The 57,671-nt window shown below is 46.4% G+C and carries 50 protein-coding genes, 2 tRNA genes and 3 rRNA genes (2 of these 55 only partly in view); 22 read left to right on the forward strand and 33 right to left on the reverse strand.

The genetic code is table 11. The features are described 5' to 3' along the window. The 17 genes from gspM to ACMXYT_RS16430 all read right to left on the reverse strand — a co-directional run. Positions 1-395, reverse strand: the 5' portion of a protein-coding gene (gene gspM / locus ACMXYT_RS16350) for a type II secretion system protein GspM (RefSeq protein WP_415911686.1). Its footprint begins 286 nt before the window's first position; 395 of the gene's 681 nt are visible here — the first part of the coding sequence; it begins with the start codon at positions 393-395; the stop codon falls past the left edge of the window. Then, complete coding sequence (locus ACMXYT_RS16355) at positions 388-987, reverse strand: hypothetical protein (protein ID WP_415911687.1); 600 nt, start codon at positions 985-987, stop codon at positions 388-390. Before ACMXYT_RS16355 ends, gspM begins: the two co-directional genes overlap by 8 nt. Beyond that, complete coding sequence (pilM, locus tag ACMXYT_RS16360) at positions 984-1,913, reverse strand: pilus assembly protein PilM (protein WP_415911688.1); 930 nt, start codon at positions 1,911-1,913, stop codon at positions 984-986. The genes ACMXYT_RS16355 and pilM overlap by 4 nt, the downstream gene beginning before the upstream one ends. Before the next feature lie 311 nt (positions 1,914-2,224). Then, the gene (fabI, locus tag ACMXYT_RS16365; RefSeq protein ID WP_415911689.1) at positions 2,225-2,995 is read right to left on the reverse strand and encodes an enoyl-ACP reductase FabI; all 771 of its coding nucleotides are present in this window, start codon (positions 2,993-2,995) and stop codon (positions 2,225-2,227) included. Between the two features lie 341 nt (positions 2,996-3,336). Further along, positions 3,337-3,452: ribosomal RNA gene (gene rrf / locus ACMXYT_RS16370) — 5S ribosomal RNA — on the reverse strand. 142 nt (positions 3,453-3,594) lie between these two features. After that, positions 3,595-6,480: ribosomal RNA gene (locus ACMXYT_RS16375) — 23S ribosomal RNA — on the reverse strand. 216 nt (positions 6,481-6,696) lie between these two features. Further along, positions 6,697-6,772: transfer RNA gene (locus tag ACMXYT_RS16380), tRNA-Ala, on the reverse strand. A gap of 23 nt (positions 6,773-6,795) precedes the next feature. After that, a tRNA-Ile gene (locus ACMXYT_RS16385) sits at positions 6,796-6,872 on the reverse strand. Positions 6,873-6,940: 68 nt separating this feature from the next. Further along, a 16S ribosomal RNA gene (locus tag ACMXYT_RS16390) occupies positions 6,941-8,480 on the reverse strand. The 16S, 23S and 5S rRNA genes sit together here with 2 tRNA genes alongside, the layout of an rRNA operon. 616 nt (positions 8,481-9,096) lie before the next feature. Beyond that, positions 9,097-9,900, reverse strand: a complete 804-nt coding sequence (tatC, locus tag ACMXYT_RS16395) for a twin-arginine translocase subunit TatC (protein WP_415899530.1) — start codon at positions 9,898-9,900, stop codon at positions 9,097-9,099. Continuing rightward, a complete protein-coding gene (tatB, locus tag ACMXYT_RS16400) occupies positions 9,897-10,268 on the reverse strand; it encodes a Sec-independent protein translocase protein TatB (RefSeq protein ID WP_415899531.1) in 372 nt (123 codons plus the stop codon). The genes tatC and tatB overlap by 4 nt, the downstream gene beginning before the upstream one ends. 12 nt (positions 10,269-10,280) lie before the next feature. Continuing rightward, on the reverse strand, positions 10,281-10,535 hold the full coding sequence (gene tatA / locus ACMXYT_RS16405) for a Sec-independent protein translocase subunit TatA (RefSeq protein ID WP_415882862.1): 255 nt from the start codon (positions 10,533-10,535) through the stop codon (positions 10,281-10,283). Between the two features lie 102 nt (positions 10,536-10,637). Next, complete coding sequence (locus tag ACMXYT_RS16410) at positions 10,638-10,970, reverse strand: phosphoribosyl-ATP diphosphatase (RefSeq protein WP_415882863.1); 333 nt, start codon at positions 10,968-10,970, stop codon at positions 10,638-10,640. Positions 10,971-11,057: 87 nt separating this feature from the next. After that, positions 11,058-12,692 (reverse strand): ubiquinone biosynthesis regulatory protein kinase UbiB, encoded by a 1,635-nt coding sequence (gene ubiB, locus ACMXYT_RS16415; protein WP_415899532.1) that lies wholly within the window; start codon positions 12,690-12,692, stop codon positions 11,058-11,060. A 45-nt stretch (positions 12,693-12,737) separates the two neighbouring features. Continuing rightward, the gene (locus ACMXYT_RS16420) at positions 12,738-14,327 is read right to left on the reverse strand and encodes a GGDEF domain-containing protein (protein WP_415911690.1); all 1,590 of its coding nucleotides are present in this window, start codon (positions 14,325-14,327) and stop codon (positions 12,738-12,740) included. A gap of 136 nt (positions 14,328-14,463) precedes the next feature. Further along, positions 14,464-15,087: a thiol:disulfide interchange protein DsbA/DsbL gene (locus tag ACMXYT_RS16425; RefSeq protein ID WP_415899534.1), complete on the reverse strand. Its 624-nt coding sequence runs from the start codon at positions 15,085-15,087 to the stop codon at positions 14,464-14,466. A gap of 114 nt (positions 15,088-15,201) precedes the next feature. Beyond that, complete coding sequence (locus ACMXYT_RS16430) at positions 15,202-15,807, reverse strand: c-type cytochrome (protein ID WP_415882867.1); 606 nt, start codon at positions 15,805-15,807, stop codon at positions 15,202-15,204. A gap of 214 nt (positions 15,808-16,021) precedes the next feature. Here ACMXYT_RS16430 and yihA point away from each other — a divergent pair, with 214 nt between their 5' ends. Then, on the forward strand, positions 16,022-16,672 hold the full coding sequence (yihA, locus tag ACMXYT_RS16435; RefSeq protein ID WP_415911691.1) for a ribosome biogenesis GTP-binding protein YihA/YsxC: 651 nt from the start codon (positions 16,022-16,024) through the stop codon (positions 16,670-16,672). 185 nt (positions 16,673-16,857) lie between these two features. Here the strand turns inward: yihA and polA are convergent, their stop codons facing one another. Then, on the reverse strand, positions 16,858-19,623 hold the full coding sequence (gene polA, locus ACMXYT_RS16440; RefSeq protein ID WP_415911692.1) for a DNA polymerase I: 2,766 nt from the start codon (positions 19,621-19,623) through the stop codon (positions 16,858-16,860). 93 nt (positions 19,624-19,716) lie between these two features. Here polA and ACMXYT_RS16445 point away from each other — a divergent pair, with 93 nt between their 5' ends. From ACMXYT_RS16445 to ACMXYT_RS16460, 4 genes are all read left to right on the forward strand, one after another. Beyond that, complete coding sequence (locus ACMXYT_RS16445; protein WP_415899538.1) at positions 19,717-19,995, forward strand: DUF2782 domain-containing protein; 279 nt, start codon at positions 19,717-19,719, stop codon at positions 19,993-19,995. 46 nt (positions 19,996-20,041) lie between these two features. After that, complete coding sequence (locus tag ACMXYT_RS16450) at positions 20,042-21,001, forward strand: homoserine kinase (protein WP_415904710.1); 960 nt, start codon at positions 20,042-20,044, stop codon at positions 20,999-21,001. A 114-nt stretch (positions 21,002-21,115) separates the two neighbouring features. Continuing rightward, on the forward strand, positions 21,116-23,329 hold the full coding sequence (gene uvrD / locus ACMXYT_RS16455; RefSeq protein ID WP_415899540.1) for a DNA helicase II: 2,214 nt from the start codon (positions 21,116-21,118) through the stop codon (positions 23,327-23,329). 176 nt (positions 23,330-23,505) lie between these two features. Continuing rightward, entirely contained in the window at positions 23,506-24,189 is a 684-nt protein-coding gene (locus ACMXYT_RS16460; protein ID WP_415911693.1) for a substrate-binding periplasmic protein, read from the forward strand. Here ACMXYT_RS16460 and ACMXYT_RS16465 read toward each other — a convergent pair. Beyond that, entirely contained in the window at positions 24,158-25,030 is an 873-nt protein-coding gene (locus ACMXYT_RS16465) for an AraC family transcriptional regulator (protein ID WP_415899542.1), read from the reverse strand. The genes ACMXYT_RS16460 and ACMXYT_RS16465 overlap by 32 nt on opposite strands. A 214-nt stretch (positions 25,031-25,244) precedes the next feature. Here ACMXYT_RS16465 and ACMXYT_RS16470 point away from each other — a divergent pair, with 214 nt between their 5' ends. The 3 genes from ACMXYT_RS16470 to ACMXYT_RS16480 all read left to right on the forward strand — a co-directional run bounded on the left by ACMXYT_RS16470 (position 25,245) and on the right by ACMXYT_RS16480 (position 26,750). Beyond that, positions 25,245-25,814 carry a DJ-1/PfpI family protein gene (locus ACMXYT_RS16470; RefSeq protein ID WP_415889663.1) on the forward strand — a complete coding sequence of 190 codons (570 nt, stop codon included), beginning with the start codon at positions 25,245-25,247 and terminating at the stop codon, positions 25,812-25,814. Between the two features lie 87 nt (positions 25,815-25,901). Continuing rightward, positions 25,902-26,252 carry a ribbon-helix-helix domain-containing protein gene (locus ACMXYT_RS16475; RefSeq protein WP_415899543.1) on the forward strand — a complete coding sequence of 117 codons (351 nt, stop codon included), beginning with the start codon at positions 25,902-25,904 and terminating at the stop codon, positions 26,250-26,252. 6 nt (positions 26,253-26,258) lie between these two features. Next, complete coding sequence (locus tag ACMXYT_RS16480; RefSeq protein ID WP_415899544.1) at positions 26,259-26,750, forward strand: DUF6942 family protein; 492 nt, start codon at positions 26,259-26,261, stop codon at positions 26,748-26,750. Positions 26,751-26,824: 74 nt separating this feature from the next. Here ACMXYT_RS16480 and ACMXYT_RS16485 read toward each other — a convergent pair whose 3' ends face one another. Beyond that, a complete protein-coding gene (locus tag ACMXYT_RS16485) occupies positions 26,825-27,427 on the reverse strand; it encodes a fasciclin domain-containing protein (RefSeq protein ID WP_415911694.1) in 603 nt (200 codons plus the stop codon). A gap of 222 nt (positions 27,428-27,649) precedes the next feature. On the opposite strand from ACMXYT_RS16485, the gene ACMXYT_RS16490 reads away from it, so the two are divergent. After that, complete coding sequence (locus ACMXYT_RS16490) at positions 27,650-28,879, forward strand: nucleoside recognition domain-containing protein (protein WP_415899546.1); 1,230 nt, start codon at positions 27,650-27,652, stop codon at positions 28,877-28,879. Between the two features lie 20 nt (positions 28,880-28,899). Here ACMXYT_RS16490 and ACMXYT_RS16495 read toward each other — a convergent pair whose 3' ends face one another. The 3 genes from ACMXYT_RS16495 to ACMXYT_RS16505 are packed head-to-tail and all read right to left on the reverse strand — an operon-like array spanning position 28,900 to position 30,244. Then, positions 28,900-29,253, reverse strand: coding sequence for a GFA family protein (locus ACMXYT_RS16495; RefSeq protein ID WP_415882884.1), 354 nt, complete (start codon positions 29,251-29,253; stop codon positions 28,900-28,902). Positions 29,254-29,295: 42 nt separating this feature from the next. Further along, positions 29,296-29,793 carry a hypothetical protein gene (locus ACMXYT_RS16500; protein ID WP_415899547.1) on the reverse strand — a complete coding sequence of 166 codons (498 nt, stop codon included), beginning with the start codon at positions 29,791-29,793 and terminating at the stop codon, positions 29,296-29,298. Between the two features lie 49 nt (positions 29,794-29,842). Continuing rightward, the gene (locus ACMXYT_RS16505; protein ID WP_415892861.1) at positions 29,843-30,244 is read right to left on the reverse strand and encodes an acyl-CoA thioesterase; all 402 of its coding nucleotides are present in this window, start codon (positions 30,242-30,244) and stop codon (positions 29,843-29,845) included. 223 nt (positions 30,245-30,467) lie between these two features. On the opposite strand from ACMXYT_RS16505, the gene ACMXYT_RS16510 reads away from it, so the two are divergent. The 6 genes from ACMXYT_RS16510 (at position 30,468) to ACMXYT_RS16535 (ending at position 38,819) form a co-directional block, all read left to right on the forward strand. After that, positions 30,468-31,439: a PstS family phosphate ABC transporter substrate-binding protein gene (locus ACMXYT_RS16510; protein WP_415892862.1), complete on the forward strand. Its 972-nt coding sequence runs from the start codon at positions 30,468-30,470 to the stop codon at positions 31,437-31,439. Between the two features lie 144 nt (positions 31,440-31,583). Beyond that, positions 31,584-33,857 carry an ABC transporter permease subunit gene (locus ACMXYT_RS16515; protein WP_415899548.1) on the forward strand — a complete coding sequence of 758 codons (2,274 nt, stop codon included), beginning with the start codon at positions 31,584-31,586 and terminating at the stop codon, positions 33,855-33,857. A gap of 27 nt (positions 33,858-33,884) precedes the next feature. Further along, on the forward strand, positions 33,885-35,573 hold the full coding sequence (pstA, locus tag ACMXYT_RS16520; protein ID WP_415886295.1) for a phosphate ABC transporter permease PstA: 1,689 nt from the start codon (positions 33,885-33,887) through the stop codon (positions 35,571-35,573). Between the two features lie 23 nt (positions 35,574-35,596). Continuing rightward, on the forward strand, positions 35,597-36,430 hold the full coding sequence (pstB, locus tag ACMXYT_RS16525) for a phosphate ABC transporter ATP-binding protein PstB (RefSeq protein WP_415886296.1): 834 nt from the start codon (positions 35,597-35,599) through the stop codon (positions 36,428-36,430). A gap of 19 nt (positions 36,431-36,449) precedes the next feature. Beyond that, positions 36,450-37,181, forward strand: coding sequence for a phosphate signaling complex protein PhoU (phoU, locus tag ACMXYT_RS16530; protein ID WP_415899549.1), 732 nt, complete (start codon positions 36,450-36,452; stop codon positions 37,179-37,181). 132 nt (positions 37,182-37,313) lie between these two features. Beyond that, complete coding sequence (locus ACMXYT_RS16535; protein ID WP_415911695.1) at positions 37,314-38,819, forward strand: diguanylate cyclase; 1,506 nt, start codon at positions 37,314-37,316, stop codon at positions 38,817-38,819. Positions 38,820-38,836: 17 nt separating this feature from the next. Here ACMXYT_RS16535 and ACMXYT_RS16540 read toward each other — a convergent pair whose 3' ends face one another. Next, positions 38,837-39,433 carry a glutathione S-transferase family protein gene (locus ACMXYT_RS16540; RefSeq protein ID WP_415904721.1) on the reverse strand — a complete coding sequence of 199 codons (597 nt, stop codon included), beginning with the start codon at positions 39,431-39,433 and terminating at the stop codon, positions 38,837-38,839. Positions 39,434-39,450: 17 nt separating this feature from the next. Further along, positions 39,451-39,993 carry a pyridoxamine 5'-phosphate oxidase family protein gene (locus ACMXYT_RS16545; protein WP_415899552.1) on the reverse strand — a complete coding sequence of 181 codons (543 nt, stop codon included), beginning with the start codon at positions 39,991-39,993 and terminating at the stop codon, positions 39,451-39,453. 131 nt (positions 39,994-40,124) lie between these two features. Here ACMXYT_RS16545 and ACMXYT_RS16550 point away from each other — a divergent pair, with 131 nt between their 5' ends. After that, positions 40,125-41,006, forward strand: a complete 882-nt coding sequence (locus tag ACMXYT_RS16550; protein ID WP_415901138.1) for a LysR substrate-binding domain-containing protein — start codon at positions 40,125-40,127, stop codon at positions 41,004-41,006. Here the strand turns inward: ACMXYT_RS16550 and ACMXYT_RS16555 are convergent. Then, the gene (locus ACMXYT_RS16555) at positions 41,003-41,590 is read right to left on the reverse strand and encodes a DUF1415 domain-containing protein (protein ID WP_415911696.1); all 588 of its coding nucleotides are present in this window, start codon (positions 41,588-41,590) and stop codon (positions 41,003-41,005) included. The two genes, ACMXYT_RS16550 and ACMXYT_RS16555, sit on opposite strands and share 4 nt — an antisense overlap. Before the next feature lie 53 nt (positions 41,591-41,643). Here ACMXYT_RS16555 and ACMXYT_RS16560 point away from each other — a divergent pair, with 53 nt between their 5' ends. After that, positions 41,644-42,237, forward strand: coding sequence for a chorismate--pyruvate lyase family protein (locus ACMXYT_RS16560; protein WP_415911697.1), 594 nt, complete (start codon positions 41,644-41,646; stop codon positions 42,235-42,237). 19 nt (positions 42,238-42,256) lie between these two features. After that, positions 42,257-44,413 (forward strand): TonB-dependent receptor plug domain-containing protein, encoded by a 2,157-nt coding sequence (locus tag ACMXYT_RS16565; protein WP_415899555.1) that lies wholly within the window; start codon positions 42,257-42,259, stop codon positions 44,411-44,413. Positions 44,414-44,473: 60 nt separating this feature from the next. Here ACMXYT_RS16565 and ACMXYT_RS16570 read toward each other — a convergent pair whose 3' ends face one another. From ACMXYT_RS16570 to ACMXYT_RS16590, 5 genes are all read right to left on the reverse strand, one after another. Further along, positions 44,474-44,938, reverse strand: a complete 465-nt coding sequence (locus ACMXYT_RS16570) for a hypothetical protein (protein WP_415911698.1) — start codon at positions 44,936-44,938, stop codon at positions 44,474-44,476. A gap of 41 nt (positions 44,939-44,979) precedes the next feature. After that, positions 44,980-45,432: a hypothetical protein gene (locus tag ACMXYT_RS16575; protein WP_415911699.1), complete on the reverse strand. Its 453-nt coding sequence runs from the start codon at positions 45,430-45,432 to the stop codon at positions 44,980-44,982. 210 nt (positions 45,433-45,642) lie between these two features. After that, the gene (locus tag ACMXYT_RS16580) at positions 45,643-46,464 is read right to left on the reverse strand and encodes a sulfite exporter TauE/SafE family protein (protein ID WP_415899558.1); all 822 of its coding nucleotides are present in this window, start codon (positions 46,462-46,464) and stop codon (positions 45,643-45,645) included. A 111-nt stretch (positions 46,465-46,575) separates the two neighbouring features. Next, the gene (locus ACMXYT_RS16585; protein ID WP_415911700.1) at positions 46,576-47,604 is read right to left on the reverse strand and encodes a methionine synthase; all 1,029 of its coding nucleotides are present in this window, start codon (positions 47,602-47,604) and stop codon (positions 46,576-46,578) included. Positions 47,605-47,629: 25 nt separating this feature from the next. Next, positions 47,630-48,604 carry a DUF1852 domain-containing protein gene (locus ACMXYT_RS16590; RefSeq protein WP_415911701.1) on the reverse strand — a complete coding sequence of 325 codons (975 nt, stop codon included), beginning with the start codon at positions 48,602-48,604 and terminating at the stop codon, positions 47,630-47,632. 425 nt (positions 48,605-49,029) lie between these two features. Between ACMXYT_RS16590 and ACMXYT_RS16595 the strand changes: the two genes are divergently transcribed. After that, positions 49,030-49,827: an NAD(P)H-flavin reductase gene (locus tag ACMXYT_RS16595; protein ID WP_415911702.1), complete on the forward strand. Its 798-nt coding sequence runs from the start codon at positions 49,030-49,032 to the stop codon at positions 49,825-49,827. Positions 49,828-49,835: 8 nt separating this feature from the next. Here the strand turns inward: ACMXYT_RS16595 and ACMXYT_RS16600 are convergent, their stop codons facing one another. Both ACMXYT_RS16600 and ACMXYT_RS16605 read right to left on the reverse strand, forming a co-directional pair. Further along, positions 49,836-52,037, reverse strand: coding sequence for a putative bifunctional diguanylate cyclase/phosphodiesterase (locus tag ACMXYT_RS16600; protein WP_415911703.1), 2,202 nt, complete (start codon positions 52,035-52,037; stop codon positions 49,836-49,838). Between the two features lie 223 nt (positions 52,038-52,260). Beyond that, positions 52,261-54,891 (reverse strand): molybdopterin-dependent oxidoreductase, encoded by a 2,631-nt coding sequence (locus tag ACMXYT_RS16605; protein ID WP_415899563.1) that lies wholly within the window; start codon positions 54,889-54,891, stop codon positions 52,261-52,263. Positions 54,892-55,120: 229 nt separating this feature from the next. Between ACMXYT_RS16605 and ACMXYT_RS16610 the strand changes: the two genes are divergently transcribed. From ACMXYT_RS16610 to ACMXYT_RS16620, 3 genes are all read left to right on the forward strand, one after another. Then, complete coding sequence (locus ACMXYT_RS16610) at positions 55,121-55,726, forward strand: ANTAR domain-containing response regulator (RefSeq protein WP_415882905.1); 606 nt, start codon at positions 55,121-55,123, stop codon at positions 55,724-55,726. 17 nt (positions 55,727-55,743) lie between these two features. Then, positions 55,744-56,769, forward strand: a complete 1,026-nt coding sequence (locus ACMXYT_RS16615) for a CmpA/NrtA family ABC transporter substrate-binding protein (RefSeq protein WP_415899564.1) — start codon at positions 55,744-55,746, stop codon at positions 56,767-56,769. A gap of 465 nt (positions 56,770-57,234) precedes the next feature. Continuing rightward, on the forward strand, positions 57,235-57,671 hold the beginning of the coding sequence (locus ACMXYT_RS16620; protein WP_415899565.1) for a CmpA/NrtA family ABC transporter substrate-binding protein. It continues 943 nt past the right edge of the window; 437 of the gene's 1,380 nt are visible here — the first part of the coding sequence; the start codon lies at positions 57,235-57,237; its stop codon lies beyond the right edge, outside the window.

The raw sequence follows: 57,671 nt of genomic DNA on the forward strand, positions 1-57,671 counted from the left end.
CTCACAAGCGCAATACCTTGTTGATTGGCTAATACTGATCTCAACAAAGTCAGCATCTGATCAGGCGAAACAAGGTTGGTAGCAGCACGCTTAATATCCTGATTAGCCTCAGATAACTGAGTACGCAAACGTTTTAGCTCAGCTCTTGCCTCGACATTAGGATCTTTCGGTTCTTGACTCTTTAGCAGCTGTAAAACGCGATCTTGAGCATCGATGCTGGTTTGCATAGCTTCGATTTTACTTGGCACCTTTTGTAATACGATCATTGCAGGTTCGATTAAGAACACAAAGATCAATGCTAAAGGGGCTACTAAGCCAACTACAAGCAACATGATACGTTCACGTGCCGTTAGCTCATTCCATTTACTGTCCCACTCCTGCCAACGTTTATTCATAACTGCGCAACTCCGCTAAAGCCTCAAAGCGCACACCACTACCTTCAGCGTTTACAGTTAGCGTATTAACATTCATACCTTGGAATTCTTCAGTACTAGCAATCGATTCAATCATGGAAGCAACTGACGGGCCATCGACAGCACCACCACCCAAAGCAAAACTGCGTTTATCATTATCAAGTACGAACTGACTTAACCAACTTTCCGTTAATGAAGCATCAGCCAGAGCATAGAGATAAGACGAGAAATTAACACTCTGAGCTGGTTGCACTTTATGCAATAAACTTTGTAACGCTTTCCGTGCAGCAATCTCATCTTTTAAACGTTGCTGTTCAGCCAAAATTTCTGGCTGTACTTGAAGATTACTAAAGCGCGCTTGCTCTGTAGCGACTGCTTCGTCGATCTTAACTTTGTTCTGTTGCAGTTTAGCGAACGTGCTTTCCTGTTCAGATGCATACCACTTCAAACCGAGTCCACATAACAGAACAACCGCAATGGCTGCTATAGCAACTGTGACGCTACCTTGCAGGCTTAAGAGCTCAAATTTCTTTTTGGATTTGTGAGGGTTATAGAGGTTAATTCGTTGTTTCACTTAACCACCTCAGTTATAGCAAATTCAGTGCGTAACGCCGCAGCAATAGCAACAGTAGCCTGATTTTGGAGAGACTCAGTAAGGTCTATATCGGATGAAATAAGGTTATTGAGATCTAATGAGTGAATATCAAGCGCTAGGCTATATCGTAATTCGTTCATTAGCGGCGATTCATCCGCTTGCATGGGCATCACAAGTAAGCGCACACAAGGAGGTTTACCTACTTGGCTTTCGTAATAATCAAGAGAGCGCTGAAGCTCAAGTACAGCAGCTGAAGCGTTATCAGGGGCTGACGTATGGCTGTAGCTAAGATTACGAGTGAAATATAAAGCGCTATCAGAGAGAAGGTTAATCGAACTGCCTTCTTCACCGATATTGAATACAGCTAAACCAGATTCACTATCAGCAAGGTCTTCCGTTAAGTTAAGCAAAGCCAACTCAGGCACATCGACTGCAGTAATATCCAAACCTATTTCTCTGCACCAATCAACCCATAGATCTACCTTGGTCTGTTCGGCAGCTACTGCATAAACCATGCGACTGCGGCTTCGATAGGCGTCTTCTGGTAGGTCAATATAGTCAATTACTGCTTGTTCGACATCGAAGGTAATCAAATCTTTGAGTCGCCAACGTAAAGCTTCAGCAAGCTCTTCGTCTGGGACTTCAGGGCGCTCTACAAGATGAATCTGATAGCTAGATTCTGGCAAAACTAATGCAGTTTTCGTACCCAGAAGGTTATTCGCTTCTATCAAATCCCTAAAACGTTTGGGCTCAACTAAAGGGTTAGTCGATGCGCTGTACTCACAACAGACAAGTTCTGGCTGAGTATTACCATCTCGAACATGTGCAAAAGAAACGCCTCCCTTATTGATAACGAGGGAAGTTAAACCGTTTACCGCAGACTTTTTCTTAAGAAATGAAAGCAAGCGTTAACTCCTGCACTATTCGCTTAATTCTCTAACAACAAATCTACCGAGCTTAAACAATCGTTTCAATCGAAAAACCCAAGATTAATGATTAAGTAAACATTCAGTAACCGTGTCGGCCATGTAAGGAATAACTTAACAGAATCTATATGAATAAGCTGCCCTACAGCCTTGTTTTATCAGATATAAGAGAGAAAAGAGTTACTTTATAACACCCTGGTTTATTGATCATTGATTCATCAATAGAACTAAAGCCATAAAGAAGAAGCTCCGTCTAGCTGCACATGTAAGCACAGCTAGACGGAATAAGATCAACCTACAATACAAACACCGTGGTCAACGTAATGGATTTGGCCAGTTACACCCTCAGAGAGCGGTGACATAAAGTAGAGGCAAGAGTTACCCACTTCTTCGATTGTCGGTAATTTACCATCACAAGCCATCTCTTCATTGTGCTGTAGCATGGCATCAAAGTCTTTAATTCCTCCGGCAGCACGCGTCGCTATAGTTCCTGGTGAAATAGAGTTCACACGAATCCCCTGAGGTCCAAGGTCACGTGCTAAATAACGAGTTGCGGCCTCTAAAGCGGCTTTAGCACAACCCATAATGTTGTAATCACCTGTAGCCAAGGCACTACCGAGGTAAGAGAAGTTAATTAGCGAACCACCATTTTTCATAAGCCCTTTAGCACGCGCTGCCATATCAATAAATGAATAGCAGGAAATCTCCATAGCCTGTAAGAAACCGGTACGTGAACATTCAGAAATAGGGGCATGTAGATCCTCTAACGGACAGAACGCTAAAGAGTGAATCACACCGTCTAACTCACCCCATTTCGACTCAATCTCGGAGAACACAGCATCCATCTGTTCAGGTGCCGAAACATCTAGAGGCATAAAAATATCCGCCTCAAGCTCCTCTGCTAAAGGGCGCACAAAGCGCTCAGCTTTATCATTAAGATAAGTAATGGCCAACTCCGCACCCTGGGCTTTCAAAACCTTCGCGCAGCCATAAGCGATACTTTTATCATTAGCGATACCAACAACAAGTACTTTTTTCCCAGCCATTAACAAGTTAGACATTCCATAAACCCTTATAAATAATCGAAACTGATTCCTATTTTACGCATACGCACAATACAAATATATGACGGTACCGGTAAAGGGGTCGGTAAGAAATAAGATGTTGATCTGAGGCAATGAAGGACAGCGAAGGACAGCGAAGGACAGCGAAGGACAGCGAAGGACAGCGAAGGACAGCGAAGGACAGCGTATCAGTGTGCCTTCTTCTATAAAGCATGACCAGCCTTTAGATTACCCACCCATATTTGATATTTTCTCTGCTTGCCTAGCTGCTCTCTAAACACGGTTATAAACGAAAAAACCCCGATCACAGCGTGACCGGGGTTTTCTCTTAATTAAATGCTTGGCGATGACCTACTCTCACATGGGGAAGCCCCACACTACCATCGGCGATGTTGCGTTTCACGTCTGAGTTCGGGATGGATTCAGGTGGTTCCACAACTCTATGGTCGCCAAGCAAAACTGTTACAACTTAGATCTGATTCTTCTTTTATTTGATCTAGATAGTTCTTCGACTGTAGCTTAACTACGCGCTAATTCGTTACTCTCTATCGTCTTACGTATCTTACAAGTCACTTGCCAAACGCCTTGGGCGTTATATGGTCAAGCCTCACGGGCAATTAGTATTGGTTAGCTCAACGCCTCACAGCGCTTCCACACCCAACCTATCAACGTCGTAGTCTTCAACGGCCCTTTAGGGGAATCAAGTTCCCAGTGAGATCTCATCTTGAAGGAGGCTTCCCGCTTAGATGCTTTCAGCGGTTATCCCGTCCGAACGTAGCTACCCGGCAATGCAATTGGCATCACAACCGGTACACCAGAGGTTCGTTCACTCCGGTCCTCTCGTACTAGGAGCAACTCTTCTCAAATCTCAAACGCCCACGGCAGATAGGGACCGAACTGTCTCACGACGTTCTAAACCCAGCTCGCGTACCACTTTAAATGGCGAACAGCCATACCCTTGGGACCGGCTTCAGCCCCAGGATGTGATGAGCCGACATCGAGGTGCCAAACACCGCCGTCGATGTGAACTCTTGGGCGGTATCAGCCTGTTATCCCCGGAGTACCTTTTATCCGTTGAGCGATGGCCCTTCCATACAGAACCACCGGATCACTAGAACCTACTTTCGTACCTGCTCGACGTGTCTGTCTCGCAGTCAAGCACCCTTCTACTCTTGCGCTCATTGCATGATTTCCGACCATGCTGAGGGTACCTTCGTGCTCCTCCGTTACTCTTTGGGAGGAGACCGCCCCAGTCAAACTACCCACCACACAATGTCCCCGATCCCGCTTAGGGAACTGGGTTAGAACCTCAACATTACCAGGCTGGTATTTCAAAGGTGGCTCCACCTGAACTGGCGTCCAAGTTTCAAAGCCTCCCAGCTATTCTACACAAGTAATGTCAAAGTCCACTGTGAAGCTGTAGTAAAGGTTCACGGGGTCTTTCCGTCTAGCCGCGGGTAAACTGCATCTTAACAGCTATTTCAATTTCACTGAGTCTCGGGTGGAGACAGTGTGGCCATCGTTACGCCATTCGTGCAGGTCGGAACTTACCCGACAAGGAATTTCGCTACCTTAGGACCGTTATAGTTACGGCCGCCGTTTACCGGGGCTTCGATCAAGAGCTTCGCACAAGTGCTAACCCCATCAATTAACCTTCCGGCACCGGGCAGGCGTCACACCCTATACGTCCTCTTTCGAGTTTGCAGAGTGCTATGTTTTTAATAAACAGTCGCAGCCACCTGGTATCTTCGACCGCCAACAGCTTAGAGAGCAAGTCTCATCACCGTCAGCGGCGCACCTTCTCCCGAAGTTACGGTGCCATTTTGCCTAGTTCCTTCACCCGAGTTTTCTCATACGCCTTAGTATTCTCTACCTGACCACCTGTGTCGGTTTAGGGTACGGTTAGTCATAACCTGAAGCTTAGAGGATTTTCCTGGAAGCATGGCATCAACTACTTCAGTCCATAAAGGACCTCGTCATCGGTTCTCGGTCTTAAGGACCCGGATTTGCCTAAGTCCTCAACCTACTACCTTAAACGCGGACAACCAACGCCGCGCTAGCCTAGCCTTCTCCGTCCCCCCATCGCAGTTATGAGCAGTACAGGAATATTAACCTGTTTCCCATCGGATACGCTCTTCAGCCTCTCCTTAGGGGCCGACTCACCCTACCTCGAATAGCGTTGGATAGGAACCCTTGGTCTTCCGGCGGGGAGGGTTTTCACCTCCCTTATCGTTACTCATGTCAGCATTCGCACTTCTGATACCTCCACGGTGCCTTACAGCTTCCGCTTCAACAGCTTACAGAACGCTCCTCTACCATGCACAAAGTGCATCCGTAGCTTCGGTGTTATGCTTAGCCCCGTTATATCTTCCGCGCGGGCCGACTCGACTAGTGAGCTATTACGCTTTCTTTAAAGGGTGGCTGCTTCTAAGCCAACCTCCTAGCTGTCTAAGCCTTCCCACATCGTTTCCCACTTAGCATAAACTTTGGGACCTTAGCTGACGGTCTGGGTTGTTTCCCTTTCCACGACGGACGTTAGCACCCGCCGTGTGTCTCCCGTGATTGAACTCATGGGTATTCGGAGTTTGCATCGGGTTGGTAAGTCGGGATGACCCCCTAGCCGAAACAGTGCTCTACCCCCCATGGTTAGACACGAGGCACTACCTAAATAGTTTTCGAGGAGAACCAGCTATCTCCGAGTTTGATTAGCCTTTCACTCCTATCCACAAGTCATCCGCTGGCTTTTCAACGACAGTCGGTTCGGTCCTCCAATGCATGTTACTGCATCTTCAACCTGCCCATGGATAGATCACTCGGTTTCGGGTCTACTCCTAGCGACTGGACGCCCTATTAAGACTCGGTTTCCCTACGGCTCCGCAAATGCTTAACCTTGCCACTAAAAGTAAGTCGCTGACCCATTATACAAAAGGTACGCAGTCACCGTCCGAAAACGGCTCCCACTGCTTGTACGTACACGGTTTCAGGGTCTATTTCACTCCCCTCACAGGGGTTCTTTTCGCCTTTCCCTCACGGTACTGGTTCACTATCGGTCAGTCAGGAGTATTTAGCCTTGGAGGATGGTCCCCCCATATTCAGACAGCGTTTCACGTGTGCCGTCCTACTCGATTTCACTTTAAAAGACCTTTCACATACGGGGCTATCACCCACTATGGCCACACTTTCCAGAGTGTTCTGTTAAATCTAATAAAGCTTAAGGGCTGGTCCCCGTTCGCTCGCCGCTACTTAGGGAATCTCGGTTGATTTCTTTTCCTCTGGGTACTTAGATGTTTCAGTTCCCCAGGTTCGCCTCTAATAACCTATGTATTCAGTTAAAAGATACCTATAAATAGGTGGGTTTCCCCATTCGGAAATGTCCGGATCAAAGGTTGTTTACCACCTCCCCGAACCTTATCGCAGGTTACAACGTCCTTCATCGCCTCTGACTGCCAAGGCATCCACCGTGCACGCTTAGTCACTTGACCATATAACCCGAAGGCGTCTGGAATCACAGTAACTTGTATTGCTAGTAACGATAGATTTCGCCGAATTGGCGCATGCAGTAAAACTACATGTCTTAAATCTAAATCAAATGAATCAAATCCAAATTGTTAAAGAGCGTTTAAAGCAAAAAAGCTTTAAAAGATAATGTCTTAACCGACAATATGTTTTAAAACTCTTCCTTCTCATCCTTAGGATGATGGTGGAGCTATGCGGGATCGAACCGCAGACCTCCTGCGTGCAAAGCAGGCGCTCTCCCAGCTGAGCTATAGCCCCAAAGAAAACAGTAAGGCTATTATTGGTAGGCCTGAGTGGACTTGAACCACCGACCTCACCCTTATCAGGGGTGCGCTCTAACCAGCTGAGCTACAAGCCTACACCGTTGCTCTTAACTTCTCTGATCAGATAATTCGTGTGAACGCTTGCCGAGAATCGGCTTTCGTTTAAGGAGGTGATCCAGCCCCAGGTTCCCCTAGGGCTACCTTGTTACGACTTCACCCCAGTCATGAACCACACCGTGGTAACCGCCCTCCCGAAGGTTAAGCTAGCTACTTCTGGTGCAATCCACTCCCATGGTGTGACGGGCGGTGTGTACAAGGCCCGGGAACGTATTCACCGCGACATTCTGATTCGCGATTACTAGCGATTCCGACTTCATGGAGTCGAGTTGCAGACTCCAATCCGGACTACGACCGGTTTTCTGAGATTAGCTTACCCTCGCAGGTTCGCGGCCCTCTGTACCGGCCATTGTAGCACGTGTGTAGCCCAACTCGTAAGGGCCATGATGACTTGACGTCGTCCCCACCTTCCTCCGGTTTGTCACCGGCAGTCTCCTTAGAGTTCCCACCCGAAGTGCTGGCAAATAAGGACAAGGGTTGCGCTCGTTACGGGACTTAACCCAACATTTCACAACACGAGCTGACGACAGCCATGCAGCACCTGTCTCAGAGTTCCCGAAGGCACGAAACTATCTCTAGTAACTTCTCTGGATGTCAAGAGTTGGTAAGGTTCTTCGCGTTGCGTCGAATTAAACCACATGCTCCACCGCTTGTGCGGGCCCCCGTCAATTCATTTGAGTTTTAACCTTGCGGCCGTACTCCCCAGGCGGTCTACTTATCGCGTTAGCTGCGCCACTAAAAGATCAAGTCTCCCAACGGCTAGTAGACATCGTTTACGGCGTGGACTACCAGGGTATCTAATCCTGTTTGCTCCCCACGCTTTCGCACCTCAGTGTCAGTATCGGTCCAGGTAGTCGCCTTCGCCACTGGTGTTCCTTCCTATATCTACGCATTTCACCGCTACACAGGAAATTCCACTACCCTCTACCGTACTCTAGATTAGCAGTATCAGGTGCAGTTCCAAGGTTGAGCCCTGGGCTTTCACATCTGACTGACCAATCCACCTACGCGCGCTTTACGCCCAGTAATTCCGATTAACGCTCGCACCCTCCGTATTACCGCGGCTGCTGGCACGGAGTTAGCCGGTGCTTCTTCTGCAGTTAACGTCACAGCTAGCAGGTATTAACTACTAACCTTTCCTCACTGCTGAAAGTGCTTTACAACCCTAGGGCCTTCTTCACACACGCGGCATGGCTGCATCAGGCTTGCGCCCATTGTGCAATATTCCCCACTGCTGCCTCCCGTAGGAGTCTGGACCGTGTCTCAGTTCCAGTGTGGCTGATCATCCTCTCAGACCAGCTAGAGATCGTCGCCTTGGTGAGCCATTACCTCACCAACTAGCTAATCTCACGCAGGCTCATCCAATAGTGCAAGGTCCGAAGATCCCCTGCTTTCCCCCGTAGGGCGTATGCGGTATTAGACCAAATTTCTCTGGCTTATCCCCCGCTACTGGGTAGATTCCTACGCGTTACTCACCCGTCCGCCACTCGTCATCAACTAGCAAGCTAGTCATGTTACCGTTCGACTTGCATGTGTTAGGCCTGCCGCCAGCGTTCAATCTGAGCCATGATCAAACTCTTCAGTTTAAATCATTTGTGTTACCAGGAATGTGGTAACGGGCTCTAGTACTAAACAACCGGATAACATTCTTAAGAACGTTAAACCTTTGTAAATCGCTTTAAATGAATTCACTTGGTTGCTTGTCTAGAAAAAGTTTGCTTCTTCTCAACAAGCGCCCACACGAATTATCTGATCAAATTGTTAAAGAGCGTTGCTTTTTTGACTCTCCGCTGACTCAGCGTTTCGTCTCAAGCGAGGCGCATATTCTACTGTGCGCTCATTCAAAGTCAACCGTTTATTTTGCAATTTTGTAAAAAGCTTTTACTCAGCAACCGGACTTTGAATCCTGCTCCGTAAGAAATCTTAAAAACCAATGTTTTCAATCACTTACTAAGCACCTCACTCAGCTCTGCAGCCCCTTTAAAAGCGGCCTCCCTAAGCAAGGACGGCGAATTCTACAGACATCTGAAAAAGGGTCAACACCCAATCTTAAAAAAAGCGCAAAAAGTGAATAAATATTCAATATTGTTTATTAGTTATACAGCGTTGATCGCTAAATACTCTACGGACATAAAAAAACGGTGCTTACCTCTCAATAAACACCGTTTTTATAATAACTATCTAGCTCTCAACTACTATTTACTATTTACTATTTTCTTCTTGCTCTTCTTCTGCAGCAGCGAATTCATCAGACAGTTCTTCATCATCAGTATTCTTTCTTACAAAGATCACACCTAAGATGATGCCCGTTTCAAACAGCAGCCACATTGGCACAGCCAACAAGCTTTGTGAAATCACATCTGGCGGCGTTAACAACATCCCTAAGACGAAACAACCAACGATTACATATGCACGCTTTTGTCTCAGACCAGCAACAGTTGCAGCACCAGACCAAATCAGTAGCAGAGTAGCAATCGGTATTTCAAAAACGATACCAAATGCAAAGAAAAGCTTTAGTACGAAATTCAGGTAGCTGCTGATATCCGTCATTACCGCAACATTTTCTGGCCCAACGCTGGTAAAGAAACCAAAGATAAGCGGAAACACAACAAAGTAGGCAAATGCGATACCGGCATAAAATAGAAAGATACTCGATATTAACAATGGTATCGCAAAGCGCTTTTCATGCTTATATAGGCCTGGCGCGATAAAGCCCCATATTTGGTGCAATACAAATGGCATCGCCAAAAAGATTGCGGCGAAAAGCGTTAGCTTAAAGGGCGCAAAGAATGGAGAAGTTACATCTGTCGCAATCATGCTTGTGCCCGATGGCAACAATGCAGTTAATGGCGATGAAAGATAGGTATACAGATCATTGGCAAAATAAAATAAGCCAAGAAAGAAACCCAAAATAATAAGTAGGATAAACATTAGCCTCTGGCGTAACTCAACCAGATGGCTAATTAATGGCTGTTCCTGATCGTGTTCAGGCTGCGGATTGCTCATGCTTTTCCTGTACTGCTATTGTCATCAGCCTTGCTAGGCTCATTCGCAGATTGAGGCTTTTCTTCTGTTGCTTCTGGCGGAACAATCTTAGAGCTAACTGGAACTTCTTCTTTTAATGCATCGTTGAACGGCTGACGCATCTCATTAAGTTCTTTTTCTAACTCGTGTTTCTGAATAGCCGTTGTACGTTTTAACTCTTCTACTCTTAGCTCTTCGCTAATTTCCGTCTGTATAGATGAGACAGTACGCTTTATACGCCCCATCCACATTCCGACGGTCCTTACAGCAGTAGGCAATTTATCTGGTCCAAGAACAACCAATGCAACCACTGCAACAATGAGCAGCTCGGTAAAACCGATATCAAACATAGTTAAAGCCTGTTATTTGTCAGACTTCTGTTCAGCTTTTACGTCGTCAGCTTTTTTAGCCTCAGTAAAATCAGCGTCTTCCTGTTTGATCTGTTTGTTTTCAGCTTCTTCTTTGGCTTTTTCTTCTTCTGTCATGGCTTTTTTGAAGCCTTTAACAGCACCACCTAGATCGCTCCCGATGTTTTTGAATTTTTTAGTACCAAAAATCAGAATAATAATGGCCAAAATAATCAATAGCTGCCAAATACTGATACCACCTAAACCCATTTTTACTCTCCGCTATCACATAGCAGCTCTTTTAACTGCCATCATAGAAATCTGTTGGAATGATCCACGTTACACGTTTTGAGAACGCCTTAGGATCTGTATTTATTTTTTAGTGCGAGACGCTTTTTCTTCTAGGCCCGATAGATCGAATCTACGTGCCAATTCATCTAAGACTGCCTGCGGTTCTTCACCTAGGTGCGACAATGCAACTAAGCTGTGAAACCAAAGATCGGCTGTTTCATAAATGACATCTTTATTGTCACCGCTGGTCTGCGCGTCTTTAGCAGCCAGAATTGTTTCTGTTGCTTCTTCACCGACCTTCTCTAAGATCTTATTCAAGCCCTTAGCGTGTAAGCTAGATACATATGAACTATCTGGGGCTGCTGATTTACGCTGTTCCAGAACTTCACCCAGCTGAGTTAATACGTCACTCATTTATTCACTCACTTTCAATTAAGACTAACTTACGTGCGGAAGCATACCCGATCAATATTGCTTCCACCATCCCCTCCTAAAGGAGGATCATGAACGTTTCAACAATAGTACTATTCCGACACCTGCCAAAATCCAACTACTGGTAGGCAAATCGCATAGCCATTCCATTACATCTGGATTAGCAACAGCTATAGCACCCGCAATGAGTATCAACCCTAGATTTCGTCTTCTAGAAGCTTTGCTTTCTAAGGTTTCTTTTGCTTGTTGATAAGCTCTAATATCGCGCTGACGTGCGCTATCTAAATTCCGGATCTGGTTTAGAGAATCAAAAATTAGTTGCGGCATATGCGGCATTTTCTCTAGCCAATCAGGTGCTTGCTGTTTAATCGAACGATAAACACCTTTTGGCCCCATCCGCTCTTTCATCCAATTCTCTAAAAACGGCTTACCTGTTTCCCACAAATCTAGATCTGGATACAGCTGTCGACCTAAGCCTTCGATATTAAGAAGCGTTTTCTGTAGAAGTACTAGTTGTGGCTGCACTTCCATATTGAAACGACGCGCAGTTTGGAACAAACCTAAAAGCACCTGTCCGAAAGAGATATCTTTTAACGGCTTTTCAAAGATCGGCTCACACACACTACGAATAGCCGTTTCAAATGCATCAACATTTGTGTCTGCAGGCACCCAGCCTGAATCAACGTGTAATTGCGCTACCATTCGGTAGTCACGTTTGAAGAAAGCAAGAAAGTTGCGGGCTAGATAGCTTTGATCTTCCGGGGTAAGCGAGCCAATAATCCCAAAATCTACCGCGATATATTGTGGTGAACTTGGGTTATTGCGAGAGACAAAGATATTACCTGGGTGCATATCCGCATGAAAAAAACTGTCTCGGAATACCTGAGTAAAGAAGATCTCTACGCCGCGTTCTGCCAGCGCTTTCATATCGGTATTCTGTTCATTCAACTGATCAACTTCAGCAACCGGAATACCGTGAATGCGTTCCATTACGAGTACATTAGAACGCGTGTAATCCCAGTAAATTTCCGGGATATAAAGAATATCGCTGTTTTCAAAGTTACGTCTTAACTGCGAGCCATTAGCCGCCTCTTTCCGAAGATCCAACTCGTCGAAGATTGTCTGCTCATACTCAGAAACCACCTCTACTGGGCGCAGGCGGCGTCCCTCTTCCCAAACCACATGAACAAGGCGCGCCAAGCTGAAGAGAAGGTCCACATCCTTACGGATAGTCTTACCAATGCCCGGTCGAATAACTTTAACGACCACTTCGCTGCCATCAAGCATGGTCGCTTTGTGAACCTGAGCAACCGAAGCAGACGCCATAGGCTCTACCTCAAACTCAGCAAATAGCTCTAAAACTGGCTTTTCCAGTGCTTTTTCAATCAATCCTTGTGCTTGCGGTCCAGAGAACGGCGGCACACGATCTTGCAGTTTTTTCAGTTCTTCTGCCAGATCATCCGGCAATAGATCTCGGCGGGTGGATAACATCTGACCGAATTTAACAAAAACTGGACCCAATGCTTCTAACGCTAAACGAACACGTACCGCTTGCGGTTGCTTTGCTGGAATAAATAAACGCCAAGGCAATAACCAAAACAGGCATCGAACATACCAAGGAAGGGCTAAACCCAAAAATAGAGTATCCAATCGATACCGAGCAAAAACCTGAACAATCTTCAGAATTCGCGATAGACGTTTCACAGCAGGGAAACCTTGTTGCTAAAAATTAATAGATAAGTAGTGACGTTACTTAGTTCTGACTAAGTTACGGCCATCTTCTTTGGCTTGATACAATGCTTCATCAGCACGGGTAAAGACATCATCAAGAGAATCACCCTCTTTGATTTCTGTTACGCCGAACGACATTGTAATCCCCACGGGCTTGCCATGGAAATTAAATGGGCTGCTGGCTAAAGATTCTCGCAATTTTTCCATTGCCTGCGAGGCCTCTTCTGCGCCAGTAGAAGGAAGGATAATAATAAACTCTTCACCACCGTAACGACCAACAAAGTCAGTTACGCGGATATTCTTAGTGATAACTTTTGCTACCAAACGTAGTACTTTATCACCGGCTAAATGCCCGTAGGTATCGTTGATTTTCTTAAAGAAATCCAAGTCGCCGACAACTACAGAGAATAATGTACGGTAACGCGACCAACGCTCATATTCCTGATCAATGTGTTCATCATAGGCAGCGCGGTTTGGTAAGCCTGTAAGAGGGTCTGTGCGTGCACGTAAGCGCTCCTCTTCCATATGCGCTTTGACCTTACGTGTTTCCTGCTCCATCAATTCAACTTTATCGATCAGGTCTTCATAACGACCTTGCAATCGCTGTTCGCGCTCTTCTTCTTTCTTTTTGAAGCTATCCATAGCACGAACTAGACCTGAAAGTTGCAGTGAAACCGCCTTTTTCAGGTCTGTAATATCATTGGTATTCTTGACCGTGTGGTGCAGCTTTTTAACGTCACGTCGAACTTGGATATCAAGATCACGTTGGTTCTGACCTATCTCTTGCTGCTCCTGGCGGCTATCAACCACAAAAGTTTGAACCTCAGTTAAGCGCGTGCTGAGTTCCAACAGGTAGTTCTCGAAATCTTCACTGGTATTGCTGGTTGATTTGATAACCAGCTGCACAACTTGATGAACGATCTCCGGCAGATGCGGTAACTCAAAGCCATCTTCGATGCGTTTCACCAACTTACGCGCATTGGGGTTTTCCTCTTTAGGCACGTACAAGCCGCTAATCAGCTCTAAAAGCTCAGCGCCAATACGTTTTAAGAGTAATTTAACTTCATCGCCCAGCGCATCTGTTGAAGCAGTCGTGTCTAGAGAGAAGTCGCTGTCACTGATCTCTGCACTCTCTTCTGTTCCCGTTTCGATATGGCTTTGTAGCTCAATCAGATCAGCTAGAACAGCAGGTAGTTCGTAACCTTTCGCTTCAACTTCATTACTGCGACGCTCTAGGGAATCCAGCAGGTTTTGTGAACCGCTATTTTGCACTTGAGTGCGTAGCATGCGAATCCACTTAAGAAGGGCAGCAACTGTTTGCTTGGCAGTTTTTCCGCGAAGGTCTTCACGATGTTGAACTTGTTTTTCAATACGGCGACTGATTTTTTGTAAAAAGCCGAGATGCTCTGTGCACTGCTCATTAAGTAGTGGTTTCAATGCTGCGAGTTCAGCATCAAATTGTGGATTATCACCTTCTAAACCGATAGACATATAACCGGCTAACTGGCGTAACTGCTGTTCAGTATCAACACTTTTTCGCTCAAACCGCTCAAATTCTAGAGTCAGCTCTCGGTATTTTTTCTTCCAGTCTACCTGTTCTTCTGCCACACCAGTTCCTCGGAGTACACAACATCAACATCAGTCAGACTTCATGTTAGTCGAACTCTGTTCTTCGCACTAGGTCTGATATCAATCAGATATAAAAAAACGCCCTCTAGAGGGCGTTTTTCTTTGCATATTTTATTTACTTCGCAGCGGAGCGCTCTTTCTCAACAAGGAAATCAACGACTTCAAGCATCTTCTTATGGCCACCCGCCATACCTGCTGTGACATGATATTTACCATTCACAACCATCGCAGGCACACCTTTGATACCGTAGTTTTCTAGCTGCTTACGGCCTTGGCGGATCTTAGTTTCTACCGCAAAGGAGTTGAATAAGCTTTGGAATTTACCTGTATCAACGCCTAGGTTACCGTAATAATCAGCAAAATCGTCTTTATCTATAAAACGACGACGTTCTACATGAATCGCGTGAAAAGTCGCTTCGTGAGTTTTATCCAGCGTTTTCATAAATTCAGACGCATAAAACGCACGCGCCATTTGTTCCCAACGAGGATTCCACGCAACTGGGGTACGAACAAATTTCACGTCTTCACTTTTGTTCTTTTCCCAATGCTTAATCAATGGCTCAAAGTTATTACAATGAGGGCATGGGTATCCGAACATTTCGATAACTTCAATTTTGCTCTTTTCCTGCATAGTGCTTGCTACAGGAACTTTGGCGTAGTGAACACCTTCTTTAAACTCTTCAGCCTGTGCCATAAACGGCAGAAGTAACGCCACTAACATCAACCCAAACTTTTTCATTATTCTTTGCTCCGAAAACAATAGGACCGGGTGGTAGACAATAAAATGAAACCTAAGTTCCTACCACGTACAAAAAAGGCAGCCTAAGCTGCCTTTATTGAATCCAAGCTGAACTTACTTGCCCAGACCTTGAATGTAGCTAGAAACCGCTTTGATTTCGTCATCGCTAAGCTTAGCCGCAATATCCTGCATCATCTGCTGTGGATCGTTGTTACGTGCGCCTTTAGCAAAATCTTTTAGCTGCTTTTCAGTGTATGCAGCGTGCTGGCCGCCGATACCTGGGAAGCCTGCTTGGCTGTTACCTTCACCTGTTGGTGCGTGACAAGCTGTACAAGCAGCAACGCCTTTATCTGCGATACCTGCGCGGTAGATTTTCTGACCCTGTTCAACAAGGTCTTTAGCAGCGTGGCCTACTGTACCAGTCTGCTTAGCAAAGTAAGCAGAGATATCAGCAATGTCCTGGTCGCTGTAAGAGTTTAGAAGACCAGTCATTTCTACAACTGTACGCTTACCAGATTTGATATCTTGAAGCTGTTTGATCAGATATTTTTCGTTCTGACCTGCTAGCTTAGGGAAGTTTGCGATTGCACTGTTACCGTCAGCACCGTGACAAGCAGCACACATTGCAGTCATTCCTTTACCTTTAGCAGCATCACCCGCTGCGTGAGCTACACCAGTGATACCAACGGTCACCAGCAAGCTAATCAGTAGTTTATTCATCGATGAACCCAGACTCTTGCTATTAAAATTAGACGGCCATAGGCGTAATGATGAGTCATTAAGCGTTGACCGATGTTATCCTCACTTCCCTGCAGACTAGAGCTTAGGCCTGTTCGCAGGTAAAATTGGCGCAATTATAAACCAATATCCACACAAACTGGAACGGCAATCTCTGTTCCTTTAGTAGCGATTTCTTAAAAAGCGACTTAAAAATATGTCTTCAGATCAAAAAACCGTTCACTACAACACCGCAAAATTTAATAAGAGTGCGGCAAAATTACACCAGTGTCCGGCGGATATAGGCGCAGAAGTCGCTTTCGCAGGCCGCTCAAATGCAGGTAAATCGAGTGCGATCAATACGCTGACCAATAACAACAAATTGGCACGTACATCGAAAACGCCAGGCCGTACCCAATTGATTAACTTCTTCGATCTAAATATCGAAGGCGTGCGTATTGTCGATTTGCCAGGTTATGGCTACGCCAAAGTACCTGTCGCAATGAAGCAGCATTGGCAGCAACACTTGGAAGAGTACCTACAAAAGCGCCAATGCCTACAAGGCGTTGTGCTTGTAATGGATATTCGCCATCCAATGAAAGAGTTCGATCAGATGATGGTTGATTGGTGCCTCAGTACTGAGATGCCGCTACATGTACTTCTAACCAAATCCGATAAGCTGAAAAAAGGCCCAGCTCAGTCGACTATGTTGAAGATTCGCAAGGAACTAACTGCCGTTCTAGGCGATCTAGTGACTGTGCAAACCTTCTCTGCACTGAAGAAACAAAATGTCGATCAACTCAGACAGCGTTTGGATCTATGGTTACTGCCGGAAGATGATTTCGAAGAGGCATTTGAAGGCGAATAACAAAAGAAAGCCCTGGGAAACTTAGGAAGGGGAACTGTCAATTTCTCAGGGCTTTAACGCATGCTTGTTGTAAAGAGCCACAGCCATGGCACGATGAATGTGTAAGTGACTCTTAAGGCTGTTGACTCTCTATATTTTGAAAAGTTCCCTTTTGTTCAAAAAACATTCAAAAATATTTTCTGAACTTAGTGAGCCTGTTCCCAGTTCTCACCGACACCAGCTTCAACTAGCAGCGGCACATCTAGATCAGCAGCACCCGCCATCTGAGCTTTCACTTCAGCAACGAAGGCATCTACCTGATCTTCACGTACTTCAAAGACCAATTCATCGTGTACCTGCATGATCATGCGGACATCAAAATCTGACTCGGCTAACCAAGCATCGACCGCCACCATCGCGCGTTTAATAATATCTGCAGCTGTACCCTGCATTGGCGCATTGATCGCGGTACGTTCAGCAGCCTGACGGCGCATCGCGTTTTTCGCTTTAATCTCTGGCAGGTACAAACGACGACCGAATAGAGTTTCAACGTAACCCTGCTCCTGCGCTTTAGTACGTATATCATCCATATAATGCTGCACACCTGGATAAGTCTCGAAATAATGCTCGATATACTGCGCGGCATCTTTACGGGCGATACCTAATTGCTTCGCTAGACCAAACGCAGACATACCGTAAATCAAACCGAAGTTGATCGCTTTAGCACTGCGACGCTGATCATCAGATACCTGATCGAGTTCAACTTTGAAAACTTCTGCCGCTGTCGCACGGTGAATATCGGCTCCTTTAGAGAAAGCATCCAGTAAACCTTGGTCCTGAGACAGGTGCGCCATAATTCGCAGTTCGATCTGCGAGTAATCGGCAGCCACAACCGTGTAGCCTTCTGGAGCGATAAAGGCGTGACGAATACGGCGGCCTTCCTGAGTACGTACCGGAATATTCTGCAGGTTTGGATCAGTCGAAGATAGACGCCCTGTCGCTGTCACCGCTTGATGGTAAGAGGTATGAATGCGCCCAGTACTTGGACTAATCATTAGCGGAAGCTTATCGGTGTAAGTTGATTTAAGCTTGCTCAAGCTACGGTGTTCAAGAATCAACTTAGGCAGAGGATATTCTAGTGCCAACTCTTGAAGCACTTCCTCGGCAGTCGATGGTGCACCTTTTGGTGTCTTCTTAATCACCGGGATACTAAGCTCTTCAAATAGAATCTGCTGCAGCTGCTTTGGTGACGCCAGATTAAACTCTTTCCCAGCAATATCGTAAGCTTCGCGCTCCAGTTCCACCATACGTGCAGCCAGTTCGATACTTTGTTCACCGAGCATTGATGCATCAACCAAAGCACCGTTACGCTCGATACGTGACAGTACTGGAATCAACGGTTTTTCGATCTCATTGAAAACTTTGCTTAGCGTTTCATCTTGGCTTAGCTGACTATCGATCGCTTGATGTAGACGCAGGGTGATATCCGCATCTTCCGCAGCATAAGGCGCTGCTTGTTCTAGTTCGATCTGGTTGAAGGTCAGCTGCTTTTTACCTTTGCCGGCGATCTCTTCGAACTTAACCGTTTTCACACCCAGATAACGATCAGCCAAGCTATCCATATCGTGGCGCGTTGCCGTGGAGTTCAGCACGTAGGATTCCAGCATAGTATCGAACGCCACACCTTTTAGATCGATATCGTAACGAGCCAACACGTTCATATCGTATTTAATATGCTGACCGATCTTTTTGTGATCTTCGCTTTCTAGCAGTGGTTTCAGCTTAGTCAAAAGAACATCACGGCTGATTTGCTCTGGCGCGCCCATGTAATCATGCGCAACAGGCACATAAGCAGCTTTGCCCGGCTCTACCGCAAAGGAAACACCCACCAGCTCAGCTTCCATATAGTTGAGACTGGTCGTTTCTGTATCGAAGGCAAAAAGTTCGGCTGTGGATAACTTTTCAATCCAGCCATCTAGATCGGATTCTGTAAGCACTGTTGTGTATTCAACATCTTTAGGTGCTTCTGGAGTAGATGGCTCCGATGGATCAGCAGCGATTGCAGCACCGCTCTCACCAGATTCCAGCTCACGCACCCAAGTCTTGAATTCAAATTCTTTGTATAACTCAATTAACTGATCTTTATTTGGCTCTGGCTTAACGATCTCTTCGACTTTTTCATGCAGCTCAACGTCGGTTTTAATCGTTGCCAGTAGGTAAGATAGATCCGCTTCTTCGCGGTTATCTTCTAGTTTCTTCGCCATAGTTTTCGAACCACGGAAACCAAGATCAGCAATTTTATCTAGGTTTTCGTATAGATCTTTAATACCGCCGATACCTTGAAGCAAAGCCAAAGCCGTTTTTTCACCCACGCCCGGAACGCCTGGGATGTTATCGACCTTATCGCCCATCAATGCCAAGTAATCGATGATCAGCTCTGGCGGAATACCAAACTTCTCTTTTACACCTTCAATATCCATGATGGTGTCAGTCATAGTGTTGATCAGCGTTACGTGTTGATCCACCAGCTGCGCCATATCCTTATCGCCTGTGGAGATCAGGGTATCGATCCCTTGAGCGCTGGCTTCACGCGCCATCGTACCGATGACATCATCCGCTTCTACACCCGGTTCTACGATAAGCGGCATACCCAAAGCTTTGACGATGTTGTGGATCGGCTCTACCTGACTACGTAAATCATCCGGCATCGGTGGACGCTGGGCTTTATAATCGCTGTAGATCTCATCACGGAATGTTTTACCTTTAGCATCAAAGATCACCGCAATAGGGCTTTCTGGATACTGTTTGATCAAGCTTTTCAGCATTGAAGTAACAACTCGGATCGCTCCTGTTGGGATTCCCGCAGAATTTCGCAGGTCAGCCTGTTGTGAAGCAAAAAAAGCACGGTATAAATAAGAGGAACCGTCGACTAAAATTAAAGGAGAGGAGTTGGCTTGCTGCTGTTCGCTCATCAGGAAATCCGGGTTGGTTATTCTTCAAAAACCCGATCATAGTCGATATGCTCATTTGCCAAAAGAAATCTTGCCATGAAAGAGGAAAGAATAATGAAAAAGCTACTATTAGCAGCACTACTTGCAGTGACACCTGTAGCTTATGCCGAAGTCCCACCGCTGGTTGATGAGAACGAACCACAGATCACAATCTTCCACGAAGAAGATAAAACCTATTACGAGTACCGCGTAAATGGTCAGCTTCAGGAAATTAAGGTCGTGCCTAAAAACGGTAAAGAATACTATCTGGTTCCAGCGCCAGGTGAAGGCTCATTTATTCGCCATGAAGAATCACAAATGCTGATCCCTAAATGGGTACTGTTCCGTTGGTAAATCCGCTGGAACAAACGAATTCAAATTTACGAAGTGAGTAAAGCGCTTGGCTGTATATACGCAACTTAATGACACTGACCTAACTGCATTCCTTAAAGATTATGATCTGGGAGAGTTAGTCAGTTACAAAGGTATTGATGGTGGTATCGAAAATACCAACTACTTTGTCACCCTGAAAAATGAAGGGATTGAGACGGAGTATGTACTCACTTTGTTTGAAGAGCTTAGCTACGAAGAGCTTCCCTACTTTGTCGAGCTATGCCAATGGCTATCACAGCGAGATATCGCTGTACCTTTTGCTATTCAGGATCGAAACGGAATCGGCCTAAAACAACTGAAAAAGAAACCTGCTGCGCTACAACCAAGGTTCTTTGGTGAGCATGTGGGTCAGCAAGAACTCACACCTGAGCACTGTGCTGCCATCGGTAAAGTCTTAGGCGAGTTCCACGTTGCAACAGAAAACTTCTATCTTGAACGCCAAGCACACCGAGGTGTGTTTTGGTGGCGTAGAGAGAGCGAACTCATTCGTAGTAAATTGCCTAAAAATGATCAGACTCTGCTACAGGAAGAAGTAGCGCGTTTTGATCAACTTCGCGAGCAGCCAGGTGATATCAAAGCCGGCACGATTCATGGTGATCTATTCCACGATAATGTCCTATTCCAAGGGACTGAGGTCAGTGCCGTTTTAGATCTTTATAACGCCGCAACCGCCTATCTGCTGTTTGATCTGGCGATCGTGGCTAATGATTGGTGTTGCCGTCCTGATGGCTCGATTGATAGCGAACGAGAGCAGGCATTGCTAAAAGCCTACGCAAAAGCGCGTCCTTTCACTCAGGATGAATACAAAGCTTGGCCAGTGCTGACGTGTACTGCCGCGATGCGATTCTGGCTATCTCGTTTAATCCCGTGGTTGGATGAAAACAGCGAACAGAAGCTGAAAGATCCTGAAGAGCTAAAACAGATCCTGATCTATCGCCGTAACAATCCAAGTCAGCTTCCCAAATAGCAGGCTTCTTATACTAAGGCTCCTAAGGAGTCTTAGTAAATCAACACTGCCCTCTTTTGCTAACACCCGCTATAATCAGCCACTGATTATTTATACAGTGAACAGAAAGCCGCTATGGACGTAACTCACATTATCGATTCTCTGAACGATGCCCAACGCAATGCTGTAACCGCTCCGGTACAAAACTTACTGGTTTTAGCCGGCGCAGGCTCTGGTAAAACCCGCGTATTGGTACACCGAATTGCTTGGTTGATTCAGACAGAAGGAATGTCGCCCTACTCTATTATGGCGGTTACGTTCACCAACAAAGCTGCAAAAGAGATGCGCGGCCGTATTGAGGAGCTGTTAGGCATCAATCCTCAAGGCATGTGGGTCGGTACCTTCCACGGTTTAGCCCACCGTATACTGCGTGCTCACTGGCAGGATGCTGGTTTACCTGAAAACTTCCAGATTATGGACAGCGATGATCAGCTGCGTCTGATTAAACGTTTAGCCAAAGAGATGAATCTGGATGATAAGCGCTGGCCGGCTCGCCAATTCCAGTGGTACATCAACGATAAGAAAGATAATGGCCTACGCGCTAAACATATCGAACCGCGTCATGATCTGAATGATCGCCAGATGCTGGCAGTATACGAAGCTTACGAGCAAGCCTGCGAACGTGGCGGCATGATCGACTTTGGCGAGCTTTTGCTACGTTCCCTAGAGCTGTTCCGTGATAAGAACCCAGCCCTACTAGAGCACTATCAAGAGCGTTTCCGCTACATTCTTGTGGACGAGTTCCAAGATACCAACACCATTCAGTATGGTTGGCTGCAACTACTTTGTGGCGGTCAGAAGAAATTGATGGCCGTAGGCGATGATGACCAGTCGATCTACGGCTGGCGTGGCGCGAAGATCGAAAATATCCAGAACCTACCGGTTCACTTCCCGGGTACAGAAACGATCAAGCTAGAACAAAACTACCGTTCTACAGAAACGATTCTGCGTGCAGCCAACGAAGTCATTCGCAACAACCAAGGTCGTTTAGGTAAAGAGCTGCATACTGATTCTGGTGAAGGCGAGCCGATCTCGCTCTATGCAGCCTTTAACGAGCAAGACGAAGCACGCTTTATCGTCGATCAAATCGGAAAATGGGTACAAGAGGGCAACCTCCGTAAAGAGTGCGCGATTCTGTACCGCTCTAACGCCCAGTCCCGAGTGCTTGAGGAAGCCTTGATTCGCAGTGGCGTGCCGTACCGTATTTACGGTGGCCAACGTTTCTATGAGCGCCTTGAGATCAAAAACGCGCTGTCCTATATGCGCCTGCTAAGCAACCGCGACGATGACACCTCGATGGAGCGTGTAATCAATGTACCAACACGCGGTATAGGCACACGTACCATCGAAATTATCCGTGAGCATGCTCGTAGCCAAGCGATCTCTATGTGGCGCGCATCCAACGAAATTGTGGAACTGAAAAAGCTACCAGCGCGTGCATCTAATGCCCTGCAAGCTTTCTTAGATCTGATCAATCAGATGGCACAAGATACCGAAGACACTCTGCTACACGAACAGACTGAGCACGTTATACAACACTCAGGCCTGATCGAGCACCACAAAAAAGAGAAAGGCGAAAAAGCTCAATCCCGTATAGAAAACTTGGAAGAACTGGTCACTGCAGCGAAGCAGTTTAACAGCCAATGGGATGAGTTTCTGGATGAGGAATTTAACTCCCCACTTGCGGCATTCTTAGACCAGGCAGCGCTGGATGCCGGTGATGCGCAAGCAGATGATTACCAAGACAGTGTGCAGCTAATGACCCTTCACTCTGCAAAAGGTCTGGAATTCCCTCAGGTGTTCCTAGCCGGTGTAGAAGAAGGCTTGTTTCCGCATAAGATGTCTGTGGAAGAGCCGGGCCGTTTAGAGGAAGAACGTCGCCTCTGCTATGTAGGTATCACCCGTGCGATGCAGAAGCTGTTTATCACTTACGCTGAATCCCGTCGTCTGCATGGACAAGATAACTACAACCGACCATCGCGCTTTATTGGTGAAATTCCAAACGACTTGATGGAAGAGGTTCGCCTTAACGCTAGCGTTAGCCGCCCCATGACCAGCCGCCATAACGATAACCAAGGCAGTAGCTTATTTGGTAGTAGCTCTCTTAGCAGCAGCGATGTACCAGAAACCAACCTTGCCCTGGGTCAACGTGTTATGCACAGCAAATTTGGTGATGGCACTGTACTTAACTTTGAAGGTTCGGGGCCTAAGGCCAGAGTACAGGTTAATTTCGATTACGAAGGTAGTAAGTGGCTGGTGGTTGGCTTTGCCAATCTAACGCCGTTATAAGCACCAATGATTTCCAAGCCTATTTCCTAGGCAAAGAAGGCCAATTCCCAAAAGTCACCTTATACTTAAACCGTTCAGATTTTTAAGGTGACGGAGGGGATATGTATAAACTCTGGAGTGTCTTCGCTGCCCTAATCATATCTTGCACCTTTGCTAAAGCAGCTGAAGTAATCACAGTGCCTATCTATGATCAGGATCGTTCACCCTTATCAATCATCAAGAATGGCCAAGCCCACGGAATATATCCTGACCTATTCAGAGAAATACTAATAGGGGCAGGTCTAAAACCTCAGCTATTACCAGTACCTCCTATGCGACGCCGCATAGGTTTTGAAAATCAGCTCTATCATTTAGCTTGCTGTGCAAACCCCGCTTGGCGTGCACGCCCGAGAGAGCAAGAGGTCCAAGTTTTTAGTAAACAATTTTACTGGACCAAAGACATGTTTATTTTTCCTAAAGGCAAGTCCTTTGAGATAAACAAGCTTTCGCAGCTATCCGATAAACTTATCGCCACTGTCCGAGGCTTCGATTATCGAGGATCTGAACATTTTGGAGAAAAGGTCAACTTTCAGAATGAAGCAACCTTGATGCGCGCCCTGGCTTTAGGCCGAGCTGACGTTGGCATAGTTAACGAGGATATTTTTAATGCCTCAGCGCAAAAAAAATACTTAGAAGCAGGCCCTATACATGATGAAGCGAGTTTACACATCCGTATACATCGTGCTCGTATAGACTTGGTAAAACCAATCAATAAATCGATTGATAATCTGATTAGTAGTGGCCGCCGTGATCAAATTGTGAAGAAATATTTAAACCAACATAACGCTATTAGCGCCGCAGTTCCGAACGCCGCTCCCTGAATAATTGCGGCGTAACGCCCACCATGCGGCGAAAGAATTTTACAAAGTTAGTAGCTTCACTAAAGCCTAACCAGTAACCTACCTCTGCAACAGAAGCTGAGCTATGCACCAACATACGTCTGGCTTCCAAAGCGACACGACGATCAATCACCACCTTAGCGCTATAACCCTCCACCTGAATGCAAGCGCGACTTAAAGTGCTCTGGGCGTAACCGAGCTTTTCAGCGTAGAAACGCAGGCTATGCTCGGTCCGGTACTCTTGCTCCAATAGATCGATAAACAATTGATAGGTTTTGCGGGATCGGCTTGTAACCTGATCGGTAACTCTGACCTTCTTTTGCCAACGCGCTAAGCGGAGTAGCAGGTTCAATAGTTCATTTCGCAGAAGTGAGATATCTAACTCTGAACCATCAAACCCTTCAAAATCACGCTTTAAGCGTGAAATCGATTGTAGAATATCCTCCTGTAAAAGCTCGGTTAGTAGCGTGCAATTTTGCCAATCTTGCAAAGCCAACAGATCCACGCCTTTAGATTTTACCCGCTCATCATTCGGTAGAGCTGCGGGATCAATCAGCACGACCTCTGCCTGTAAATCACAGTAATCCTGCCATTCCTGAACCTGACCAGGCCGCACAAACAACAAAGTGCCCGGCCTCAAGTCATAATCGATAAAGTCGATGCAATGCTGTCCATGCCCCTTGGTCACTAGAATCAGCATATAAAACTCTAAACGCTCAGGCACAGTCGGCAACTTCTGGTAGAGATCTGAGAACGAAATCGGCTCAATCCCAAGAGCAGCTAGGCGCTTGTTCTCAAAAAAGGTGTGTTTAATCTTTTGCATCTAAACCAGCCTAAAGCATCCATCGGCAATCGAGTTTAAGTTCGTCGAATTTAAACAAGGACTGCTAGCTTAACAATTCCCATGCAACAAAAGTATTGGTCACTTTTTCACCATGTAGTATTCAGCTAATACCTATCCCAAACCAAGCCCTGTTACCTTGATAAGTATTGAGCAGCCATTCAAATAAAAAGCCCAAACAAGGGAGCCCAATACAATGCAAAGCAAAAAGATTCTGATGATTACCGGTGATTTCACCGAAGATTATGAAACGATGGTGCCGTTCCAAACCCTATTAACGGTTGGCCATCATGTGGATGCGGTATGCCCAGAGAAAGTAAGCGGCGATACGGTTGCAACAGCGATTCACGACTTCGAAGGTGACCAAACCTACACTGAAAAACGCGGCCACAACTTCACTCTAAACGCGACGTTCGCAGATATTAATGTTGAAGATTATGACGCACTGGTAATCCCAGGTGGTCGAGCACCAGAATATCTACGTTTAAACCAAGAAGTGATCGAGATGGTGCGCCACTTCTTCAAAGAGAACAAGCCCGTCGCTGCAATCTGCCACGGTGCGCAATTGCTATCTGCTGCGGGCGTTCTAGAAGGTAAGTCTTGCTCTGCATACCCGGCATGCGCGCCAGAGATCAATCAATCTGGTGGCACATACACAGATATTCCTCTGGATGCAGCCGTGACTGATGGCAATCTAGTCACTGCCCCTGCATGGCCAGCACACCCTGCTTGGTTAGCACAGTTTATGGTTTTGCTAACTATGTAATAGAATTAGCGCAAGCTGCTTTCTCCCCAAACCTGAACCCGAAAGCAGTTTGTCGCTACCTATATAGTCAAATCAGTGGAGAGAGCTATGTGCAAACTGTTTATTAATGCCGAACCAGAACTTTGGAAAAGCAGCACCCGCTCAATCCGTATTGACGGTATGGTTACCAGCGTACGTCTGGAAAACTATTTTTGGACGACCCTGACAGCGATCGCAGAACGGGATGATCTAAATATTCCGCAGATGCTGACCCGCCTCTATCACGAATCGATCGATGCCGGTCATGACTTAGGTAACTTCACTTCATTTCTACGAGTTTGTTGTATGCGCTACCTGGCGTTGCAACTGTCAGGCGATATCCCAACGAATGAAACGGTGGCGATCAGCTCTTTGGATGCTGATGCGATTTTAAGGAACGAAATCGAAAAGCGTCACTAAACCTGTATGACTGTCGGATTCGGCACTCAAGGGTTTGAGATCGCGATCTATATAGCCAATCGACCAACGATTGAGCCTTACCCCACTCTCGATCATCTTCGCCCACTTACCTCGGGTGAGATCAAACATATTGCGGATCAAACCGGTAATCATTGGCGCAAAATTTTTAATGTCAGCGCTAAGTTTCTGTTTGAGCTACAAAGCGACGTAGAGTTTAAGACTTGGCAGATGTTGCGCGATCAGTCGCTGTATCAGGCAGAAAGCCCAATGGCCTTGCTGTTTTCAAAGCCAAATCTATCAGAGCCAAATCGTATCCATATCATTGCCGGTAAAACCTATGCCCAAGAACTCGGTCTAGAAAACTTGCTTTGGTTAGATCCGTACTTTGCGATAGATACAGACAACAAAGTGATCGTCTGCCCTTATTTGGATTATCGTCAACTGAGCAATGCCAGAATCAGCCAGTTGGTTGGGTTGGTAAAAAACCTAAGTCCTTAAAACGATCAAAGCGCTTAAAACGATTAAAGCCCTGAATAATCAGGGCTTATTATCTCGCAGAACTAAGACATAACTTAATTCAGAGTCGGATTCTGAATCTTTTCCCAATTCATATTAAATGTTTGCTGATTAGCACCCGCAGCGGTTGGGTTATCTTCAGTCATACGATTGATCTCAGCCGCTTGCTGAAGCGATGGAGGTAAAATCACTGTGTCGATCACGTGGATAATACCGTTGCTTGCATCCACATCAGCCGCAACTACAGTCGCCTGATTGATCATCACATTACCGCCAGCTAAGCTAATCGCGATATTTTCACCTTGTAGGGATGGCGCTGCACTTAAACCCATAGCCGTTTTTGCATCCACTTTGCCGGCTACTACGTGGTAGGTAAGTACCGCTTGTAGGTCTTTTTTGTTCTCAGGCTTTAGCAGGTTAGCCAAAGTTTCTTCCGGCAGTTTGGCGAACGCTTCATTAGTCGGCGCAAATACAGTATAGGGGCCATCACCTTGGAGGGCACCGACTAGATCAGCAGCTTTCAGCGCCGTCACTAAGGTAGAGAAACTCTCATTACCCGCAGCGACATCGACAATATCTTTCTTCATTGAGTAGGAACCTGCGGTCGCCATTAATGGTATAGCTAGTAGAAAGCAGGCCAGTGTTTTTATAATTTTCATTGTTCTTCTCCTCGCGTTTATTCCTTAAGCAGGCCCTCTACTGCCTTAATGAGATTTTGCTTAAGTGCATCGTAATCAGTGCTACGGAGGTTCTTGAAGGACAGATCAAAAAATGTACAACAAAATTTTCTTTTTCTGTTTTTATGCCTGTGAATAGAATATTCTTGTTTTTAATGGTTCCACTTAACTCCCTGATATTGCGATAAATTTAAAAAGGTTTTTATGCTTCATCGCATCTGGCTAAGTTTTTTTCTAATCGCTTTTAGCGCAGCCCTCTATCAGTGGCTCTGGCTAGATGATTCCGCAGTATTCCAGCGTTTGGTTCAGTCCACCTTTGATATGTCGAAGCTATCGGTAGAGTTATCCATCGGTTTGATCGGTACCCTCGCCTTTTGGCTGGGCATCATGAAGCTGGCGGAAAGTTCTGGCCTTGTGGATAAGTTTGCACGGGGGATAAGTCCACTTTTCTGCCGTTTGATGCCAGAAGTGCCAAAAGGTCACCCAGCTATGGGCTCTATGACTATGAACCTCTCGGCCAATGTTCTAGGTTTAGATAACGCCGCTACGCCTCTAGGTTTGAAGGCAATGCGTGATCTGCAGAGCTTAAATCCACATAAAGATACCGCGACTAATGCCCAGATTTTGTTTCTGGTACTGAACACCTCCTCGGTAACGCTATTCCCGATCACCGTGTTTCTCTATCGATCGCAACAAGGGGCAAGTGACCCTACGTCGGTCTTTATCCCTATTCTAATTGCGACCTGTTGCTCGACACTTGCTGGCTTATTGGCGGTGAGTTTTGTGCAGAAGATCCGTTTATGGGAAAGAGTCACTCTGCTCTATATCGGCGGATTTGTTGCACTATTACTCGCTTTTATCGGCTATTTCACGACACTAACGATCGATGAGCTACAACGGCAATCATCGCTGGTGGGTAACTTAATGATCTTCTCAGCGATTATTGGCTTTCTCTGTATCGCCCACTTTAAAGGGGTGAATATCTACGAAACCTTTATTGATGGCGCCAAAGAGGGATTTGAAGTCGCGATTAAAATTATCCCTTATCTGCTCGCCATGCTGGTGGCGATTGGCGTACTCAGGGAAAGTGGCGCGTTAGAGGGGTTTATCTGGTTACTACGTGAAGGCTTTGCCAGCGTTGGCGCCGATACCCGCTTTGTTGATGCACTGCCCACTGCGATTATGAAGCCATTTTCCGGCTCTGGCGCACGCGCCATGATGTTGGAAACCATGAGCACCCATGGTGTTGATTCTTTCGCAGCTTACCTAGCCTCGGTTGTCCAAGGTTCAACTGAAACGACCTTCTATGTACTGGCAGTTTATTTTGGTGCGGTTGGTATTCGCCATACCCGTCATGCTATCGCTTGTGGTCTTACTGCAGATCTAGCCGGGATTATTGCCGCAATTACTGTGGGTTACTGGTTCTTCGGCTAAATAAAACCATTAACAAAGTGCTACAAAGAAGCACCATCAATCAGTTCGTAAGGTAGTGCCAACACATCTACACCATCGACACAGCCTAGATGCACTCTGTAATGACCAGGTTTACGCAAGGTTTGATGGAAAGTGTAGATACCGCATTGCTTACAAAAATGATGTTTGGCGATATGGGTCGCGAACTCGTAAGTTGCCAAGGAATCATCCGATACCTGAATATCGATGTCGCTAGGGTCGACTACAAAGTTACCCATCATTGCGCCTTTCTTCTGGCAGATAGAGCAGTTACAACGCACACCTTCAACAATCTCTGGGGCATGAAAACTGAATCTAACATTGCCGCAATGACAACTGCCTTGATATACCGGCATAGCACTCACCTCCACTTGGTTTAAGCAAAGGCCCGATTGATACTAGCTCTCGTCTATTAAAAGGCTACCATCCGGTTCTGTCTGACCTATGCCGTTATAAATAACATCATGACTCATGGCATCAATATCAAAGGCTTGCAACGTTGCCGGAGCAGAAGTACCTGCATACCCGACCGCTTCAGCAGCAACCGTTTCACCAAAGACTAAAGATAAAACGGTAAAGCCAAAGGCCTGCTTTTCTGAGGTCGACAGTTGCGGCCAAGCGCTGTGATAAGCCTGCCAAATGGCTGGCGCCTGACTTAAGCCTTGCTGTGTACCCAACGAAAACTCCGCGAAGTGTCGAGCGATATAGCGCTCAACTGCGTGCATCGAGTCCTGATCCAGTAAGTTAGGTAAGTGCAACTCTGCTAAGCAGAATTTTAACGCCGCTTCATACGCGTCTAGGCAAGATCGGCGAAAAGCAAAATCATTTGCCTGCACAATCACACTGTCAGTGTTAGATAGTTGTTCGTATATAGGTAATGGATCTGCGTGAGCCATATTTAACATCCTTGTTGTTATGGTTGATCTTAGAGGTAACTATAGCCGCTTATATGGCAACCGCCAGATCACGGATATGGCCGTGGCCATCAATGGCTACTTGCACACATTCGGTTTCGGTCACTTTTCGTAGTTCGGTGCCATCGGGGCAACAGCCCCAAGCCTCTACGTGGATACGCAAAGAACTGCGGCCACTTTCAATTAATTGAGTGTAGAAGGACATAATAGTTCCCTCTAGCACTGGTGATAGAAATGCCATCTGCCCGACCGATACGGTAGAAACTCGGCCTTTAGATAATTTAGCCGCATAAATTTCGGCTGCCTGTACGATTTTGGCGGACACCCAACCACCATAAACATCGCCAAACATATTGGTGGCATCGCTTGAAGCCGGCAGAAGTAGGCTTAATTCACCTGCTGGCTGGTGGCTATTTTCCTCGACATGCTCCATGGGATTTCCCCTCCTTTACTGCCATCCCCACTCCTTAGGGTAATGATAGAAACTGTGAATTTTGTATTTATTAGTAAGCTTACTCTAATACAAAAGGCTAATACCCTGAATATGTACAACGTAAAAATTCTTTTCTAAGTGTCACACTTTTGTCATTTAAGAAAATTATAGTGTTCGCATCTTAACTCATATATCTAATTTTAAGACTCTTTGGAGCCTATACATGAAACCAATGAAAAAGCTGCTTGCTGCTGTTGCTATCTCTGCAACTTGTGTAGCTGCAAACGCATCTGACCTGCTAGACAAGAACCTACCAGTTTACTCTAAGGCTTCTGGTGTTTCTGGTAACCTTTCTTCTGTAGGTTCCGACACACTAGCTAACCTAATGACGCTTTGGGCTGAAGAGTTCAAACGTAACTACCCGAACGTTAACATTCAGATTCAAGCGGCTGGTTCTTCTACTGCGCCACCAGCGCTAACTGAAGGTACTTCTAACATCGGTCCTATGTCTCGTAAGATGAAGGACAAAGAGATCGCTGCATTCGAGAAGAAGTTTGGTTACAAGCCAACGCCTGTTGCTGTAGCAATCGATGCGCTAGCAGTATTCGTACACAAAGATAACCCAGTTGAAGGTCTATCTATCAGCCAGGTTGACGCTATCTTCTCTTCTACTCGTAAGTGTGGCGCTGCTGCAGACGCTAAAACTTGGGGTGATGTTGGTGTAGCAGGTTCCCTATCTGACAAGAGCATCCAGTTGTTCGGTCGTAACTCAGTATCTGGTACTTACGGCTACTTCAAGAAGAAAGCTCTATGTAAAGGCGACTTCAAAAACAACGTAAACGAGCAGCCAGGTTCTGCATCTGTAGTACAGTCTGTATCTACTTCTCTTAATGCACTAGGTTACTCTGGTATCGGTTACAAAACTGCATCTGTACGTGCACTACCTCTTACTAAGAAAGATGGCGGCGCATTCGTAGAAGCAACTCCAGAAAACGCGCTAAACGGCAAGTACCCACTAGCTCGTTCTCTATACGTATACGTAAACAAGAAGCCAGGTCAGCCTCTAGCTCCTCTAGAGAAAGAGTTCCTGAAAATGGTTATGTCTAAAGTAGGTCAGGAAGTAGTAGTTAAAGACGGCTACATCCCACTACCAGCGGCAGTTGTAGAGAAGCAGATGAAAGCGCTAGGCATGTAATATGTCTTGATCATCTGATCTTAGGAAAAAGGGGGCCATTTTGGCCCCCTTTTTTCGTTTATGACAGTCACTGTAATACAGATGTAACAAACTTTTCATATTGTATGCGCCGTCTTCTTAGTAAACTTCCGAGACCTATGTGCCATGAGTACAGAAAACACTGCAACGTCCGACCTGGATTTTAATACCGCGTCGGCCAAGCGACACAGAAACATACGTGCGTTGAAGGATAAACTTGCTTCAGGTGGTATCGCATTTGGTGGTATCAGCGTTATTGTTGCAATCCTTCTGATCTTCTTTTATCTACTTTATGAAGTAGCACCGCTGTTCGAATCTGCCAGCATTGAACCTTGGCAGAAAAATGGACAGGAAATTGCCCCTTACACTGTTCCCGGTGACGGCAAGACACTTTATCTGACAATGGAAGAACAAACAGAGATCGCTCTGCGTGTTACCGACCTAGGTCAGCTGGTGTTCTTTAACAGCCGCAACGGTGACGTAATCAAAACAGAAACTGCCAATATTCCAGAAGGTGCAACTGTAAGCAGCTTTGCTCTAGCTTCTGAATATAGCGGTATTTTCGCTTTGGGTTACAGCAACGGTCAGGCGCAGGTCTTCAAACACAAATACCGTTCTACTTACCCTGATGGCGTACGTGTTATCACGCCAGAAGTGGAATACCCACTGGGTTCTGAACTGATTCAGGTAAGCGATTCACCACTTGAGCTACTTGCAATCAATGGTGAAGAGGAAGAATGGACACTTATCGGTGGTCAGGCAGCAAACATCGCTGCGACTGAAGTTTCCCTTACCGAGAACCTGATTACTGAGGAAGTAGAAGCGGACACTAACCGCATTACGCTTCCTAATATGAATATCCCAGCGGAGAAACTACTGCTGATGCCAGATCGTCGTTGGATGATGATCTCTGGTGAAGGCGGCAAGTTGGGCATCGTTGATATGCAAGCAGACGGTGGCCCTAAAGTTACTCAGCTAATCGAGACGACCAAAAACAAGATCACCTCTTTTGAGCTACTGATCGGTGGTAACTCCCTACTTATCTCTGATGATAAAGGTGTGACTTCACAGTGGTTCTTGGTTCGTAACGAAAAAGGCGAATGGCTAATGCGCCAGATTCGCAGCTTCGAAAACGGCACTTCACCTATCAGCAGCATCTCTATTGAGCACCGCCGCAAAGGTTTTGTAACGGTTTCGGACCAAGGCGTTATCGATTTCTACAGCACAACAGCATCACGTAATTCACTTACTGCTGCCGTTGCTCAAGGCAATGTAGATATGATCGCTCTATCACCTCGTTCTAACGCATTGTTGGTTGAACAGGATGGTAAGTTAGCGCTTTGGGCGGTTCACAACGAACACCCAGAGATCTCTTGGAGCGCACTGTGGGAGAAAGTTTGGTACGAAGGTTACCAAGAGCCAGAGTACACATGGCAGTCTTCCGCTTCTACCAACGACTTCGAGCCTAAATACAGCTTGATGCCACTAGCATTCGGTACGTTAAAAGCAGCGTTCTACGCAATGCTTCTAGGTACGCCGCTGGCGATCTGTGGTGCGATCTACACAGCTTACTTCATGGTGCCGTCAATGCGCCGTAAGGTAAAACCTTTCATCGAATTGATGGAAGCTCTACCGACGGTAATTTTGGGCTTCCTAGCAGGTCTGTGGTTAGCGCCATTTATGGAGGTAAACCTAGCGGGGATATTTGTAACCCTACTGGTCGTACCTGCGGCTATTATCGCGTTCGCTTATGCATGGGCATGTGCACCTAAAACACTACGCTACTTAGTGCCAGATGGCTGGGACGCAGCGCTACTGATCCCTGTTGTAATCATCGCAACAATGTTCAGCTTCTGGGTCGCTCCAGGATTAGAGCAAGCGTTGTTCGGTACTGAGATGCGTTACTGGGTAACTCAAGAGCTAGGCATTCCTTACGACCAGCGTAACGCGCTAGTAGTAGGTATCGCGATGGGCTTTGCGGTTATCCCAACGATCTTCTCTATCACTGAAGATGCGATCTTCGCCGTACCAAAACACCTGTCTTACGGTTCCTTAGCACTGGGGGCTACACCATGGCAAACACTGGTACGCGTAGTAATGCCAACAGCGAGTCCAGGTATTTTCTCTGCAGTGATGATCGGTATGGGCCGTGCTGTAGGTGAAACTATGATCGTACTGATGGCAACTGGTAACACGCCAATCATGGACGTGAATATCTTTGAGGGTATGCGAACTCTGGCTGCAAACATTGCAGTAGAGATGCCGGAATCTGAAGTTGGTAGTACCCACTTCCGTATTCTATTCCTAGCAGCGTTCGTACTGTTCTTGTTCACTTTCTTCGTAAACACCGTGGCGGAAGTTGTACGTCAGCGTTTACGTAAGAAGTACGGCTCTCTGTAATTTGTGCCTGATTGAGGAAATATAGTAATGCGACAGTCTTTTACTGAATGGTCAAAATCCGGCGCACCTTGGGTATGGCTTAATGCCGGTGCCGTAGCGATCTGTTTGATCATGGTTGTAGGTCTACTGACTCTTATCGCAATTCGCGGTTTGGGTCACTTCTGGCCTGCAGATGTTATCCAAGCGACTTATGTTGATAAGGGAAACAGCGTTACCCTGATCGGTGAAAAAGTCCAAACTGAAGATGTGCCTGCAGCTCAACTACGCGATAGTGGCGTAGCGGTACCGGAAGGTGTTGAGAGCATGAAGCGCAACCTGATGAAAGTAGGTAACCGTGACCACGGTGGTACTGACTTCATCTGGGTTCTGGAAGACTTCATTAAAGATCCTTCTAAACCAGAAATGCTATTCACTGCTGAGCGTCGTGAATGGGGTAACTTCTACGGTTACCTACGTGGCATCAAAGAAGATGGTAAACTGGTTTCTAGCTACGAAGGCTACGAAAAAACTGACGAGTACCTAGCTCTTTGGGCAGTACTTGAAAGTCGTATCGAACGAGCACTAGATATCCACAGTGATATCGAAGATATCGAGAAAGACCGTATTGGCTCGATCAACTACAAGTTGGAGCGTCTGCGTCTGCAAGAGCGTTCTCTACAGCTGAAAAATGTAACTGACCCAGCTCAGTACAAAGAGATTGAAGAGAAGCGTGCTGCACTAGATGCAGAGTACGAAGGTCTACAAGGAGATTTACTCGCTCTTTACGAGAAATTTAACCGTGACACTGTGGTTGCTGAGATCGCAAACGGCAAAATCGTAGAGTTCAAAGTTGCACACGTTGTGCGTGCTTTCCTACCAAACGATATGGGCCTAGGCGGCAAGATCCTTCACTACTTCTCTAAGATCTGGGAATTCGTAAGTACAGATCCACGTGAAGCGAACACTGAAGGCGGTATCTTCCCAGCAATCTTCGGTACAGTACTGATGGTTATCATCATGTCTGTGATCGTAACGCCATTCGGTGTTGTTGCTGCGGTTTACCTACGTGAATACGCGAAACAAGGTTTTGTAACGCGCGTTATCCGTATCGCTGTAAACAACTTGGCGGGTGTACCGTCGATCGTATACGGTGTATTCGGTCTAGGTTTCTTCGTTTACTTCTTGGGTGGTCACATAGATGACGCGTTCTTCCCAGAAGCGAAACCAGCACCAACCTTTGGTACGCCAGGTCTAATGTGGGCTTCTATCACACTTGCACTGCTAACAGTTCCAGTTGTGATTGTAGCGACAGAAGAAGGCCTAACACGTATCCCCCGTGCGGTTCGTGAAGGTTCTTTGGCACTAGGTGCGACGAAGTTCGAAACCCTAATGAAAATTGTAATCCCAATGGCTAGCCCAGCGATTATGACCGGTGTAATCCTAGCGATTGCCCGAGCAGCAGGTGAAGTAGCACCGCTGATGCTGGTAGGTGTAGTTAAGCTAGCACCAAGTCTGCCATTGGATATGAACTACCCGTTCCTACACTTGGATCAGAAATTTATGCACTTGGGCTTCCACATCTACGATGTTGGTTTCCAAAGCCCGAACGTTGAAGCGGCACGTCCGCTGGTATACGCAACAGCGTTTTTGTTGGTGGCAGTAATCGCGGCACTTAACTTGTCTGCAATCGCGATTCGTAACCACCTACGTGAAAAATACAAAGCGCTTGAAATGTAATAGAATTTTTAAAGGTTGCTACAATGACTAGCGAAGCTAAAACACACGCAATTGATATCTCTACAATGCAACGAGATAACCGTATTTTGAACCTTGAAGAAGAAACAATGGCTCTTGAGGTTAAAGACCTTAAATTGAGCTACGGCGATAACGAAGCGCTTCACGGTATCGATATGCACATCCCTAAGAACCGCGTTACTGCGTTTATCGGTCCTTCTGGTTGTGGTAAATCAACACTTCTACGCTGCTTCAACCGTATGAACGATCTAGTAGATGATTGCAGCATCACAGGTGAGATCCTGCTGGATGATAACAACATCTACGACCGCAGCGTTGATATCGCAGAACTACGTCGTCGCGTGGGTATGGTATTCCAGAAGCCAAACCCATTCCCGAAATCTATCTACGAAAACGTTGCTTACGGCCTGCGTATTCAGGGTGTAACTAAAAAGCGCGTTATCGATGAAACAGTTGAGTGGGCACTAAAATCTGCTGCGCTTTGGGACGAAGTTAAAGACCGTCTACACGAGAGTGCTCTAGGCATGTCCGGTGGTCAGCAGCAGCGTTTGGTTATCGCACGTACGATTGCGGTAAAACCAGAAGTTCTGCTGTTGGACGAACCAGCATCTGCACTTGATCCAATCTCTACATTGAAGATTGAAGAACTGATCCACGAACTGAAGAAAGACTTCACGATCGTGATCGTAACCCACAACATGCAACAGGCTGCGCGTGTATCTGATTACACTGCCTTTATGTATATGGGTGATCTTATCGAGTTTGGTGTAACAGATACGTTGTTCACTAACCCGGCTAAGAAACAAACTGAAGACTACATTACTGGCCGTTACGGTTAATTGGGGAAGGAATTAGATCATGGAACTAAATACAGAAAACTATTCCACGCATATTTCGGCTCAGTTTAACGAAGAGCTAGAGCAAATCCGTACCCAACTGCTAACTATGGGCGGCATTGTTGAGCGTCAGGTACACGACTGTATCGATGCGCTACTCAACAGCGATGCAGACCTGGCGGAACAGTCTCGCAAGGTCGATAAGCAGACTAACGATATGGAAGTGATGATCGATGAGCAATGCACAAAGATCATCGCACGTCGTCAGCCAGCGGCAAGTGACCTTCGTTTGATCATCGCTGTATCTAAAGCGGTATCTGACCTTGAAGGCATGGGCGATGAAGCAGCACGCATCTGCCGTCACGCGATTGAATTGGTAGACGAAGGCGAATCTCCACGTGGTTATCAGGAAGTTCGTCACATCGGTAACCTTGTACGCGAAATGGTAAAAGACGTATTAACTGCGTTTGCTCGTAACGATACTGAACTTGCTTACCGCGTAGCGAAAATGGACAAATCTGTAGACCAGGAATACCGCTCTGCGATGCGTTCTCTAGCAACGTTCATGATGGAAGATCCACGTTCTATCTCTAGTGTGATGAACGTAATCTGGGTTCTACGTAGCCTTGAGCGTATCTCTGAACATGCACGTGCAATGGCTGCTCACCTGATCTACCTCGTGAGCGGTACTGATGTTCGTCACGGTAGCCTTAAGCAGATTAAAAAAGCCGTTAAACCAGGCGACGAAGATTAATCTAAGCTCCTGTTTAATAAGCTTTATCACTATAAAAAGCAGCCTAATTAGGCTGCTTTTTTTGTATTTATCGCCAAAGTTATTCGAATATTGGTCGATACTTATATGACTCATCTATCAACTAGGGCTCCCATGCTGCAATACACTGTATACGCCGACCTCAACTGCCCCTTCTGCTATGCCTTGCATGAGCAGTTGCATCAGTTTGGTCTTTTGCAGCAAGTAGATTGGCGCTTAGTTGAGCACGCGCCTGATATCGCGATTTTTAATAAAACAGCTGAAAGTCAGGCCGAACTCGCCAGTGAAGTATTCGTTGTTCGAAGCCGTGTCCCTAATATCGAAGTCGCGCTGCCTAAAGCACGAAGCGATAGTCACTTTGCCAGCCTTTGTGTAATCGAAGCGGCTGAGCATGATGTTGAAAAGTCGATCCATCTTCGTCGCCTACTCTACCGTGCTCTTTGGGTCGAAGGTAAAGATATAGCGGATGTTTCGGTTATCTACGACTGCTTGATTGAAGCTGGCTTACCGACCGAGCTGGATATCGAAGAGCCACAAGAAAACAAACTGATCGAATGGCAAACCGCGTGGGAGCAAGGTGATTTTAACCTGCGCATTCCGGTGATCTGTGCTGATGATGGTCGTATCTCGCTAGGGTTGCCTAGCCCTGAAGATCTTAAAGCCTTCTTTAAAGGTAAAGAGATCGAATCCCAAGAGCAGCTACGAGAGAGCTGCCCACGGACAGAGCAACAAACTATCGCCATATACTGTGACCACAGTATCGAGATCGTTTGGCCGGTAATCGCTATCTTGCGTAACGATTACAACATCTTACTACCGGCTAACCTGACAGAGCTAAAAAACTTACTGCAGGAAGATGCACCAGATCTGCTACTACTCGGCACGGAGAATCAGTGGTCTGATATGTTTGCTCTGTGTGAAGAGGTGAACAAAAACAAAGATGAGTTTCCGCTGCCGATTGCGTTCCTTAGCCAACAGGTCGAGGATCAGCTAGAGCTGGATGCTTATCAAGCAGGAGCTGCAGATTTCCTCGCGCTCAACCGCGCACCTGCCGTTATTCAGTCGCGCATTAAGATTCTGATGCAGCTAAAACAGTCTCAGGATCAACTGGCACGCTCGGCTCGTGTTGATGGTCTAACTCAGGTGAATAACCGCCGTGAGTTTGAACGCAATATTGAAACGGAATGGCGACGTGCACAGCGCTCTAAGCGCAACCTTTCTCTTATCATGATCGACATCGACCATTTCAAACCATTTAATGATGGTTATGGTCATCTGGCCGGCGATGGCTGCTTACGCACCATCGCACAAACCATTAAAGCTTCCATTCAACGAGCACAAGATATGGTCTGTCGTTATGGTGGAGAAGAGTTTGCCGTGATTCTGCCAGAGACAGATATTGAAGGCGCACAGCTAATTGCTGAGAGAATTCGCTCAGCCGTTGCCGAGCTGAAGATCGAACATAAGTTTTCCAGCACTGGCAATACCGCCACTGTCAGTGCAGGCGTAGCCTCAATTAATCCTTCAAATGGAGGCTCGCCGCATGAGCTGATCGAGCTGGCCGACCAAGCACTCTATCAATCCAAAGAGAATGGCCGTAACAGAGTCACTCTCAGTTAGAAGTACTCTAAGCCAGATTACTCTAGGCCAGACATTGGAATAAAACCCGGTAGCGCTTTAATTCGCTCTATCCACTTAACGATCTGTGGATAATCTTCCAACTTAATTCCACCTTCCCAAGCTAAACCCACATAAGGCATCACCGCACAATCGGCAATCGTCGGACGACCTAGTGCTAACCAGTCGTTATTAGAAAGATGGGATTCTAGAAGACCAAGAATTCTGTCAGCCACCACCAGCGTCGCGTCTTTATTCAGTTCATAACCAAATTTATCAACGAGTCGAGCTGCACCCGGACCATTTTGTATTTCATTTGCCGAAGTCGATAACCATTGCTGAATCTCAGCTTGCTCCTCTGGGGAGTTGCCATACCACTCTGGTGTTGCGTACTTCTGCGCTAGATACACCAAGATTGCATGGGAATCGCGTAGTACCGTGTCACCATCCTCCAGCACCGGTACCTCACCCCACGGATTCAGATCGATTACCGGTGACTGCTTATGCATGCCCGCCAAGAAATCCACGGGAACAAGTTCTAGCGGGATATTGGTTAGCGATGCAAACAATCTTGCTTTGTAACAGTTACCTGAAGGTTCCAAATCATACAGTTTCATTCTTATGCTCCTTAAATTTAATCCCGCGCCCACTCAGTTTCTGTGAACCTAGGGGTAATATGCTTGGAACAATTCCAGTCAAACGCTTCCAGTTTAATATGAATAAACGATTCCGCTTTGGCCGAACTTTCCATCTGATCTGCATAGAGTTTTAAATGTTCTTCAACCGAGAGTAGCTTGACCCGGCCTAAGATTTTTAAGCGCCGACGATGGGGATAATCCATTAAAAATAGCGCTACTTTATCGTTCTTGGAGAAATGGCCTAGGCTCTGATACTGACCATTCCCGCTAAGATTTCCAAAAGCTAAGGTTTCTTCATCCAACACCTTTAGAAAGCCAACCTCACCACCGCGGTGTTGAATATAAGGCCAGCTATCTTCGCCCACTGACGCCATATAAAAACTGTCCCGCGCTTGGATAAAATCGGCTTCACGCTCGGTGAAACGATCAAAATCAGGCATTCGTTGGCGTACCACAGCAGACTTCTCATAACTGCCGAAACGCTGCTGCATCGCCAATACAGACTCGGTAAAGGTTATGTCGCTAAAACGATGGGCCATGAGAACACCTTGCTTAAACATTGATCATGTCATTCATTATGTGAAAAACAGATAACGCAATAAATAGAGCAAACTAGATTTCAATAATGCACTTTATGCATTAATCTGCAGAAATGAATAAACTCAAAGCAATGGCGGTTTTTGTCAAAATCGTCGACTGCGGCAGTCTAAGTGCAGCAGCAGAAAAGTTATCCATGTCACAATCCTCGGTGGTCCGAACGCTGGCGGCACTAGAGAAAGAGCTCGGTGCTCAGTTGCTCTATCGCACCACCCGTAGTCTCAGCCTAACCGAGGAAGGCGATGACTACTGTCAGCGCTGCCGACAGATATTGCTGGAGGTAGAAGATGCAGAAAATGCCCTCAGCCAGCAGCAAACGATCCCTAAAGGGGTGATTCGGATCACTGCGCCACAAACCTTTGGCCGCCTGCATCTAAGCCCTGTGATTAATGAGTTTTTAGATACCTACCCAGAAATGGAGGTGGAACTACTGCTGTTGGATCGTGTGGTCGATTTGATCGAGGAAGGGATGGATATCGCCCTGCGTATCGGCCCCCTTCCCGACTCTACCTTGATCGCGAAACAGGTCGGCGAGGTAAAATATAAAGTCTGTGCAAGCCCAGCCCATATTGCAGAACACGGAGTGCCGAATCACCCAGATGAATTAGAGCAGCTCGACTGTATTCACCTCACCGCGCTTAGATCTCACGCCACTTGGGGGTTTACTGAGGGTAACCAGCAATACAGAATCAATGTGCAGGGCAGCTTTAAAACTAACCATGTAGAAACAGCCGTGGATGCGTGTCGAGAGGGTCGCGGTTTCGGTCAGTTTTTAAGTTATCAGGTGAATCCGCATATCAGAACAGGGCAATTGACCCCGGTTCTCGAACAGTTTGAAAGTCCATCGATTCCGGTCAATCTGGTCTATCCACACTCGCGCCGCCTCTCATCTAGAAGCCGCGCCTTTATTGAGTGGGCTAGACCACGATTGCAGCAACGCTTAGAGAACGATTAGGAATCTGCAGGCCAGTATTGAGCAAGGGGTGGGAAGCGCTCGATTAAGCCTGTACGTCCCATAGTTTCCATCAACGCCATATTACGTTCAGGAATCTCATCTGGGTTTTTATAGTGCACCAGCACACGGCTCATCTGACCTTCACGAATAATGTGAATGGTTGGGAACGGCGCACGGTTGGTCCAATTAGTAATATCATCCGCTTCAACCCCAGAGAAACAGTAATCAGGGTGGAAGCTCGCTAGTTGGAATACACCGGCAAGGCCCGCACGCTCAAGCATAGTTTGGCAAAGATCTAGCAGATCCAGAAACGACTCAAAATCCACCGCCGTCTCGGTAAACGCAACTAAGGTTGTGGATAACTCTTCTTCGGGCGAGTCCTGAATTTTCGCAAGCTCAGCTAGGAAATCCTGCGCTGCATCGGTCATCACACTGGCATGAGATACCGCGTAATGGATGCTCTGATTGCGCACTTCAGGTGCCGCAAAGGGACATAGATTTAGGCCAACCACAATCGCCTCAACCCATTGTTGAGTTAACTGTTCAGCCTGCGTTGCTGGAAAAGAGAATTTATCAGTCGTCATAGGGAATCATTTTACCTCAGCTTCCCCGTCAATGCTCTAATTTGGTGCCTATGATGCTGACCGCCCTTTCTGCTAAAATAGCGCCACTCATCATTAGGAAGCTAAGTACCCCAGTGCCTATCAAGTCTGCTCTTACCACACAAAGTTTTGATACCCGTTGGTTGAAACTACGTCGACCACTCAAGACTGCTGTGCCTCGCGAATGGCAAAGCTGGTTGCTCGATAGCGGCTCCCTAACCCAGCGCTTGGTAAAACGAAGTCAGGGAAATTTCCGTGTTGAGGTGGTAAGCCAAGGTTGGATGCGTCCAACCCGCTCCGAGGCCAATGCCTTAGGCATAGATCAGCGCCAATGCGCTCTAGTTCGCGAAGTTCAGTTGATCGGTAACGATGTACCTTGGGTATTTGCCCGTTCGATTATCCCAGCACAAACCCTAACCGGCCGCGAACGGCAACTACGCATGTTAGGTAACCGCTCTTTGGGGAGTCTGCTATTTACCGATCCAACCATGCGCCGCGATCCTATCGAGATCAGTCGTCTGCAACTGCAAGATAAAACCGAGATCTGGGCACGCCGTTCGGTGTTTTTCCTGTCCAATAAACCCTTACTGGTTTCTGAAGCATTTTTGCCTGAGCTATTAGGCAAGTGATAATGCGGGAAATAGCCAGATGCGTTTACTTAGTTTACTGATAAAACAGCCTTTATATTTACTCGTTTTATTCTTAATCTTTAGCGCAAAGAGCATCGCTGCCGACCCGAATTCACCCTTCGATGAACGTGACTTTGATGAAAGAAGCTACCCCCATGAAGGTGACTACTTCTCTACGATCGCTTCAGGCCATCTAGAAGCGATCCGAAAATCACCCGGTACGGTTAGCGTCATCACCGCTGCAGAAATAGAAGCTATGGGTGCAACGCATCTCGATGAGGTATTGGAAACGGTTGCAGGATTACATGTCCAGCGTTCAGATCTAAGCAGATTGGACCCGGTCTACAGTATTCGCGGGATTCAAAATGGCTTTTCCACTCAAGTGTTAGTTCTCTTTAATGGAATAGAGTTTAAAAACCCATTCAGTGGCGGCCTCCCTACAACATTTCGATTACCCCTCAACGCAATTGAACGCATTGAAGTGATCAAAGGCGCTAGCTCTGCGTTATATGGTGCAAATGCTTACTCAGGCGTAATCAATATCATGCCTAAACGCTCGCAAAATTTGGCCGAACCTATGTTTCAAGCCAGAGTAGGTAGCTTTGGCAGCCGTGATTTCACGGTACAGCACAGCGACTTTGATGGATTTGGCAAAGGCTATTTCTTTTCACTCGAACATCAACAGAGCGACGGTGATGATTCCAGAATTATTACTCAGGACTTCCAATCGCTTAATGACATATGGTTCAGTTCAAACGCATCATTAGCGCCCGGCCAGCTTAATAGAAATTACTCAGTCACCAATGCGATGTTAAATATCGATAGGGGTGACTGGAGCTGGAATAACTGGTTTTGGCATAACCATAAGGCAGGTAACGGCCAAGGCGGTGCTCGTGCCCTAGACAGCTCGGGTTATGAAGACACATACTCCTTCATGTCGCATCTGCAATACCGAGGCATTATCAACCCTCAATATTCCGTTGAGAACAACTATTCCTACCACTATCAAGAAGGTGAAAGCACCTTAACCCTGTTTCCAGCCAACAGTATTATTCCGATAGGCAGCGATGGAAACCCATATACTCCGGGAGGCAACTTAGTCCGTTTTACGGATGGAGTCATAGGCATTCCTTCCGCCAAAATGCATAAATCCTACGCTGATCTCGTTTTAAACTATGTTGGTTCACCCGACCATATTTGGCGCTTTCAGGTCGGGGGGCAGTTTAGTAATTTCCGCAGTGAAGAAAGAAAAAACTTTGGCCCAGGTGTCTTAGACGGCACCGAAACGGTTGTTGATGGCAACTTAACCGACGTGAGCGATCAGCCTTATGTATATTCAGAGGATAGTGAACGTCATAATGTGTTTTTAGCGATTCAAGACCAGTGGACGCTAAATGAAAAATGGACCCTCACCATCGGTGGGCGTTTAGATCATTACTCCGATTTTGGCCGAGTATTTAATCCAAGAATGGGCTTGGTTTGGGAGCCGAATCAAAAATTTACTGGAAAATTGCTCTACGGCAGGGCCTTCCGAGCGCCATCATTCAGCGAACTCTATTTAAAGAACAACCCCGGTGGACTAGGCTCGCCATCGCTTAAACCCGAAAAAATAGAAACACTGGAACTGGTTGCTGACATCAAACCCAAAGCAACGCTGCATCTACAAAACACACTCTTTTACTACCAAGCCGATGATTTGATTACCAACCAACTTAACGGTGCTGTATATCAATTCCAGAACTCAATGGAACAGAAAGGTTACGGCGTAGAGATCGAGGGAACCTGGGATATCAGTCATGCGTTAACACTGAAAACCCAATACAACTACCTAAGCACCAAAAACTCGATTACGGGTGGCAATGTTGCCGATATTCCAAACCACACCGGCTATCTAGCCGTAGATTACCGTCTCCCCAATCATTGGAAGCTACACCTGAATAACCATTGGATTGGCTCGAGTAACAGAGCTCCCAATGACACGCGGAAAAAACACAGCGGTTATTCATGGGCAAACCTGAAACTCTCTAAAGAGCACAAACTAGCTGGGCTCAGCACAGCTCTGATCATCAAAAACGTACTGGATAAGGATGCCACCACACCTGCGTCTGCAATCATCCCTAACGATTACCCTATTGAGGGTCGCAGCATCTTGGGAGAACTTACCTATCAGTTCTAGGTAAGTATTACGCTGGCTAAACACAATTAAGGTTTGGAATTGGTGTAATACGCTTTGCTATTACACCCTACTTGCTATCTTCAATGAGACCTTCTTCGTAAAGAAGTAGAAGGGAAGGCCTAAGATAAGCATCCAAAGGTAACCGATCTTTGTAACCAAAATCATTAAGAAGGCAATCATAAACAAAATGATTCCTAAGTAATCTATGGCTCCAAGTGAACAATTCTTAATTGATGAGCCAAATTTCGGGATAAAGACGAACAAAGTTATGAGGAAAACAATACCGTATGTGATTGCAGTCTCTTTCCAGCCTTCATGTATAGACCTTATACATAAGGTCATTGAGCAAACTAAAAAAACTACATGAGTATGGGCAAGCTGTTGCTTCTTGCTTTGGGCTGCGTTGTGATTTCCTTCAATCTCATCACCAGAAATATATGCAGATTCCCCACAAGATAGACATGCGTCAGAGCCAGCTTTATTGGCAGTGGAGCACTTCTTACATTTCCAGTCATAGTTGATCATCTATATCCCTTTAAAAGTCATCTATCGACACTTTGCAGACATTACTTAGTCTGTATGATTCCTTTTACTATGTGCTCAGGAGTGTCATTGAAATAAATTCCAATTTTCCCCTTATCCCCATGAACAAAATAATCACGACCTTCCTTCTCGAACCATTGAACACGGCTAAGAACCTGCTTAGCACCATGTGTCGTATTATCGTAGAGCTCACGGCTTATGGGGTAACAAAGGGACGAGAGTGTATTCAAAAATCGCTCTTTCTTCTCTCCGGTAACTGAAATGAAACCTATAACTCCATGGGAAGGTTCAAGTTTTTTATCAAACAAGGTTAGAGCGGTCTCAGTCCCATGTAATGATTTGGCCTTTTGCATATAAGGCTCTATAAGGCCAATACACTGACTATAAACAGGGGCATGAGTGACCTCAGAATCAGAACAACCGGTCAAACCAATGATAGTAAGAACGAAAACTAAATATGTGCGGTGTTTTTTCATACATTCCCTGTTGTGAATACTCATGTGTAAGATAATACCTGAAAGCTTATACATGTAAATCAGAGGCCCTGTCTGCTAATGGCACAAAACAGAAGCCACTACATCCCCACGCCTTTCCTCTAGGCGCAGCCGTCCTCTAGCAGCGTAGCTGCGCCCTAAAAGCGAAGCGATCTCTAGCCGCGCAGCGGCATCCTTGCCACTAGCATCTGTTTAAAGCAATAACATACGCAATCCTGTAATCAGCAGCACCACAGCAAACACTTTCTTCAGCTTGCCTGCATCCAACTTCGATGCGATGGATACGCCAATCGGGGCGAACAGTACGGTAAGTGGCACAATGCAGAAGAAACCGATCAAGTTAACTAAGCCAAATGTACCCGCTGGGGCATCGGCTGGTGTGTTACCCAGCAGCAACATAGTTACGGCACCTGGCAAGGAGATGATTAGACCGATAGCAGCAGCCGTACCTACCGCTTTATGCGCAGGGTAGTTGTATAGGGTCAGCAGCGGCACCGAGATTGTGCCGCCGCCGATACCGACCATTGAGCTGAAAAAGCCAATGGATGTGCCCATAGCCGTTTGCCCTGCTTTACCCGGTAACTGTTGGAACAACGCGGATTTACCGCTTCTAAATAACATGTTCAGCGCAGATAGCGTCGCGATCACGCCAAATAGCGCAGTGAGCCAAGTGCCATCGACCCGCGTTACCAGCCAACTGCCAATCAGTACACCGACAAAGATAAAAGCTGCCCAACGTTTTAGCAGATCAAAGTCGACATTGCCTTTGTTGTGATGGGAGCGAATCGAGCTGATAGAGGTAGGAACAATCGTCGCCAACGAGGTTGCAGTCGCCACAACCATGGCTGATTCTGGAGATACGCCAAAACTCTGAAAGAGGAAAAACAGCACCGGTACGATTACGATGCCGCCACCGACACCGAGTAAACCCGCTAAGATGCCAGCGAAAGCACCGGTTGCCAGTAGCGCTAAAAAGGTTGGGATATTGTTGATAAAGAATTCAGTGATATTCATTGAGGGAAGGTTCTATACAGTGGCTCTACCCTGAGGTTTTAGCCATAAAGCGATGGGGCCATCAGGCCCCAGTTTTTTAAAAGAGTGTCGAGCTGTTTTGGTGAAACAGTCTTAAGCTGCCAGCTCTTTTCTAACCAGTTCTGCACCCGCGCGCAGGGCATTCAGTTTGCCGCGTGCGATCTCGCGTGACAGAGGTGCCATGCCGCAGTTGGTACAAGGGTAGAGTTTGTCGGCATCGACATACTTGAGCGCACCACGCAGTGTTTCGGCGACTTCTTCAGGCGTCTCGATGGTCTCAGTCGCAACATCAATCGCACCCACCATCACTTTCTTACCCCGAATCAGTTCCAGTACTTCAAGCGGTACACGACCGTTGTGGCACTCCAAAGAGATGATGTCGATATTGGATTTCTGTAGAGACGGGAACGTCTCTTCGTATTGACGCCATTCCGAGCCCAGCGTTTTTTTCCAATCGGTGTTGGCTTTAATGCCGTAGCCGTAGCAAATATGCACGGCTGTTTCGCATTTAAGCCCTTCGATAGCGCGCTCTAGGCAAGCGATGCCCCATTCATTTACTTCTTCAAAGAAGACGTTAAATGCCGGCTCATCAAACTGGATAATATCCACACCAGCCGCTTCTAGCTCTTTCGCTTCTTCGTTGAGCGCTTTGGCAAACTCCCAAGCTAGATCTTTACGGCTCTTGTAGTGATCATCGTACAGGGTATCAACCATGGTCATTGGCCCTGGTAGCGCCCATTTAATCGGCTGATCAGTTTGCTGGCGCAGAAACTTAGCGTCTTCAACAAACACAGGTTTTTGACGGCTCACTGAGCCAACGACAGTCGGTACGCTGGCGTCATAACGATTACGAATACGAACGGTTTTGCGCTTTTCAAAATCAACACCGCTCAGGTTCTCAATAAACGTAGTTACAAAGTGCTGACGTGTTTGCTCGCCATCACTGACTATATCAATGCCTGCATTTTCTTGCTCTTGCAGGGTCACACGCAGTGCATCCTGTTTGCCGAACACAAGTTCTTCACCTTCTAGTTTCCAAGGTGACCAAAGTTTCTCCGGTTCTGCTAGCCAAGAGGGTTTGGGTAAACTGCCAGCAGTTGAAGTAGGTAGTAAGTTTTTCATAATTTATACAGCTCTATATCTTGGCTTACGCGTAGTTAGCAGACCATTTTTCAAGAAGATCCCCATAGGGCTTAATAAAGTGCTCTTCCGCCCATCTGCCCTGCTCTACCGCTAAACGGCTGCGCTCTTCTCGGTCATACACAACCTGCGTTAGTGAGTAATCTTGGTGCTTCAAACTTGGTTTAAACACCTCGCCAGCAAAAGCATTGGCGTTATAAATCTCTGGGCGATAGATCTTTTGGAACGTCTCCATCGTGCTAAGAGTGCTGATCAACTCAAGGTTGGTGTAATCGTTGAGTAGATCCCCATAGAAATAGAACGCGTAAGGCGCCACGCTGTTTGGCGGCATGAAGTAACGCACTTCCATGCCCATCTTTTTGAAGTACTGTTCGGTCAATGACGGTTCATTTGGCTCGTATTCCGTACCTAGAACCGGGTGGGTATTTGCCGTTTTATAATACGTTTTGTTATCCGACACACTCAGGCAGATCACCGGCAGCTTGTTGAAGTTCTGTTTGTAAGCCTCTGAGTTCACAAAGTCTTTAAACATGTTGCCATGCAGCTCGCCGTAGTTATCCGGCACGCTGAATTGCTCTGCATCTTTGTTATGGTTCAACAGCAGCACGCTGAAATCATAATCACGCACGTAAGAGGAGAAGTTGTTGCCAACGATGCCCTCAATACGGCGCTCAGTTTTGTGATCCAGAATGTACGTTTTTAGGATCTCAATGGTTGGGAAGTTATCGCCATTGCCTTGCACATCAATATCAACATGGATGATCTCAAGCTCTACCGAGTAACGATCATTGTTTGGGTTATCCCAAGTCGCCAGCGTATTAAAGCTGTTATCAATCATCTTGATCGCACGGCTCAAATTCTCTTTACGCTGTTCGCCACGCGCTAAGTTGGCAAAGTTAGTTGTTAGGCGAGTATTGCCTGATGGCTCATAGTTTTCGTCGAAACTAATGCGCTCAATGCTGTATTCGAAACCGTTGCTCATAATCTGTATTCCGTAGAAATTAAGTCTGACTTTTCATCGCTCTCTGGACTGTTCACCTGCCTTAAATAACCATGGGCCGATATTAGGAGCAGTCGTACTTAAGAAGCTAAGTGCACTTTTTACAGGGACAGCTTTATGAAAAAAATTGATTAAAATTTATGGTTTGATGACCTTTGCTCATAAATTGATTCAGGCAACGTTTGGAATAGGCACTACGAGGTATTTTTTTGCTGGATGAGCGCCCAATTTACATAGGCTGCGTCGTCATCGGTGATGCTCAGGATCTGGTGCTCGGCAAGCGCAGCGAATAGACAATGTATGAGGGAAACTAATTGATCAGTGAAAATTAACCATTTCTACTCATGCAATAAGCTCTTTAAGCTGCTTGGCAATCAGTCACGAAAACAGAATTTTTAGGTTTGTTTATGAGTAACCTTGCCACAACCTACCCAGTCGCTTCTTACCCTTGTCAGGTTGTTAAGTTAATCCCTTTGAGTAATGGCTCTTTTGATACAGATACATTTGATATTGAGCTGCAATCTCCAGCAGGTACAGAGCTTAACTATCATGCAGGACAGTATCTGCAGTTCGATTTAGATGTTAATGGCGATGGTCAGCTACAAACGCTCTCCTACACCATTGCCAGCAGCCCTGATACAGCAAACCCTCGCCGCCTACAACTGTTTATCCAAAACGGTAGTGAGTTTGCTGATAAGGTTTTGCAATGCCTATCTCAACATTTAGAAAACCAAACGCCCCTGAATGTAACGCTGGCCATGGGGAAAGCCTTTTTACAGACTGATCTTGCTCTGCCTCACCTACTGATCGCTGCGGGCTCTGGCATATCCAAAATTAAAAGCATCACCGAAGAGATCTTAAGGCGCAAACCCGATACCGAGGTGAGTATTTACTGGTCGAACAAACAGATCGAAGATTTCTATCTGCTAGAGCAGTTCCAAGCTTGGGCGGATCAGAATACAAACCTCAAGTTCACACCGATTCTCGAATCGCCAGACGCCAACTGGAACGGCCGCACTGGCTTTATTTACGAAGTAGTAAGCGAAGATTGTAATGCTCTTGAAGGCACTCAAACCTACCTCTGCGGCTCACCCAATATGGTTTACGGCACACTCGATCAGCTGGAGGCAAAAGGACTTAAGGAAGAGAACTGCTACTCAGACGTGTTTGAGTTTGCGCCAAGGGGGCAGAAATCAGCTAGTTGAAGAGCTAATTAAGCATCCCTAACAAACTGGAACAGTTCGTTCTGTGGTAGAGGTTTGCTGAACAGGTACCCCTGACCATAATCACAACCCAAGTCTTTAAGTAGTCGGCACTGCTCTTCTGTTTCAACACCCTCAGCTATAGTTTGCAAACCAAGGTTTTTAGCCATCTGGATAATAGTTTTCACCAGGAGATAATCTTCGCCCTGCTCTTTCATATCTCTGATAAAAGACTGGTCGATTTTCAGATAATCAAAAGGGTAATGCTTCAGGTAACTCAAAGATGAAAAGCCGGTACCAAAATCGTCAAGCGCCAATGAAAACCCTTGGTTTTTAATATGATTAAGCTGCTCTAATGCCTCATCCGGTGACTCAATCATCAAGTTTTCGGTTATTTCGATACAAACCAAGTCAGGACTCAAATCGTGTTGGGTTAGGGTTTCTGCGGTGGTAAGCATCTCTCCTTTGCTGAAGTTGAACTCACCCGGCGAGCGGTTAACCGTCACGCCTACAGGGTTCTTGTGCTCGCGACTCAATTCAGCATTCAACTGAGCAAAAACCTGAACTGAGCGGTTGAATATCAATTCCCCTAACTTCTGTATAAGCCCAGTAGACTCAGCTATTGGAATAAATTCTGCTGGGGAAACCTGACCTAACTGCTCATCCGCCCAGCGAGCCAGAGCTTCACAATGATGGACTGACATATCTTTTAGATTAATGATCGGCTGGAAATACGGCTCAATCACCCCTTCAGAAAGCGCTTTGTAGAGCCTGTTTTCTACTTTGTCATGGCGACGGGCCTGCTCTTCAAACTCCTGACTATAAAAACTATAGCCGCCACGGAAATGCTGTTTTGCAAAACGTAGAGCGGTTTGAGCATTGCGCATTAAAGCATCAAGATCTTCGGCATCCTCACCCAAGATACTAATACCGACAGAGCAAGAAGGAGAGATATCACCTGACTCAGTGTGAATAGTCTCTGTAAATAGCTGCAATGTGCGTTTAATTTGTTTTTCTAAGCGATGAAAGCTGTCGAAACCCGCCAGCAATGCAAAGTCATCACCTCCCAGGCGTGCCAATACATCACTGTCACGCGTCTGGCCTTTAAGCTTCTCACCAATGGTTTTTACAACCATGTCTCCAACGATATGCCCGTATGAAGAGTTCACCATATTCAGGTTATCAATATTCATACGAATCAAAGCAATATGCTGACTCGCCCGTTGAGCAACAGCAATCGCTTTAGTGGCATGGTCTTGGAACTCAAAGCTATTACTCAGTCCAGTCAGGTAGTCATGAGTAGCCTGATGATAGAGCTGCTCCTGCAACGCCTTCTCAGAACTGATATCTCTAAAGCTGGAGATAAAGTTGGATATTTCGCCCTGATCATTCTTTACCAGAGAGATTGAACTCCATACCGGATAAGTTTCACCATCCTTGCGTCGGTTCCACAACTCACCCTGCCAGATGCCTTTTGTGGAAAGGTCCTGCCACATCGCATCGTAAAAAGATTTCGGTTGTAGACCTGAATTGAGCATACTGGGGTTATTGCCAATCAGCTCTTCCCTGCTATAACCACACATCCTTTCAAATGCGGCGTTTACTTCAAGAATATTGTTGTTTTCATCAGAGACCAGAAGCCCCTCATTCGTATGTTCAAAAACTCGATGAGAAAGATCTAACTGCTGATTTTTCTTTTGTAGAAGAGAGATCTGTTTCTGCTGCTCCCTCTCCCAGAGAGTGCGCTCTAATTCAGCAGACGCACGTATGGCGAAAAGATCGAAAATACCCAAAACATCTTCGCAGGCCTGATCCTTTTGCTTAAACAATGCAACCAATAAACCTATAGGTTTACCCTCAGCATCTTTTAGGCTTTTGCCAACATAACCTTGCAAGCCAAAGTCATCCAGCATTTGGTCGCCAGGGAAAAGCGTTGCTATATCACGGGGATAAACACATATGCCGCCACTGTAAACTTTGTCACAAGGCGTCCCCTCCAGATCATAAGAAAGCTTTTCACCTAACTGCCCTTCGCACCATAAGGAGACAGTATTTGCTTGGTGGGAAACTAAATCTAGTTCACCAATCAGGACATAATCAGCATCAATCAGTTGAGCGAGACTAGTGACCAAGACATCAAAATACTGATGACCACTATGCTCATTTACCAGCTTAAGCGCTGCATCAACGGATTGATCAAATTTTAAACTCATACTACCAATATTCTTACTTAACTGAGTTCATTCCTGAGTGCTTTAAATTGCCCCATTCATCCTGATTGATGGCTTTGCTATAAAGGATAGACTTTGGCTGCAGTACATACGAATTAATGCTCACTTCTGGATCATATAAAGAAACAAAAAAAACGACTAATTCTGAGCTAAGCAGTTTGACACAAAAAAGCAGCCTAAAGGCTGCTTTCGCTCAATAAATCCGCTATTTACCCAACATTCCATTCAACTCTGGAATACAGGAGCCACAATTAGTACCGCATTTCAGCTTATTGCCTAATGCATCGAGAGAGTTACAGCCTTGTTGGATAGCATCTTCGATGGCGTGGCTGCCTACTTGGTAACAGCTACAGATGATCTCGCCCGGATCTTCCAGTTCGCAGCCTGTAACGCTGAGTAGGAAGCGGCGTTGATCCATATTCACTTCGGTTTCGGCAAAGAGTTGCTCCAACCACAAGGTCGATGGGATCTGGCCGTAAGGCATACGGAAGAAGGCCCACTCAAGCTGCTCGCCATTGAGACCCGCTGCGCGGAAGCTATTTTGGTTGGCATCTTCCAACCAGATATCGATTTCACCAAACTGTTCCTGACACCAGCTACGCATATCTTCGATTTTGTTGCTGTCTGCCAGATAGTAGAGCGATGCACTCTCTTTGGGCACGCGCGACCAATATTCAACCGGTAACGCATTATCAAGGGGCTTGCGGGTAATCAGCCAACCTTCCCAAGCGGGGTTATACGGCTCGACATTGACCACCGCGTGTTTACCTTCTGGCTGACCCGAGAACGGATCGACCGCCGGTTGCACGAGAGCACCCATACGCGCCTTGGCACTGAACTGTTTGTTCCAGTGCATAGGCACAAAGATTTCACCGCGGCGCTGATCGGTATCAACGATACGGGCACGACCGATATATTCCGCCTGTATGTTTTTAAGTTTAACGAGCTCGGATTCTTTGATATTCAGTTTTTCCGCGTCCTCTCTGTTGAGCTCAACAAAGGGTTCTTCGCGGTGTTGAAAAAGGCGGCTGGTACGCCCTGTATGGGTCATTGTGTGCCACTGATCACGAATACGGCCGGTATTCATAACAAAAGGCATTTCGTCGCAAGGCTGCTGTAGCGGGTCGTGTGGATCGACCGTAATAAACTGTGCCTTACCCGATGGGGTAAAAAACTTACCGTCTGCAAATAAACGCGCAGTGCCATAAGGCGCAGCATCAGTTACCGGCCACTGTTGTGGTTTTAAAGCATCGTAGCTTTTCAGATCCAGATCTTGCAGCAGGCTGATATCAAAGGCGCGGCTACCGTTGTTTTCAAAACCCGATAACTCTGCATGTTCTTTAAAGATCTCGTAAGGGTGATCGTAGGTGAAGGCCTGCTCATAGCCCATACGCTTGGCCACTTCGCTGATAATCCACCAATCTGGTTTCGCTTCGCCTGATGGCGGCAGCAAGCTGCGCTGGCGGGAGATACGACGCTCAGAGTTAGTTACAGTACCGTTTTTCTCACTCCAGCCCGTCGCCGGCAGACAAACATTGGCAAGGGCAACCGTATCGGTATGCGCCATACAGTCAGATACCACCACCAGCGGGCATTGTTTCAAGCTGCGAACCACTTGATCGGCATTTGGCAAACTTACCGCAGGGTTGGTACCCATAATCCAGATCGCTTTTACTTTGCCCGCTTCAATCGCTTCGAACAGATCCACCGCTTTATAACCGGCGCTAGTCGCAACATGATCGCTGCCCCAGAAACGTCCTACACGGTCGACCGCCTCTGGCGAGTTTAGCTCCATATGTGCTGCAAGCTGATTCGCTAGGCCACCGACTTCGCGGCCACCCATTGCGTTTGGCTGCCCAGTAATAGAGAACGGTCCTGCACCCTCTCTACCTAGGCGACCCGTCGCAAGGTGACAGTTAATAATGGCATTAGAGTTATCGGTTCCACTAGCTGACTGGTTCACCCCTTGCGAATAGAAGGTCACAACTTTTTCAGTTTTGGCGTACCACTCAAAGAAGGTGCGCAACTGCATGATAGGCAGATCACAAGCTTTAGCCACGCTTTCAACATCTGGGAAAGTAAGCTCGGCATTAGCACGGGCATCAGCGAAGCCTTCAGTGAAGTTGGCGATATATTCGTAATCAAGATGATCATGACGCGCTAAGTAAGAAAGCAAACCAGTAAACAGAGAGCTATCGGTTTCGGCTTTGAGCTGAATATGCAGATCGGCGATATCACAAGTCGCGGTTCGACGAGGGTCTACCACTACTATTTTCAGATTAGGATTCTTAGCTTTTGCCGCTTTCATGCGTTGGAAAAGGATTGGATGGTTCCACGCAGCGTTTGAGCCGGTGATGATGATCAGCTCGGCTAGTTCTAGATCTTCATAGCAGCAAGGAACAGCATCGGCACCAAAAGCGCGCTTATAACCAGCTACGGCTGATGACATACAAAGGCGCGAGTTGGTATCGACATTGGCGGTGCCGACAAAGCCTTTCATCAGTTTGTTGGCAATATAGTAATCTTCGGTAAGGAGCTGGCCGGAGAGATAAAAGGCCACAGAATCGGGCCCGTGCTCCATTACGGTGCGCTTGAAACCTTCCGCGACTGTTTCAAGAGCACTGTCCCACTCAACAATTTCGCCATCGACGACTGGGTTGAGTAAGCGCCCTTCGGCCCCTAATACCTCGTTTAATGAGGAGCCTTTTACACATAATCTGCCAAAATTAGCGGGGTGTTCTTCGTTACCCTTTACTGCAACTACGCAATCGTCAGCAATTTCGGCCTTTACCCCGCAGCCCACGCCGCAGTAAGGACAGGTCGTTGTCGTTTGCATCTTTACCTCCAATAAAACTATCCAGGAGCAACGTAAATATTTGGCTTACTGGTCAGTTTTTTGGAATGCAGGCACCTGCATACCCTAAACTGAAGACAGAGTAAGCACGCACCGTTGCGCATCAAAATGTATTGCTCCTAGTACAGCAAAGCGCGTGCCATAAAGCGCCCGAATAACCATGGAACAAATATTGCTTTATGACAGGCTATCCAATTCCGGAACTGGATTAATGAGTAAAGTAAACTGTTTAAACGTGCTGTTGATCGATGACGAGCCCATTCGTGTGAATGCGCTTGAGAAGGCGTTAAATACGCTAGGGCACCATGTTGTCTGTCATCTACCTAACACCACTGATCTAAATAAGCATGTCGAGGAGAACCACCCCGACATAGTCATTATAGATATGGATTCACCTAACCGTGACACGCTGGAAAGTATGGCGACGATGAGCCAGAACAATCCACGCCCGATCGTTTTCTTTGCGGAACAACAGAACGACCGCAGGACGATGGCCGAAGCAATCAACGCCGGTGTCAGCGCTTATATAGCCGACGGCCTACAACCAGACCGCGTAAAAGCGATTATGGATACGGCGATTGCTCATTTCGATGCTCACAGTTTATTACGTGAAGAGTTGGAGAAAACCAGAAACCAACTGGCAGAACGCAAAACCATAGAGAAAGCCAAAGGCATGCTGATGAAGCATCAAGGCTGCGACGAAGAACAGGCATATCAAACCCTGCGTAAGCTTGCGATGGACCGAGGTCAGAAAATTCCCGATGTGGCACGAAATGTGATTGAAGTTTTACAACTGGCGAACGGCCTGAGTAAGTAAAAGAGATAGGAGCTGATATGTCAGAAGCACTGACACTAGAAAAAACTGACCTGAAACTAGGTTTTGTGGCACTGCTCGATTGTACCCCTTTGGTTGTTGCGCGCGAGAAAGGCTTTTTTAAGAAACATGGTTTGAATGTCATCCTGAGTAAAGAGTCCTCTTGGGCCTCTATTCGCGACAAAGTAAGTTTTGGATTATTTGATGCAGCCCATATGCTGGCACCAATGCCGCTGGCTGCAACATTAGGCTTAAACGGTAACCCTACACCGATGATGACGGCGTTATCCCTCAGCCAGAACGGTACGGCTATCACTCTATCGCAAGAACTGTATATAGCGCTGTCGAATAAGATCTCTGATTGGGATGACTGCGAGCAAGTAGGCCAACAGTTTAAAGAGCTGATCCAACAAAGCGGACGCAAACCGGTTATCGCAACCGTTTACCCCTACTCAAACCATCACTACCAACTACGCTTCTGGTTAAACCAGAACAACATCAATACCGAAGAGGATGTGCAGCTGGTCGCGGTACCACCGACCAAAATGCTAGATAACCTTTCCACCGGTCTGATTGATGGTTACTGCGTAGGTGAACCTTGGAATAGCTTAGCTTTAGTGCAACAGATTGGTGGCCTTGTGAGTACCGGCCATAAGATTTGGGGCTCCCATATGGAGAAAGTGCTGGGCGTCACGCAACAGTGGGCTGATCAACACCCAAATACCCACCGCGCTTTAATTAAAGCACTCCACGAAGCCTGCCTATGGGCAGAAGATCCAAGTAATCAGGCTGAGATATTAAAACTACTCGCACTGCCACCTTATTTAGATCAAGCAGCAGAGCAACTATCTAAGTTCACTCCACCCTATTCGATGGAGCAGCATTTCTCCGGCGAGAATGTGAACTGCCCAGATCCTGACCATGGGCTGTTCTTAATCGATCAGATGCGTAAATGCGGCCAGATTGGCGAGCAGGCATTTGATCAAGATGAGATCGTTCATAACGTCTATCGCAAAGATCTATATCACGACTGGATCGGCGCTTAAATCTAAATTGAAAAGAACAGGCTCAGTTCATAAGAACTGAGCTTTTTTTCTCTACAAAGCTCCGATCCTAAAACCCGCCCTTCTATTGATAATCTTTATTCCATTTAAAGCCCCTTTTTAAACCTTTCGCCCCAAAACAAGCTTCACTTGCCCCATTTTTGCTCTCGCACTTTTGCACCAACTTAATGACCAAAAGCCCTATTGTGCACCGCAACAAACCACGACCTAAACTTACAGAAACACACAGAACTACCATAACTTATTGTTTTTATTGAGTTCAATAAACTCTGGCACAGCATCTGCTCTATTAGATAACAAATGAGAGCACCAATGGCGGTGCACTCTAAAAGTTAAACATGACCCAGAAGGTCACAAAATTTGAAACTAGGCAAAGGCGCCTCGGCTGATCACAGTGATGTGATCATGTTCGGCGCCTTTTTGTTTTTAAGATTGGGAGAACGATCCATGCTTAAGAAGAAAAAGGCTCTACTAAGTAAAGTTATCAGCGGTGCAGTTTTAGCTGCATCATTAATTACCGTCCCTGCATGGGCAGCAATTGGTGAGCCTGAAAAAGAAGATCTGAAGTTTGGTTTTATCAAACTGACAGATATGGCTCCTCTAGCGGTTGCGTACGAAAAAGGCTTCTTTGAAGATGAAGGCCTCTACGTAACGCTAGAAGCGCAAGCAAACTGGAAAGTTCTTCTCGACCGCGTCATTGACGGTCAGCTTGATGGCGCACACATGCTTGCAGGTCAGCCGCTAGGTGCCACTATCGGTTTCGGTACGCAGTCTCATATCATCACTGCATTCTCTATGGACCTTAACGGTAACGCGATCACTGTATCTAACGATATTTGGGATCAAATGAAAGAGTATGTGCCTAAACAAGCTGATGGCAAACC

The organism is Neptuniibacter sp. QD37_11, from assembly GCF_047778105.1.
Taxonomy (GTDB): domain Bacteria; phylum Pseudomonadota; class Gammaproteobacteria; order Pseudomonadales; family Balneatricaceae; genus Neptuniibacter.

Bases quoted from the DNA above. Each gene is read 5' to 3' on its own strand.
- fabI (WP_415911689.1), bottom strand. From the start codon at position 2,995: ATGTCTAACTTGTTAATGGCTGGGAAAAAAGTACTTGTTGTTGGTATC.
- tatC (WP_415899530.1), bottom strand. From the start codon at position 9,900: ATGAGCAATCCGCAGCCTGAACACGATCAGGAACAGCCATTAATTAGC.
- tatB (WP_415899531.1), bottom strand. From the start codon at position 10,268: ATGTTTGATATCGGTTTTACCGAGCTGCTCATTGTTGCAGTGGTTGCA.
- tatA (WP_415882862.1), bottom strand. From the start codon at position 10,535: ATGGGTTTAGGTGGTATCAGTATTTGGCAGCTATTGATTATTTTGGCC.
- ACMXYT_RS16410 (WP_415882863.1), bottom strand. From the start codon at position 10,970: ATGAGTGACGTATTAACTCAGCTGGGTGAAGTTCTGGAACAGCGTAAA.
- ACMXYT_RS16425 (WP_415899534.1), bottom strand. From the start codon at position 15,087: ATGAAAAAGTTTGGGTTGATGTTAGTGGCGTTACTTCTGCCGTTTATG.
- ACMXYT_RS16430 (WP_415882867.1), bottom strand. From the start codon at position 15,807: ATGAATAAACTACTGATTAGCTTGCTGGTGACCGTTGGTATCACTGGT.
- yihA (WP_415911691.1), top strand. From the start codon at position 16,022: ATGTCTTCAGATCAAAAAACCGTTCACTACAACACCGCAAAATTTAAT.
- polA (WP_415911692.1), bottom strand. From the start codon at position 19,623: ATGAGCGAACAGCAGCAAGCCAACTCCTCTCCTTTAATTTTAGTCGAC.
- ACMXYT_RS16445 (WP_415899538.1), top strand. From the start codon at position 19,717: ATGAAAAAGCTACTATTAGCAGCACTACTTGCAGTGACACCTGTAGCT.
- uvrD (WP_415899540.1), top strand. From the start codon at position 21,116: ATGGACGTAACTCACATTATCGATTCTCTGAACGATGCCCAACGCAAT.
- ACMXYT_RS16465 (WP_415899542.1), bottom strand. From the start codon at position 25,030: ATGCAAAAGATTAAACACACCTTTTTTGAGAACAAGCGCCTAGCTGCT.
- ACMXYT_RS16470 (WP_415889663.1), top strand. From the start codon at position 25,245: ATGCAAAGCAAAAAGATTCTGATGATTACCGGTGATTTCACCGAAGAT.
- ACMXYT_RS16475 (WP_415899543.1), top strand. From the start codon at position 25,902: ATGTGCAAACTGTTTATTAATGCCGAACCAGAACTTTGGAAAAGCAGC.
- ACMXYT_RS16480 (WP_415899544.1), top strand. From the start codon at position 26,259: ATGACTGTCGGATTCGGCACTCAAGGGTTTGAGATCGCGATCTATATA.
- ACMXYT_RS16485 (WP_415911694.1), bottom strand. From the start codon at position 27,427: ATGAAAATTATAAAAACACTGGCCTGCTTTCTACTAGCTATACCATTA.
- ACMXYT_RS16490 (WP_415899546.1), top strand. From the start codon at position 27,650: ATGCTTCATCGCATCTGGCTAAGTTTTTTTCTAATCGCTTTTAGCGCA.
- ACMXYT_RS16495 (WP_415882884.1), bottom strand. From the start codon at position 29,253: ATGCCGGTATATCAAGGCAGTTGTCATTGCGGCAATGTTAGATTCAGT.
- ACMXYT_RS16500 (WP_415899547.1), bottom strand. From the start codon at position 29,793: ATGGCTCACGCAGATCCATTACCTATATACGAACAACTATCTAACACT.
- ACMXYT_RS16505 (WP_415892861.1), bottom strand. From the start codon at position 30,244: ATGGAGCATGTCGAGGAAAATAGCCACCAGCCAGCAGGTGAATTAAGC.
- ACMXYT_RS16510 (WP_415892862.1), top strand. From the start codon at position 30,468: ATGAAACCAATGAAAAAGCTGCTTGCTGCTGTTGCTATCTCTGCAACT.
- ACMXYT_RS16515 (WP_415899548.1), top strand. From the start codon at position 31,584: ATGAGTACAGAAAACACTGCAACGTCCGACCTGGATTTTAATACCGCG.
- pstA (WP_415886295.1), top strand. From the start codon at position 33,885: ATGCGACAGTCTTTTACTGAATGGTCAAAATCCGGCGCACCTTGGGTA.
- pstB (WP_415886296.1), top strand. From the start codon at position 35,597: ATGACTAGCGAAGCTAAAACACACGCAATTGATATCTCTACAATGCAA.
- phoU (WP_415899549.1), top strand. From the start codon at position 36,450: ATGGAACTAAATACAGAAAACTATTCCACGCATATTTCGGCTCAGTTT.
- ACMXYT_RS16535 (WP_415911695.1), top strand. From the start codon at position 37,314: ATGCTGCAATACACTGTATACGCCGACCTCAACTGCCCCTTCTGCTAT.
- ACMXYT_RS16540 (WP_415904721.1), bottom strand. From the start codon at position 39,433: ATGAAACTGTATGATTTGGAACCTTCAGGTAACTGTTACAAAGCAAGA.
- ACMXYT_RS16545 (WP_415899552.1), bottom strand. From the start codon at position 39,993: ATGGCCCATCGTTTTAGCGACATAACCTTTACCGAGTCTGTATTGGCG.
- ACMXYT_RS16550 (WP_415901138.1), top strand. From the start codon at position 40,125: ATGGCGGTTTTTGTCAAAATCGTCGACTGCGGCAGTCTAAGTGCAGCA.
- ACMXYT_RS16555 (WP_415911696.1), bottom strand. From the start codon at position 41,590: ATGACGACTGATAAATTCTCTTTTCCAGCAACGCAGGCTGAACAGTTA.
- ACMXYT_RS16560 (WP_415911697.1), top strand. From the start codon at position 41,644: ATGCTGACCGCCCTTTCTGCTAAAATAGCGCCACTCATCATTAGGAAG.
- ACMXYT_RS16565 (WP_415899555.1), top strand. From the start codon at position 42,257: ATGCGTTTACTTAGTTTACTGATAAAACAGCCTTTATATTTACTCGTT.
- ACMXYT_RS16570 (WP_415911698.1), bottom strand. From the start codon at position 44,938: ATGATCAACTATGACTGGAAATGTAAGAAGTGCTCCACTGCCAATAAA.
- ACMXYT_RS16575 (WP_415911699.1), bottom strand. From the start codon at position 45,432: ATGAAAAAACACCGCACATATTTAGTTTTCGTTCTTACTATCATTGGT.
- ACMXYT_RS16580 (WP_415899558.1), bottom strand. From the start codon at position 46,464: ATGAATATCACTGAATTCTTTATCAACAATATCCCAACCTTTTTAGCG.
- ACMXYT_RS16585 (WP_415911700.1), bottom strand. From the start codon at position 47,604: ATGAAAAACTTACTACCTACTTCAACTGCTGGCAGTTTACCCAAACCC.
- ACMXYT_RS16590 (WP_415911701.1), bottom strand. From the start codon at position 48,604: ATGAGCAACGGTTTCGAATACAGCATTGAGCGCATTAGTTTCGACGAA.
- ACMXYT_RS16595 (WP_415911702.1), top strand. From the start codon at position 49,030: ATGAGTAACCTTGCCACAACCTACCCAGTCGCTTCTTACCCTTGTCAG.
- ACMXYT_RS16600 (WP_415911703.1), bottom strand. From the start codon at position 52,037: ATGAGTTTAAAATTTGATCAATCCGTTGATGCAGCGCTTAAGCTGGTA.
- ACMXYT_RS16605 (WP_415899563.1), bottom strand. From the start codon at position 54,891: ATGCAAACGACAACGACCTGTCCTTACTGCGGCGTGGGCTGCGGGGTA.
- ACMXYT_RS16610 (WP_415882905.1), top strand. From the start codon at position 55,121: ATGAGTAAAGTAAACTGTTTAAACGTGCTGTTGATCGATGACGAGCCC.
- ACMXYT_RS16615 (WP_415899564.1), top strand. From the start codon at position 55,744: ATGTCAGAAGCACTGACACTAGAAAAAACTGACCTGAAACTAGGTTTT.